General features: G+C 53.6%; 64 protein-coding genes and 2 tRNA genes (2 of these 66 running past the window's edge). 13 read left to right on the top strand and 53 right to left on the bottom strand.

All coding sequences use genetic code 11. The annotated features are described in order from the left end of the window. Both ACWXTG_RS04950 and ACWXTG_RS04945 read right to left on the bottom strand, forming a co-directional pair. A protein-coding gene (locus ACWXTG_RS04950; RefSeq protein ID WP_480220916.1) for a TolC family protein crosses the window boundary here: on the bottom strand, positions 1-368 show its start. The gene continues 1084 nt to the left of window position 1, outside the view; only the first 368 of its 1452 coding nucleotides appear in the window; the start codon lies at positions 366-368; its stop codon lies off the left edge, out of view. A 284-nt stretch (positions 369-652) separates the two neighbouring features. Next, the gene (locus ACWXTG_RS04945) at positions 653-901 is read right to left on the bottom strand and encodes a hypothetical protein (protein WP_309565449.1); all 249 of its coding nucleotides are present in this window, start codon (positions 899-901) and stop codon (positions 653-655) included. A 340-nt stretch (positions 902-1241) separates the two neighbouring features. Between ACWXTG_RS04945 and ACWXTG_RS04940 the strand changes: the two genes are divergently transcribed. Together ACWXTG_RS04940 and ACWXTG_RS04935 are read left to right on the top strand one after the other, a co-directional pair. After that, a complete protein-coding gene (locus ACWXTG_RS04940) occupies positions 1242-1451 on the top strand; it encodes a hypothetical protein (protein WP_480220915.1) in 210 nt (69 codons plus the stop codon). 17 nt (positions 1452-1468) lie between these two features. Continuing rightward, a complete protein-coding gene (locus tag ACWXTG_RS04935; protein ID WP_480220914.1) occupies positions 1469-1771 on the top strand; it encodes a hypothetical protein in 303 nt (100 codons plus the stop codon). Positions 1772-2096: 325 nt separating this feature from the next. Here the strand turns inward: ACWXTG_RS04935 and ACWXTG_RS04930 are convergent, their stop codons facing one another. The 51 genes from ACWXTG_RS04930 to ACWXTG_RS04680 form a co-directional block, all read right to left on the bottom strand. Then, positions 2097-3122 carry a tyrosine-type recombinase/integrase gene (locus tag ACWXTG_RS04930; RefSeq protein WP_480220913.1) on the bottom strand — a complete coding sequence of 342 codons (1026 nt, stop codon included), beginning with the start codon at positions 3120-3122 and terminating at the stop codon, positions 2097-2099. A gap of 628 nt (positions 3123-3750) precedes the next feature. Beyond that, the gene (locus tag ACWXTG_RS04925; protein WP_480220912.1) at positions 3751-3981 is read right to left on the bottom strand and encodes a hypothetical protein; all 231 of its coding nucleotides are present in this window, start codon (positions 3979-3981) and stop codon (positions 3751-3753) included. Beyond that, a complete protein-coding gene (locus tag ACWXTG_RS04920; RefSeq protein WP_480220911.1) occupies positions 3978-4334 on the bottom strand; it encodes a phage protein NinX family protein in 357 nt (118 codons plus the stop codon). Before ACWXTG_RS04920 ends, ACWXTG_RS04925 begins: the two co-directional genes overlap by 4 nt. Positions 4335-4859: 525 nt before the next feature. Beyond that, positions 4860-5117 carry a hypothetical protein gene (locus tag ACWXTG_RS04915; RefSeq protein WP_480220910.1) on the bottom strand — a complete coding sequence of 86 codons (258 nt, stop codon included), beginning with the start codon at positions 5115-5117 and terminating at the stop codon, positions 4860-4862. A gap of 10 nt (positions 5118-5127) precedes the next feature. Further along, the gene (locus ACWXTG_RS04910; protein WP_480220909.1) at positions 5128-5421 is read right to left on the bottom strand and encodes a hypothetical protein; all 294 of its coding nucleotides are present in this window, start codon (positions 5419-5421) and stop codon (positions 5128-5130) included. A 131-nt stretch (positions 5422-5552) separates the two neighbouring features. Next, positions 5553-5765, bottom strand: a complete 213-nt coding sequence (locus ACWXTG_RS04905) for a DUF7249 family protein (protein WP_480220908.1) — start codon at positions 5763-5765, stop codon at positions 5553-5555. A 1450-nt stretch (positions 5766-7215) separates the two neighbouring features. Next, positions 7216-8892 carry a phage terminase large subunit gene (gene terL / locus ACWXTG_RS04900; protein ID WP_480221212.1) on the bottom strand — a complete coding sequence of 559 codons (1677 nt, stop codon included), beginning with the start codon at positions 8890-8892 and terminating at the stop codon, positions 7216-7218. A 347-nt stretch (positions 8893-9239) separates the two neighbouring features. Continuing rightward, positions 9240-9521, bottom strand: coding sequence for a hypothetical protein (locus ACWXTG_RS04895; protein ID WP_480220907.1), 282 nt, complete (start codon positions 9519-9521; stop codon positions 9240-9242). After that, entirely contained in the window at positions 9514-9804 is a 291-nt protein-coding gene (locus tag ACWXTG_RS04890) for a phage holin family protein (RefSeq protein ID WP_480220906.1), read from the bottom strand. The genes ACWXTG_RS04895 and ACWXTG_RS04890 overlap by 8 nt, the downstream gene beginning before the upstream one ends. A gap of 234 nt (positions 9805-10038) precedes the next feature. After that, positions 10039-11091: a phage tail fiber domain-containing protein gene (locus ACWXTG_RS04885; protein WP_480220905.1), complete on the bottom strand. Its 1053-nt coding sequence runs from the start codon at positions 11089-11091 to the stop codon at positions 10039-10041. A 59-nt stretch (positions 11092-11150) separates the two neighbouring features. Next, the gene (locus ACWXTG_RS04880) at positions 11151-15452 is read right to left on the bottom strand and encodes a hypothetical protein (RefSeq protein WP_480220904.1); all 4302 of its coding nucleotides are present in this window, start codon (positions 15450-15452) and stop codon (positions 11151-11153) included. Then, on the bottom strand, positions 15433-17124 hold the full coding sequence (locus tag ACWXTG_RS04875) for a hypothetical protein (RefSeq protein ID WP_480220903.1): 1692 nt from the start codon (positions 17122-17124) through the stop codon (positions 15433-15435). Before ACWXTG_RS04875 ends, ACWXTG_RS04880 begins: the two co-directional genes overlap by 20 nt. Then, positions 17124-17624, bottom strand: a complete 501-nt coding sequence (locus ACWXTG_RS04870) for a virion core protein, T7 gp14 family (protein WP_480220902.1) — start codon at positions 17622-17624, stop codon at positions 17124-17126. The genes ACWXTG_RS04875 and ACWXTG_RS04870 overlap by 1 nt, the downstream gene beginning before the upstream one ends. A 4-nt stretch (positions 17625-17628) precedes the next feature. Then, positions 17629-18087, bottom strand: coding sequence for a hypothetical protein (locus tag ACWXTG_RS04865; protein WP_480220901.1), 459 nt, complete (start codon positions 18085-18087; stop codon positions 17629-17631). A gap of 1 nt (position 18088) precedes the next feature. Next, positions 18089-20707: a phage nozzle protein gene (locus ACWXTG_RS04860; protein ID WP_480220900.1), complete on the bottom strand. Its 2619-nt coding sequence runs from the start codon at positions 20705-20707 to the stop codon at positions 18089-18091. Continuing rightward, entirely contained in the window at positions 20704-21285 is a 582-nt protein-coding gene (locus tag ACWXTG_RS04855) for a hypothetical protein (protein WP_480221211.1), read from the bottom strand. The genes ACWXTG_RS04860 and ACWXTG_RS04855 overlap by 4 nt, the downstream gene beginning before the upstream one ends. A gap of 4 nt (positions 21286-21289) precedes the next feature. After that, positions 21290-22063 carry a hypothetical protein gene (locus tag ACWXTG_RS04850; protein ID WP_480220899.1) on the bottom strand — a complete coding sequence of 258 codons (774 nt, stop codon included), beginning with the start codon at positions 22061-22063 and terminating at the stop codon, positions 21290-21292. After that, entirely contained in the window at positions 21996-22730 is a 735-nt protein-coding gene (locus ACWXTG_RS04845) for a hypothetical protein (RefSeq protein WP_480220898.1), read from the bottom strand. The genes ACWXTG_RS04850 and ACWXTG_RS04845 overlap by 68 nt, the downstream gene beginning before the upstream one ends. Positions 22731-22762: 32 nt before the next feature. Next, positions 22763-23326 carry a hypothetical protein gene (locus ACWXTG_RS04840; protein WP_480220897.1) on the bottom strand — a complete coding sequence of 188 codons (564 nt, stop codon included), beginning with the start codon at positions 23324-23326 and terminating at the stop codon, positions 22763-22765. A gap of 303 nt (positions 23327-23629) precedes the next feature. Further along, positions 23630-24598, bottom strand: coding sequence for a major capsid protein (locus ACWXTG_RS04835; protein WP_480220896.1), 969 nt, complete (start codon positions 24596-24598; stop codon positions 23630-23632). A 106-nt stretch (positions 24599-24704) separates the two neighbouring features. Then, positions 24705-25481, bottom strand: coding sequence for a capsid assembly protein (locus ACWXTG_RS04830; RefSeq protein ID WP_480220895.1), 777 nt, complete (start codon positions 25479-25481; stop codon positions 24705-24707). Next, positions 25481-25822 carry a hypothetical protein gene (locus tag ACWXTG_RS04825; protein WP_480220894.1) on the bottom strand — a complete coding sequence of 114 codons (342 nt, stop codon included), beginning with the start codon at positions 25820-25822 and terminating at the stop codon, positions 25481-25483. The genes ACWXTG_RS04830 and ACWXTG_RS04825 overlap by 1 nt, the downstream gene beginning before the upstream one ends. Before the next feature lie 14 nt (positions 25823-25836). Further along, the gene (locus tag ACWXTG_RS04820) at positions 25837-27384 is read right to left on the bottom strand and encodes a portal protein (RefSeq protein ID WP_480220893.1); all 1548 of its coding nucleotides are present in this window, start codon (positions 27382-27384) and stop codon (positions 25837-25839) included. Between the two features lie 200 nt (positions 27385-27584). Next, entirely contained in the window at positions 27585-27794 is a 210-nt protein-coding gene (locus ACWXTG_RS04815) for a hypothetical protein (RefSeq protein WP_480220892.1), read from the bottom strand. Positions 27795-27935: 141 nt separating this feature from the next. Further along, entirely contained in the window at positions 27936-28187 is a 252-nt protein-coding gene (locus ACWXTG_RS04810; RefSeq protein WP_480220891.1) for a hypothetical protein, read from the bottom strand. Between the two features lie 11 nt (positions 28188-28198). After that, complete coding sequence (locus ACWXTG_RS04805; RefSeq protein ID WP_480220890.1) at positions 28199-28456, bottom strand: DNA ligase LigA-related protein; 258 nt, start codon at positions 28454-28456, stop codon at positions 28199-28201. Between the two features lie 59 nt (positions 28457-28515). Next, positions 28516-28803: a hypothetical protein gene (locus tag ACWXTG_RS04800; RefSeq protein WP_480220889.1), complete on the bottom strand. Its 288-nt coding sequence runs from the start codon at positions 28801-28803 to the stop codon at positions 28516-28518. Beyond that, on the bottom strand, positions 28800-28964 hold the full coding sequence (locus tag ACWXTG_RS04795; protein ID WP_480221210.1) for a DUF3310 domain-containing protein: 165 nt from the start codon (positions 28962-28964) through the stop codon (positions 28800-28802). Before ACWXTG_RS04795 ends, ACWXTG_RS04800 begins: the two co-directional genes overlap by 4 nt. Positions 28965-29092: 128 nt before the next feature. Then, positions 29093-29923, bottom strand: coding sequence for a hypothetical protein (locus tag ACWXTG_RS04790; protein ID WP_480220888.1), 831 nt, complete (start codon positions 29921-29923; stop codon positions 29093-29095). 40 nt (positions 29924-29963) lie between these two features. Further along, on the bottom strand, positions 29964-30137 hold the full coding sequence (locus ACWXTG_RS04785) for a hypothetical protein (RefSeq protein WP_480220887.1): 174 nt from the start codon (positions 30135-30137) through the stop codon (positions 29964-29966). Positions 30138-30145: 8 nt separating this feature from the next. Beyond that, entirely contained in the window at positions 30146-30970 is an 825-nt protein-coding gene (locus ACWXTG_RS04780) for an antA/AntB antirepressor family protein (RefSeq protein WP_480220886.1), read from the bottom strand. Between the two features lie 787 nt (positions 30971-31757). Continuing rightward, a complete protein-coding gene (locus ACWXTG_RS04775) occupies positions 31758-31985 on the bottom strand; it encodes a hypothetical protein (protein ID WP_480220885.1) in 228 nt (75 codons plus the stop codon). 19 nt (positions 31986-32004) lie between these two features. Next, positions 32005-33819, bottom strand: a complete 1815-nt coding sequence (locus tag ACWXTG_RS04770) for a DNA polymerase (protein WP_480221209.1) — start codon at positions 33817-33819, stop codon at positions 32005-32007. Beyond that, entirely contained in the window at positions 33819-34040 is a 222-nt protein-coding gene (locus ACWXTG_RS04765) for a hypothetical protein (protein WP_480220884.1), read from the bottom strand. The genes ACWXTG_RS04770 and ACWXTG_RS04765 overlap by 1 nt, the downstream gene beginning before the upstream one ends. A gap of 28 nt (positions 34041-34068) precedes the next feature. Further along, entirely contained in the window at positions 34069-34386 is a 318-nt protein-coding gene (locus tag ACWXTG_RS04760) for a hypothetical protein (RefSeq protein ID WP_480220883.1), read from the bottom strand. 120 nt (positions 34387-34506) lie between these two features. Beyond that, positions 34507-36159 carry a DnaB-like helicase C-terminal domain-containing protein gene (locus ACWXTG_RS04755; RefSeq protein WP_480220882.1) on the bottom strand — a complete coding sequence of 551 codons (1653 nt, stop codon included), beginning with the start codon at positions 36157-36159 and terminating at the stop codon, positions 34507-34509. Next, the gene (locus ACWXTG_RS04750) at positions 36159-36308 is read right to left on the bottom strand and encodes a hypothetical protein (RefSeq protein ID WP_480220881.1); all 150 of its coding nucleotides are present in this window, start codon (positions 36306-36308) and stop codon (positions 36159-36161) included. Before ACWXTG_RS04750 ends, ACWXTG_RS04755 begins: the two co-directional genes overlap by 1 nt. Positions 36309-36357: 49 nt before the next feature. Continuing rightward, positions 36358-36840, bottom strand: coding sequence for a helix-turn-helix domain-containing protein (locus ACWXTG_RS04745; protein ID WP_480220880.1), 483 nt, complete (start codon positions 36838-36840; stop codon positions 36358-36360). Between the two features lie 86 nt (positions 36841-36926). Then, positions 36927-37238, bottom strand: a complete 312-nt coding sequence (locus ACWXTG_RS04740) for a hypothetical protein (protein WP_480220879.1) — start codon at positions 37236-37238, stop codon at positions 36927-36929. Beyond that, positions 37231-37770 (bottom strand): hypothetical protein, encoded by a 540-nt coding sequence (locus ACWXTG_RS04735; protein WP_480220878.1) that lies wholly within the window; start codon positions 37768-37770, stop codon positions 37231-37233. Before ACWXTG_RS04735 ends, ACWXTG_RS04740 begins: the two co-directional genes overlap by 8 nt. A gap of 39 nt (positions 37771-37809) precedes the next feature. Next, on the bottom strand, positions 37810-38253 hold the full coding sequence (locus ACWXTG_RS04730; protein ID WP_480220877.1) for an N-acetylmuramoyl-L-alanine amidase: 444 nt from the start codon (positions 38251-38253) through the stop codon (positions 37810-37812). After that, positions 38243-38461 (bottom strand): hypothetical protein, encoded by a 219-nt coding sequence (locus tag ACWXTG_RS04725; RefSeq protein ID WP_480220876.1) that lies wholly within the window; start codon positions 38459-38461, stop codon positions 38243-38245. Before ACWXTG_RS04725 ends, ACWXTG_RS04730 begins: the two co-directional genes overlap by 11 nt. Further along, complete coding sequence (locus tag ACWXTG_RS04720; RefSeq protein ID WP_480220875.1) at positions 38458-38880, bottom strand: hypothetical protein; 423 nt, start codon at positions 38878-38880, stop codon at positions 38458-38460. Before ACWXTG_RS04720 ends, ACWXTG_RS04725 begins: the two co-directional genes overlap by 4 nt. A 13-nt stretch (positions 38881-38893) precedes the next feature. Then, positions 38894-39580 carry a hypothetical protein gene (locus ACWXTG_RS04715; RefSeq protein ID WP_480220874.1) on the bottom strand — a complete coding sequence of 229 codons (687 nt, stop codon included), beginning with the start codon at positions 39578-39580 and terminating at the stop codon, positions 38894-38896. 18 nt (positions 39581-39598) lie between these two features. Next, a complete protein-coding gene (locus ACWXTG_RS04710; RefSeq protein WP_480220873.1) occupies positions 39599-39748 on the bottom strand; it encodes a hypothetical protein in 150 nt (49 codons plus the stop codon). Further along, positions 39745-39951 (bottom strand): hypothetical protein, encoded by a 207-nt coding sequence (locus tag ACWXTG_RS04705; protein WP_480220872.1) that lies wholly within the window; start codon positions 39949-39951, stop codon positions 39745-39747. The genes ACWXTG_RS04710 and ACWXTG_RS04705 overlap by 4 nt, the downstream gene beginning before the upstream one ends. Beyond that, positions 39948-40211 carry a hypothetical protein gene (locus tag ACWXTG_RS04700; RefSeq protein ID WP_480220871.1) on the bottom strand — a complete coding sequence of 88 codons (264 nt, stop codon included), beginning with the start codon at positions 40209-40211 and terminating at the stop codon, positions 39948-39950. Before ACWXTG_RS04700 ends, ACWXTG_RS04705 begins: the two co-directional genes overlap by 4 nt. 76 nt (positions 40212-40287) lie before the next feature. Next, positions 40288-42687 carry a DNA-directed RNA polymerase gene (locus tag ACWXTG_RS04695; RefSeq protein ID WP_480220870.1) on the bottom strand — a complete coding sequence of 800 codons (2400 nt, stop codon included), beginning with the start codon at positions 42685-42687 and terminating at the stop codon, positions 40288-40290. A gap of 233 nt (positions 42688-42920) precedes the next feature. Next, positions 42921-43005, bottom strand: a tRNA-Leu gene (locus tag ACWXTG_RS04690). Between the two features lie 105 nt (positions 43006-43110). After that, entirely contained in the window at positions 43111-43392 is a 282-nt protein-coding gene (locus tag ACWXTG_RS04685) for a hypothetical protein (RefSeq protein ID WP_480220869.1), read from the bottom strand. Between the two features lie 482 nt (positions 43393-43874). Further along, a tRNA-Leu gene (locus ACWXTG_RS04680) sits at positions 43875-43961 on the bottom strand. Positions 43962-44040: 79 nt separating this feature from the next. Here ACWXTG_RS04680 and rnr point away from each other — a divergent pair. The 11 genes from rnr to ACWXTG_RS04625 all read left to right on the top strand — a co-directional run. Further along, positions 44041-46536, top strand: a complete 2496-nt coding sequence (rnr, locus tag ACWXTG_RS04675; RefSeq protein WP_480220868.1) for a ribonuclease R — start codon at positions 44041-44043, stop codon at positions 46534-46536. 4 nt (positions 46537-46540) lie between these two features. Beyond that, entirely contained in the window at positions 46541-47296 is a 756-nt protein-coding gene (gene rlmB, locus ACWXTG_RS04670) for a 23S rRNA (guanosine(2251)-2'-O)-methyltransferase RlmB (protein ID WP_480220867.1), read from the top strand. A 233-nt stretch (positions 47297-47529) separates the two neighbouring features. Continuing rightward, positions 47530-47955, top strand: a complete 426-nt coding sequence (gene ndk, locus ACWXTG_RS04665; protein ID WP_309565433.1) for a nucleoside-diphosphate kinase — start codon at positions 47530-47532, stop codon at positions 47953-47955. Positions 47956-47965: 10 nt separating this feature from the next. Further along, positions 47966-49054, top strand: a complete 1089-nt coding sequence (gene rlmN, locus ACWXTG_RS04660; RefSeq protein WP_480220866.1) for a dual-specificity RNA methyltransferase RlmN — start codon at positions 47966-47968, stop codon at positions 49052-49054. Positions 49055-49068: 14 nt separating this feature from the next. Beyond that, positions 49069-49794, top strand: a complete 726-nt coding sequence (gene pilW / locus ACWXTG_RS04655) for a type IV pilus biogenesis/stability protein PilW (protein ID WP_480220865.1) — start codon at positions 49069-49071, stop codon at positions 49792-49794. Further along, complete coding sequence (locus ACWXTG_RS04650; RefSeq protein WP_480220864.1) at positions 49794-50699, top strand: helix-turn-helix domain-containing protein; 906 nt, start codon at positions 49794-49796, stop codon at positions 50697-50699. The genes pilW and ACWXTG_RS04650 overlap by 1 nt, the downstream gene beginning before the upstream one ends. 3 nt (positions 50700-50702) lie before the next feature. Beyond that, positions 50703-51989 (top strand): flavodoxin-dependent (E)-4-hydroxy-3-methylbut-2-enyl-diphosphate synthase, encoded by a 1287-nt coding sequence (ispG, locus tag ACWXTG_RS04645; RefSeq protein ID WP_480220863.1) that lies wholly within the window; start codon positions 50703-50705, stop codon positions 51987-51989. Between the two features lie 24 nt (positions 51990-52013). Continuing rightward, entirely contained in the window at positions 52014-53273 is a 1260-nt protein-coding gene (gene hisS, locus ACWXTG_RS04640) for a histidine--tRNA ligase (RefSeq protein ID WP_480220862.1), read from the top strand. Next, on the top strand, positions 53270-54103 hold the full coding sequence (locus ACWXTG_RS04635; RefSeq protein WP_480220861.1) for an ATP-binding cassette domain-containing protein: 834 nt from the start codon (positions 53270-53272) through the stop codon (positions 54101-54103). Before hisS ends, ACWXTG_RS04635 begins: the two co-directional genes overlap by 4 nt. Continuing rightward, a complete protein-coding gene (locus ACWXTG_RS04630; RefSeq protein ID WP_407996729.1) occupies positions 54103-54918 on the top strand; it encodes an ATP-binding cassette domain-containing protein in 816 nt (271 codons plus the stop codon). Before ACWXTG_RS04635 ends, ACWXTG_RS04630 begins: the two co-directional genes overlap by 1 nt. Before the next feature lie 14 nt (positions 54919-54932). Further along, a protein-coding gene (locus ACWXTG_RS04625) for a YfgM family protein (RefSeq protein ID WP_309565425.1) crosses the window boundary here: on the top strand, positions 54933-55187 show its beginning. It continues 372 nt past the right edge of the window; the window shows 255 of its 627 coding nt (coding positions 1-255); the start codon lies at positions 54933-54935; the stop codon falls past the right edge of the window.

Here is a 55187-nt window from a genome sequence, read left to right as displayed (position 1 = left end):
GGAACCTCGGGCTCGTTGCGGCGACCGGCGCCGATTGAAACGCTGGGATTGGGACGTTGCGCCGCAGTGGTGATGGCGGCCATGGCGCGGCTCAGCTGGGCGCGGGCAGCATCGAGGTCGGAATGGAAATACAGCGTGCAGAATATCAGCTCCTGCCACCCCCATTGCTCAGGCCGGCTGGCATAGCCCTCCTCATGCAAATAGGCCAGAAAGCCGCTATCTCCCGTATCGTGCGCCCGTAACGAGACATGCCCGTGGGCTGCCGCGAGCGGGTGCGCCTGGTATTGCTGATAGCCGCATCCCGCTGCCAGCAAGCTGCACAGGGTCATCGTAGTCCATAGTCCGGGCGGTCGTTTTATTGTTTTCATCGCGCCGCCAATGTTCACTCCACATGCGATGGTACAACCTGTAGTGGTTGGCGGCAATGTTGTCAATGCAAAGCGTACCTATTGCTGCTGATAAAGATGCAGCTTGTTGGAAACGCATCAGAACATTTCGCTGCCGCTGCAATTGTAGGGATGCACTATCTATAGTTTGTCGTGATTCAATTTGGTATTGATGTTAGGTAACATTGAGAGAATAGTTTGCAAGGAAAAGTGCTGGCAAAAAGCAAGCTGGTGGGAATCTATGAATCCCCGAAAGAATAGTAATGCTAGCCTGCAATAATGGCCTGGACTGAGTTCAAGGCATCTTGCAGTGTTTCTTCGGAGAGGGTGTTGATGCTGCTTGCCAGTAGCTCGGCAGCCTCTTCAGTTCCTGATGGCAGATCATGGCTGTCCAATTCGGCAATCAAGCCTGCAGCTGCACCTGCAACTTTCAACAATGCTTGGCGCTCCCGCATGAGGATTTCGAGCTCGGCACGTAACATATTGATTTCGTCTTGATTGATAGTGCTTTGCATAATTGACTTTCTATGTGCGTGAACGTGTCGATATTGGCTAGGTTTGGATGATGTGTCAAACAGACGGGCCGGTATTAATTTATACCGGCCTTTTTGTACGGCTGGCTTCGGCCTTTCATGTCAGCTTCGGCATACATAGGCCGATAAGCATTTTATCACTTTTCAGAGCATCCCTTCCGAGTATCGAAAAATCCCGACGCCACATTTTGTGGGGAGTAGCTGATTGATAAACTATTGAGGTTAAGTCATTCTTACATCCAAATAAGCTGTAATGCATTGAAAATGCTAGCTAGAGCAGGCACATTCTCCTTCTCAACAGCAAATCCTGAAGAAGGAAAAGATGGATACTCAATACTACAAAGACCACAGTGTGCAAGTCGTCTTTAAAGCGGTGGATGATATTGGATTCATGTGGCTGGTCTTGGTTGATGGCAGATTTGTTGGCCCTCCAGATCAACAAAAGTTTATTTACGAGACGCCGGAAGAAGCGAAAGATGCAGGTTGGCAATATGCAGCTTCCTACATCAACGGTCTTGAAAAAGCCGTTTAGTAAAAAGGAATGCAGTCATGATTTCCATCGTGAAAGCAGTTAGGTTCGGAAATGGCGGTCAAGATGTCACTCATGTGGAGTGGGGCGTGATTGATGAGCATGATCCACGAGAGTGGATTGAGCAACCGCAATTGGCAAGGGCTATTGACGTGGTGAAAGCCATCAAGAATGGCCAAACCGTTCGTCCATTGTTTGAGATCAATGGATTATTGATGATTGGCGAACCGCTACTGGTTAAAATGCTTCCAGATGGTCACGAAACCATTGAAATGCATCAGCCATACAACGAACGCACCTTGATGGATATTCCTAATATCTAATTATTGCTGCTCTTCCAAAGAGGACAATTAGAGCGGGAATATGTTAATACACAAATGACTACACATTTTAGTTCGAATTCAAACTACATTCCTGTAAGTCATTGGTGCGAAAGGAGAGACTCGAACTCTCACGCCTCGCGGCGCTGGAACCTAAATCCAAGTTTGACCAAATGGCCGCCTTTCGTTTCCTACTTAAAGTGCCTTAAATTCAACACCTTATGATAATTCTATAGGTTTTGTGCCCACTTTATACCCCCGAGTTTTTCTTCAGTTTTGGGGTTTAAAGACACATCTTTGTACACAACTGCACGTTACCCTACACGTCCTAACTTAGGGCCAGCGTCTCAAGCGTTCGTACCGCCTCAGCCTTGGCCGACTCGTTAAGTTTAGCGTACCTCAGGGTGGTCTCTATGCTCTCGTGGCGCATATACTTTTGGATACGCCGTATGTCCATCCCAGCTAACACTAAACGGCTTGCTGTCGTGTGCCGTAGGGTATGGACACATAGTTCATTGTCTCCAGGAAACACCTCTTTGCGCATCTTTAAGAAACGCTCAGAGACGGTTCTAGGTGCCACGTTAAAGAGCGGATCGGTACGTTTTTCAACAGCCTCTGCCCTCCGCTTTAGTATCGAAAAAGCTCGGTCTGTAAGCGGCTGGACATCGAATGCCGAGGTCTTGGCGTTCACTATTTGAATCGCCTTGTGGTCGAGCAAAAGATGTTCCTTGACGAGGGTTAGAATCTCATTCCTTCGGCACCCTGTATCCAAGTACACGGGAACCAGATCAATCATGTCCTGGTCTTGGCGTTCCTGGAAGTGCTTCAATATTAAGGATTCTTCACCCTCCTGTAGCCACCGCAAGCGGCCCTTGTCTTCCTTTAGCTTTGGTACCTTAGGGATACTCCCTATTATTTCCCAGCGGTCTTTTGCTAGGTGGAGAATCTTGGAGATTACAGCCAAGCTCCTATTAATAGACGAGTCGGAAAGCTCTTCATCCCTTAGGTTTTCCACTAAGTCCCATAAAAGCGCGGAGTTAATGGCTGAGAGCGGGGTACTGCCTCGAACGTATCTCAGTACACGGTTAAAGTTGATTTGCACGGTTTGGGGGCTTCGCTGCTTTGCCCAATCCTGCCTCATCGCTTTCTCGAACCCTGCCTGAAGTGTCAGTAGCGGGTTAGGGTGACTAGCGGCAGTAAAGGCGCGGCCTTTGAGTTCCTCTTTTAGCTTATCGTGCAGCTCCATGGCTTTTTTCTTATCGGTGGTCTGCGAGGAAACCCGGAGATAAGAGCCATCGGGTTTAGGTAATTTAATCTGCCATATCTTCTTTGTTCCTCTCTGAAATAGACTCATACGCTTCAGCTCCTTTATTTAGCGTGGTTAGAATGGTATCAAGCAGTCCCTTGCCTTTAGGGGACAGCCTGACGAGTTTGCGGCGGTACTGATCCGCAAGGTCTTCCTCCACATCCAATAACCCGCACCCCTGAGGCCCTAACAGCCCAAGGTAACGGGATATGGCTGGCTTGGAAGATTTGGTAGCCTCAACTAGGTCGCCTTGAGGCGTCTCCCCGCGTAGAGCGACATGGAGAAACACAGCGGCCCCAGTTACAGGCAAATCTTTCACCCCCGTAGCCCCCCTCAATCCTTCAAGGGTGGATAGGGTGACGTGTAACAGTCTTGAGCGTGTTATTTGTTCTAGCTTGATAGCCATTTTTATACCCTTTCGTTGTTGCGGGTTACACCTACAAACTACATCATTCAGCGCCCTAAGGATAAACCCCAAGACGCTGTAGTTGTAGTCTTATCTGACAAACTTAACAAGGCTTTGCACTAATCCACTCAGCGGCAGGGTAGAGCGCCCTTAAGTTGTCCAGGACGGCCCATTCGTTGGCAGCATAGCAGCAGCCATGCCTGATACCCTGGGCCGTGCGAATATTAAAACGGAATGCTTGTTTATTGATAGATGTTTTCATAGTCATTGTTATCCTGTTATCTCGTCAATCTCATTGATGGCCTCGCTCAGGGACTCCGTGACGGCGTATAGCTGCTCTATAGCCTCGCTAGACTTTTCCCCTCGGTCGCTATCCTTGATACCCTCGGGCATGTTTTCGTAAGCTTCATATTCCTCCTGGCTTATGCTCTCTACCTCCTCCAGGAGGGCGGATATACGCTCCTTGATGTCAGCCAAGGCTTTTCGGCGTTTAGCGTTCATGATGGAAGCCCCTCGGGTATGTCTATGGTTTCCCCCAGCTTGGCCGCTACAAAGCAACGCAACGCGGCGATTAGAGGTGTATGGCCCATCTGGTAATGGACACTCTCTAATTTTTTGAAAGGTTCCGAGAGGCTCGCTCCCCATAAAATAGGCGCGGAGTCATCAATGACAGCAATTTGAATCCTCTCCCGTTCAATGATTGGGCCAGACTTTGCCCATGAGTCGTGCCAACGCTTTCCGCCTGTCCATTGTTCACCTAGGAAAGACCGCAAGTCGTTTAAAGCGTACCCTTGGGCCTTAGCCACTGCATAATCTAGGGCGACTCCCTTTAGTTCACTTGTTCTGACCTTCATATTTATAACTCCTCAATCCGTACAATTTGCACAAGGTCGCCTAGCCCCATTTCTAGGATGAAGTCTTGCGCATCCTTTTCAGTCTCTAGGCATACCATATCGTCTAGCTGAAGGGTGAACCCGCCCCGAGAGGCAAACCACCCGTACTTATTGGCCCATAATCCGTACATGACGCGCCCCTTAAGATGTGACCAGGGCCGCGAAAAGCACCACTATCAGGGCGAGGGTTAATGACATGTTGTTATTCCTTATTGGTTATCCGGGAACATTCCCCCGTGAAGCCCTCATCGCCTGAAGCGTAAAGGCTCCCTAGGGGAATGTTCCTTATGCGAGTTGGTATACAGCCCAGCCTAAGCGCGATTGCGCATTCATTTGGCGCTTGGTTGTATTTGCCCCCGTCACGTAGCTGGTACCATCGGGACTGATAGCACCCCAGATCACCCGGTAGGGAAAATAAGCCTGGAGGCGCTGCATATCGGTAGCCATCTTTAGTAGTAACTCTTCCATGACAGCCCCCCCCCCCCCTTAAAGCTTCCCTGTAAATCCAGGGACTAATTCCAGATCAGACGCGAACTGCATATCCAGCGTTTCTACTGTTAAGCATATTTGCGAGCAGCCATGCTCGCGTACCGTATGGCGCTCATACACTAGAGATGCTCCCGGAGAATCTTTAAGCGCCTTAAAGCAACTTTCGGTAATCTCCAGTAACTCCGCATGGCCTTCTTCTTCTTCTTCTTCCTGGTAGCCATACGTGAAAAAGCGAACATTAATAAGATTTATCATGATGAAGTCCTCACACTTTGAAACGAATAGTTAATTCATAACTGCGTTTAAGGTCAGCCTTTATCGCTTCTATAGTTTCCTTACTTAGGCCGTCCGTTATTACCACCGGATTAATAATTTCGCGTCCCCCTAAGGCGGACAACTGAAGAAGCACACCGCTACCCATTAACCTATCCATACCAGCCTTATGTAGTTCAGTAGTGGCAAAGTGATACACATGAGCGAGCTGTGCTTTAAGCTCTAGTATTTCCCTATCTTTCTTTGCTATCAGTTCAGCCTTACTCAGCTTCTTTGCTGTAGTCATGGTGCATTTCCTTTCGTGTTTCACTTGGCGGGATTGCCACGGGTACACCCTAGGCGTGGGCTTAAGGCGTACCGATTGCAAGACTCGCTCCGTGTGTTCCTTAAGTGGAACAGTTAGACGCAATAAGGGCGCTAGTCTTCTTCCTCTTCTTCCTCGAAGTGACTTTTAAGCTCCTCCCAGTCAATGGCACCGACGTTGATGAAGTCCTTGAGATAATCCGGCAAGTTCTCTATATCTTCCTCAAGTGTTGCTTCCGCTGCCTCTACATCCGCAACGCTTTCAGGGTTGAACCATAGGTTAATCAGCCATGTTTCCCTGTTTGTCCATCCGTTATATTTAGTCATTTTGTAATCTCCTAGTTATTGTTCCGATAGTGGAACTGTTAATTAAATATCTTTTAATGCTTTAGTGATTGCGAGCTGGGCGGCGCGGTATGACTTAGCCTTTCCCATGATGTAGTTACCCTGGGCGTCCTGGTACTGATAAGAGCATTCCGCCTTATCGAGGTAGCCATGTATCCAGCCTGATTTATATGAGTGAGTGAACATCCTTAAGCCTCCTATTGTTGTTGTTCCTTAAGTGGAACAGTTGATTAAAGAGAAAGGCCCTCACATAGAAAAGGCCCTTTTGTTTAATCTACTAACGCATTGTCCCTAAGGCATCCGCCGCGTTACCTAGTGTATACCGCTAGTCCGGTCTTGCATTGGTTCCCATTGTTCCAGAAGTGGAACTGTGAGTCAAGCCCTAAGTGAGCATAAAGTTATCTTGTGGTGCGGCCTGTCGGTGACACTATATGTAGTGTAATTAGTGGTTATGGATACTATATGTTGAACATATTGTGTTTACCTAGGGCGAAAACCACAATATATAGTGTTAAAAGAAAAACGCACAGATATTAGCAATATTGATTGAAAATACTTATCAATGTTTAGCTAATCATCAATAAAACTGATAAGACGAAAAAATAAGCCGCACAGGCCAATCCGGGCGGTACTTTAGGCACTACTTAGGGCCGCTCTGGACTATACATCCAAGGCATACCCCTAAATATCAATAGGTTAGCGCGCGGTCGTGTACATTATGCGCACACGGGAGCCGCTTTAAGCCCTAGTCCGCGGGCCTCCCAAAGCTACCCCTAGGCCAGCCACCCAGCTACCCCACCGGGGGGATAACTCAGCGGCGACCTACCGAGGTGACACTTCACATTTTTGTAGTAAATTTTTGACCCTAAGGATACACTCGCGGCCACCCATAAGGAGGAACTGCGTGAGTACCCCAAAGGCGATAATCATATCATCCATCATTATAGGTGCCTGTCTGTTGATGGTTAAAACCGAGTATAAGTTTGAGACTATCTCTCTAGGGATAAGCGGCAAGGTAGCCATAGTTAATAAAGCTACGGGAGCTACTCGCCTGTGTACCTTACGTCTTACCCCATCTGTCCCAGGAGTAGGGGCTGAAGAGTACCTAGACTGTGGTAGATAACTAATATCATCATCACATCAGTGAGACAGTCTAAGTAACACTTAAGGTAACACCTAAAGTCACACCTTAGGTAACACTTAAGGTTATCTTTAGGTGTACAGTCTAGGTATATTTCACCCCTGGTCTCCCTATAGTGGGCACTTAACCCCCCACTTATTGCGTAAGTCGATGATCTATATGAAATAACAAGCCATTTTGAGAATGCAAAGGAGCGATTATTTTAAGGCCGCTAAGGGGGTAGCCTAGGGCGACTCTTTTAAATCGCTCCTAGGGCTACTCTGTGCGCTGTGGGCACAGCTATGCGTCCTGTTAATGCCCTGTAGAACTCCAGGTTGTGGCCTTAGGTTTCATCCCAAACACATGCCTGGAGAAGTTCTTCAGCTCGTCGTCCATGGCTTTCTCGCGGTGGGACCGGAGTACAGTCTCCATATTGCGATCCATCGCTTCAGTCCAATACTTCACGGCGATTGCCAGGGCGTCCAGCCTATCGTCGTGCTTAAGGCATCCCCGATCCTTTGTGATCCTGGTCATCTGGTACATGAGCTGGTACTGGGCGTCCTCGCGCTTAAGGTCTTCCCTAATGACTGCTTCGGAGAACACTAGGCGATGCTGATTCAAGACGGGTTCTAGCGTGTCAATAATCCTGCGTTCCTTTTGGCCGACCGAGCGTACCTCCTCAACGGTGCAGGGGTAGCCCACTATCGCCAGCCAGGGCGTGAACAGCTTCGTGAACATCCCATCCCCAAAGTTACTCTCAATCAGGATGAGCTTGACTTGATACTGCTTGGCTACCTCGGCGAGCTTCCGAAGGTTCTCGTCGGTATAACCCCCAGCGAGGCCCGAGGCTGCGGGGCAGTACAGCATACCGTTCAAAGATTTCACCACGGCATAGCCCGTCTCATCGGAGCCACGGCCTGAGGGGTCGATGGACATTACCGAGCCTGTGTATCCTGCGAACTCCTTCGAGATAAAGATAGGCTTCTGGTACCTATCGCCAGTAAAGCCAACACTCGGTAGCTGCTGAAGGACATTCTCCTGGGAGCCGCTCCACGCTACCTTAACGGGGGCGACCTCGTTATCCACGTCTAGGACGATCAAGTCGCGGAGGCGTAGAGGGTAACGATCAGCGTCACTTAGAGACGTGTCCAGCATGAACTGAAGGGCGAACCCTGAGCGGCCATAGGACGCTTCGCGTTCCATGAGGTCAATATCTGTGAAGCGCTTGCGATCCACAGAGGTACCTACCAGGGAGGCATCGCGCTCCAGGCGGTCATTCACAAAGGGAGCTAGGCGTCCTTGGTACTTCTCCAGGTCTTTCAGCGCGGGGAACCTCGCAGTCCATATGCGAACCTCATAGCCTCTATCGGGAAGGAGGTTGTAAATGGACATCTCCGATTGAGGGGTACCCAGGAAGATGATCCGCGCTTCTGGCTTGGTGGATAGCAGGGCCTCGAACTCCTTGATCTGCGTAGCCAGCTTGTCACGCATGGATTGCGTCAGGGAGTTGCTAGGCACCTCAATGTCATCCGGGATGATGATGTCCGCACGTGAACCTGTGAGCTGGCCTGTGATACCGAGGGACTTAACCGAAGGTGCGTGGGAGTTACGCGCTGGCCCAACATCGAAGGCCACCATTGAGTCGCGCTGGCCGTTCCTCGGTTTGAGGTGGGCAAGCTCAGGCATCTCAGCAATGAGGCGCTTGGTGAACGCTGAGAAGTCATCAGCGCGTCCCTTTGAGGCGGACACTACGAGAATCTTTAGCTGCGGATCGTTGAGGAGGAGCCAGCAGACAAAGGCTGAGGTAATCCAGCTTTTACCTACGCCCCGGAACGCTTCAATTAAGCAGCGCTTTGGGCCGTGCTGGAGGTAGTTCGCAATGTCGTACTGTACGGGGGTGGGGTCTGGAAGGTTAAGATGTTTCCAGACTAAGAATAGGAAGTTTCTAAAATCGGCTTTAACCGGGTCTGTTACAACCTTGGCTGGTATATGATCCTCTCAAGTAACAAAAAGGCCCCAGTGCGTGTGCAAAGGGGCCTAGGTTCAACGATTAAGTAGCGGGTGCTACATTGGTATTGCTCAGGTTAAGAACGCGGCAATAAGCGTAATTGCATCGTTCATGCCGTTAAAGAACGTATCGGCTGGTGGGAGCGGGGAAGGTAGGATGGACGAAGGCTCACTAGGCCCAGGGAGTGGGGGAGCCACCCAAGGTTGAACAATGGGTTCGCTGATAGGTTGCACGATAGAGGGTCTAACCCCGTCTGAGTACATGGGGGTGACTATTGGTTGTACTATCGGTTGGACTATAGGTTCTGCTAGTGGCACTTCGTGTCTCCTTAGTGAACGTCAGATGAGGCGTTCATTTGCTCAATCTCTTCTGCCCCAAATGGTAGCCCATGAGCCAGCTTGTGCATAGGGCTTCCGGGGACATCGAGAGCTTGAATGTTGTTGTCTTTCAGTAATTCCCTGGCCTCCTTGAAGAAAGCGGCTGGGGCGGGCGCTGTGTAGACAGTACCCTCCTTATCCACTACAGGGACGCCGTTCTTAAGCACCTCTGCCAACTTCTCAGCGAGGATTGGTAAGAGGGCTTCAAGCGCTGCTTTAGATGCTTTAGCCATTACCTGTGCCTCCCCCTGTGATGCGGGCGAAGAGGGCCTCAAGAGCGCTGGTGCCTAAGGAGGCAAGCATAGCTGCCACGCCAAGCTGTCCCGCGAAGGAGAGGGTAGGTACGAACACCAGGACAGCAGCAGCGGACATACCGAGTGCGCCTGAAGCAATAGCGCGTCCTACACAGACACGCCAAGTGAGTTTCTCATTGGTGGTAAGGAGTTTTCCTACGCCCACCAGGACGCCCATAGCACCGAGGCCAAGGACGCCCTTAGTTGCGTCGTCGTGAATCATTCGTTAGGTGGTAACTCTAAAGGAAGCTGAGGGTCTTCCTCAGTGAGGGACTCATGGAGAGCCTGAAGTTCTTCCTCAGAGGGGAGGGGTGCTGTGTTGTGTATAGACCAGCCAATGGTGAACCCGAAGCGCTGGTGGTAGGTTGCGCCGGGGTCGGCTGCGAGATTGAACGTAGGGACGCTCTCCCACAAAATGTAGGAAGCCCCAAGCCTATTGAGAAGGGGGCCTAAGGCATTAAAGTCCACTGTCTACCTCTTCGATGTATATTCTGGAAGACATCTTCGCCGCGAAGTACCGGGAAGTTGCCCCGTTAATGTTTATGGCCGTTGCGACTCCGCCGCCACCTGCCCTTAGTGAGAAATTGACAGGCGCGAGTGATTCCGTGATGAACGCATATGTTCCCCGTTGAAGGGTCATGTGGCCTGTGCCTGGGGAAGTAACTGCGGAAACTACAAGAGCGTCAGGAATACCTTCTTGACACAAGAAGACCACAGGGGTGATAGCGCCGCTGCTGGAGGATGCCCATACCTCGAAGGTTATGGCTATTCTCGAACCTATTTGAGTTGGGGTAATGCTGGCAGACCATATCTGCTGCCCTTCAGTTATTTGGGGGATCGTGTCGTCGAGGGGTACATTCCCCGCGACTGAAGCCCTTTCCCAAAACGCTACGCTTCGGTTTTGAAGAAACCTCCCCGCCACCTGAACTAGGTTTTTACCGCTCAAGACGGGCAGGGTTCCTTCGTCCGCCAGGGCTACTAGGTTTCCCGCCCCTGCGCCTATCTCAGTACGTGCAGCTTCTGTCAACTCAAGGGACTCTGAAAGCGCCTCTAAGCTCGACACGCCCGTCCCGCCAGAGGTGACTGGGAGGGGTAAGCTAATAGCGGACGCACTATCAGCCGCTTCCGCCGCCGCCTCTGTAGCAGCTTCCACCAGCCCTTGTAGCTCCTCCAATGCTCCTCCAATGTCTGTCCCCTCCATGATTTCCTGGAGAATGAACAGCATCTGGAGGCTATCCAGGTTGGCTACTTGGGCAGGGAACCGAGAGCCATCGTTGAATGAAACTAAGCGGGAACCCTTAGGCGTGTCACGGATGATCCTTACGGGTTCATTATTTGCGGGCGCTTCTGCGAGTTGGAACTGAGTGGCTGATAGCCAGACCACCTCAGCAGGAGTCTCGCTGGCCGTGCCCACATAAACTTTAACGTGGGACTTATTTATGTAGGGGAAGGGCACTCCAAAGATACGATTGGAGCCGTCCCCATATGCTATATGACGTGATAGTGTCACGTAATCCTCATAGGTTGCGTTAAAAAGAGAGACCCTAGGTGTTACCCTAGGGCCATGATTTATTGTGGCTGCAAGACCTCAACCACAGGGGCACCAATGAGTGCCCTTGCAGCGTTCATCTTGTCCTCCATGAAGGCATCCTTCAGCTCGGGGAACTCGTTGAGGAGGAAGAGCTTTGCGGCCTCCTTTGCGCGGCTATGGAGCACTTTAATCTGCATCTCCTTGCCGCCCACGTAATCGCCCTGAGCCTCGCTTAGAGACTGATACTCGGGACTCTTCACGTACTCCCTTAAGAAGTCCTTAAAGCCTAGTCCGCCGAACACCTTAGCCTCATTCCCTGCCAAGGCAGCGTAGCGGTCGTACTGCTCAGGGGTAAGCTCAATGCTTCTCCCTCGGGCACTGTTGCCGATGGTGCGTGATGGCGGCTCAAGCTCAATGTTCAAGCGTGAGATTTCAAGGGCTGCCGGGTTGTCGCTCAGGGGACTCTCGTAGATAGGCGAAGCAATGTCAGGGCCTAGACCGCCCTTGTATACAACAGGGTCGCCAAAGACATTCCTACGCGGGGGCAGGGTGTCGCTCATCCCTGGTACAGTGTTTCGTACCGCGTCCATGTAAGACCACACCTCACGGGCGATAGGGTCTTCCTCCTTACGGATAGACCGTTGGAGGCTGGAGAACGGCGTAAAGGATGCAGCAAAGTTCCTTGACCAACGCGTGAGTGGGTCGATGTTACCGTCGCTACGGATGGTGTCCGAGATAGCGGTAATCAGGTCAACCAAGCCGGACAGGTAGGACTTAGCCCCTAAGGATTGACTCAATGCCACCACTGCGAGACCCGCGGCTTCATCTGCTTGTATGTCGGAGAGTTCCCCGGACATATTGGCAAAGTCAGCAGCAACGCCCAGGAACATCCCTACAGGGTCAAGGCGGTTATAGGAGTAGTAGGTATCACCTGCCTTCACGGAGTAGGACTGTATCCCGGCCAATTCATCAGCCTTGGAGACATGCCCAGTGATTAACCCTTGTGAAGCCAGGTATGCACCAGCACCGTACAAGGCACCGCCCACGGCCATCTTAGCGGCCACAGCGTCACGCCTAGCGCCACCAGCGGCCCACTCAGCGCGGACGTTGGAGTTCAGTAGGTTGACGCCTGGGGTTCTCTCCCAAACATACGCCATGATGTTCCCTGGGGTATTCATGAAGGGGATCAGGTAGCGGCCTGGAAGTGTCTGTCTCAGGGCGCGAACGCCTGTGCTAATGTCGCCGGTAGAGCGATTGGTAAAGGTACCGATACGTGCCGCCTCAAGGGCCTCAGCAGAGATAGCATCACCAGTGATAGGGATGTCGCGTCCTTCAATCAGCTCGTTCATACGCTGCACCAGGGCGTCACCCTCAAGGCCCTCACCCTTGGCAGTCTTGTAAGCGTTCGCCTTGAGGTTGCCTCGGTAGTGCATGGACTTGAAGAGTTCGTCCGTGGTAATCAGCGCACGGCCAGGGAGGCGCACAAGGGTACCTAAGGCGTCCACTGTGTTTGCAGCCCAAGTGTCGGCCTGGAGTCCAAAGTTAGCGCCTGTGATGGCGTTGACGCTGTTGTCCAGCTCGCGGGTTCCATAGGCCGCGTTGTCCAGGACGGGAGTGCCAGAGCCTAGCGCTTGCCATGTATTACCAAACTCATCCGCATTGGCACGGAGGGTATCAGCAGCGCCGGAGAAGTTACCCGTTAGGGCTTCCCCGCTTGCCTTGCGTACAGCCTTAAGACCCTCGCTGGTAATGCGTAAGGTATCAATCAGGCCCTCAGCCATACCGAACGCTTGCGCCTGTACTTCACGCAAGCCTACTCGGTCAGCAGCACCACCTCGGAAGATGCGCCCTACAGCAGCGGCAGTGCCTTTCTCAGCGATACTCATCGCGGCAACCAGGGAGTTACCTAGGGCGTTCACAGCGTGGGTAGCGGGGCCTGACAAGATACCGTTAATCCACATCTCATAGACAGCGGATTCGCTCCTGGCCCAAGCACCACGGCGTACCATAGCGTTGAGCTTCTCAGGGGTATCAGCCATAGCGAGCTTACGGGCCAGCTCCTCGTTGACCTTACGGCCACCCCAGGCTTCTAACAACTCGTCCAGCTCGGCCACGGCCAAGTCAGCGGAGTTTGCCTGGATACGGAAGGCGCTCAAGGCACGGGCAATCTCGGTCTGTACCCCCTTCATTTGGGCTTGGATAGAGGCGTGTACCGCCACTTGCTTACGGAATGCCAGAAGGTTCTCTACGTCCCCACGCTCGGCCAGCTTGGCTAACTCCACGGTCTTCTTAGCGGACGCATTGAGCAACATACGGTTGGCCGTTACGCGGGCTGCAAGGTTCTCAGTGTCACCATAGAGTCCCTTGTATGTCGCCGCGAGTGACTCAGGGGTGGAACCCAGGGCCTCAGCTAGGCGCTTGGTCTCCGCCAGGGATTGAACCCCTCCGGTCGCCACCTTAATCTCTTTGGAGAACATGGCGCTGGTGGAGTCCATGAGGGATTGAATATCCTCAGCACTGTCTAGGTGGGCGAAGTTGAAGTCGGAAGCCTCAACGGTTTCCGCCAGCTCGTCCAACTTTCCCTCTTTGGCGATCCGCACATACTCATCAGCCTTGGCCTTAGGTATCTTCACGGGTGCCTTCTTTGGGATAGGCGATATGCCAGCAACCTCAGGGCGGCTTAGGGACTTTGCTACAGGGTGGTAGCTCTTGGCTACGTCCTCAATGGTCTCTTTGGCTGCACCTTGAGGGAACCCCTTGCGATACAGGGTACGGCCACCGATAGCGCCAATAGCGGCCAACCCTAAGCGTTGACCTAGGCTTGCATCATCCTCAGCCGCATTGAACCCGGCTACGCCACCAGCCACGCTTGAGGCTGCATCTCCAGGGGTACGCACTAGGTGTTTCGCTAGGCGTCCCGCTGATTGAGCGGCATCAAGGAGAACACTAGGGTCGATGAAGCCACCTTGTCCACGGCGAATGCTGGTGGGTAGGATGATCTTTGCATCGGCCAGGGCCTGGGTGTTGCTGTCGATACCCCTTAGGATGGCCTCTACGGACTCTTCCCCAGGCGTTGCCGGGAGGATGATGTCATCGAACAGGGATTCTTGAAGCTGGCGATACGCTCGTAGTACGGCCAAGTCTTTAGCGGAACGCCTAAAGCCCGGCTTCTCCATTGCCGCTTGAACCTGCGTCTCAAGGTCAAGCATTGAGGGAGACGCAGGGGCGTCCTTGCTTACCGTAAAGCTACCATCGTCCATATTGAGGTACAGACGGTCTTGTCCCCTAGGGGTACTAAGGCGCGCCTCAGCAGCTTCAAGTGTCCCCTGGAGTTCCTGAGGGAGTGCCTTAGCGTCAACCTCGGCTTGCCTTAGGGCTGCTACCTCCTGCTCATCAACCATGAACTTGAATAGGTCAGCTATATCAGAGTCGGCACCGTTGAAGGCTTCCTCCAGGTCTGCCTGTCTAGCTTGTACATCAGCCTTGGGTCTAGAGGCACCTGTCAGCTCTTCAATCTGCTGGGCTAAGGGAACCTCTGAGGCTGGCTTGATGTTGTCCCTTACGGCCTGGGTTGCTTGTTCTTCTTTGGCTGCCGCGGCTTTACGCATCTCAGCCAGGGCGTTCTTGCTCTCGGACTTGGCCCCAAAGTAAGCCTTGGTTGCCTTGATACCCTGAATGGTACCGTCAAGGGCTACACCGATACCGAGACCTTCCAGCATGTTCTTCATGCGACCCTCGTACCAAGTGTCATTGTCGTTCGCTGCTAGGTACTCCAGCACCGCGTTGCCCTGGGTGGACTCGAAGGTGTCCAGCACGAGGTTGGACAAGCGTTGCTCGTGGGGGTCAAACGCTACGAAGTCCGTAGCTGCACCTGCGGCGGCTGCTTTGACTGGAGCGCTTGCGGCCTTTGCCCAGGAGAGGGCCTTGAGTGCCCCCGTGAAGGGAGCGACAAACTGCGTAATCGAACGGCCCACCTTGGAGGGGGTGCCCTTGGTTGTCACCTCAGGCCACTGCGGGGTAGCGAACCTGTAGTTGAATAGGTTGCCTGACAGGGCGTTGGTTGCGTCGTAGAGCAAGTCTGTCGCTGATTGGGCGACATCTCGGGCTGCACCTAAGGGAATGCTCACTGTGTCATTTACGGCATCCCCCAAGGTGTAGCTGGACTCAGGAGCCTTGGGAGTGGCTGCCGTCTGCGTAATGGGTGAAGTGGAGGGAGGCGCTGGCGGACTGTCCCAGCTATCCAGGTCATCGTATTGTTGCTGGATGGTAGCTGAATGTTTCTCCTTCTTTATCTCCTGAAGACTGCTATCGAGCGAATCGTTAGGGTCTAGTTGGGCCATTAGTTGGTGTCGCTCCTAGTTTAATTTCTTTGAAAATGTTGTACTGGTACTGGAAGTCAGCATCGCTTATCTGCCCGCGCTGATGAGCTTCCTTCAGCTCCCTCGGGGACTGGAACCTTAGGCTTCCCTGAAGGGGGTGGTTTGAACGAGCACCCTCTACGTCAGTAGTCAAGAAAGACTTCGGGAGCATCTTTGCGTACCGTTGGGAAAGCTCGTTTGCCAGCTCCTGGACTTGAGAAGGCTGTAAGCCCTGTGAACGCTGGGATAACTCAAGGAGGGCATTGGCCTTAACCTGGGCAGCCATTTGCTTGTCGCCTGTGGGAATCCCAGGCATCATACTGTCTGGCGCGGTTAGTGTCCGTCCTAACCAATCCTCTGCGGCTTGGAACTGCGTCGATTTATACACAGTTCTTTCACTTGCTTGGGCTTGAAGTGCTAACTGTCGCTGGGAGGTCTGGAAGCTGTTCACATCATTAAGTAACTGCTGAGTCTGGCTGTACGAGATACGCCGTGAGAGGGACTCATTCATTACATCCTGAATCCCAGCTCTACCCGTGTAGATACGGGCTAGTAGGTTAGTAGCATTCACGCGCTGCTCTGTAGTCTCCTCTAACTGGGACATTTTGGAGAGGCCGGATAGCTTGTTAGTCCACTCGCTAATTTCGCTCGGGAGGAACAGATTAGGCTGCTCCGTCACCAGCTTCTTGAACTGGGCTACAGCATCCCCATACTCACCCGTCAGGGCACCTGTAAATACTGACTGTAAGGCTTGCTCCTGGCGTTTCTCACGGTCGGCTTTAAGCTGCTTCTCGGCGGCTGTAGTCATCTGGAGATATTGCGTCTTGGCGTGTATCTCTGCCGCGTCAATCTTCTCCTTCCAGGCAGGGTTAAAGTACATCCCTGGGGTACCGTCAGGCTTGTCCTTCTTGAACTGCTCGAAGATCGTAAAGTTACCCTTGTTGCCGAACTCCTTAGCGGCCAGGAACTGAAGCTCCTCGAACTTGGCTTCACTCATCTTGAAGTTGGTAGCGAACTCTTGCTTCTTCGCTGTGATGAACTCATCCGGTACAGGCAAACCTTGATCCACAAAGGCCCCCATGCCCAAGCTAAGGTTCTTCATTGCGTTGGTCGCTACGTCTTCCTGAAGCTTATCCCAGCGCTGCTTGGTGTACTGGTTAGAGAGCTGATTGATGGCCCTATCCATGATGGGGGCGTACCCCTCAAGGAATGACTTGTCCGTAGAAGGGCTAGCCTTGTTCTTGAGCCATCCCTTAACTGTCCCCTGGAAGTCATCCGTGTCGGGGTTATAGTTTGTCTCAAGGTAGCCCTGAAGCTCGGCCATGTCCTCTGCTGCCGCATTGGTACCCTTGATCTTCAAGTACCCATGTTGGTACAGCTCGGCGTCTGACTTAGGCTCCTCCTTAAGGATGGCATCTTGTTTCCCTTGCTCTACCTCCTGGCGGTTCTGCTCGTCCATACGGTTCTGAGCGAAGCGCTGGAGCGCTGGGTTGAGCGTAGAGAGTCCGCTAATGAAGGAGTCAAAGGTGGAGTCTCGGGTTGTCCCTATGATGGTGGTGTCTACCGGACGGGCCACCACGCGTTGGGCCTGTGGCCGGGAGATTGGATCAGCTATTCGAGTGCTGCCCAGGGTATTGCGTACTTCACGTACCATTAGGCGTTCCTCTTAGCTTTTTCTTTGGATGTTTTGTAGGAGTCATAGGCGCTTACCCCTGCGCCAGCAATTTGCAGCCCAGCACCCAGGGCACTCGGGCGCTTGATGGAGTTCAGACGAGTCTGGTTATTTGCTGCTACGCCCTGTGCCTCCAGCTTAGATTGCTTGATGGCGGACTGGCGATTGGCCTCAATGCTTGCTAGGTCGGTGCCCTCATTGAAGTATGACTCCCCTTCGATACGGGAGGCGGTATTTCCAGTCAGGCCGGACTCCCCAAGGATGGCCCTTAAGCGTCCGCGCTCTTGCATAGCCTCAATGGAGCGCTGTGATTTCTCATCGGCGGCGTTCTGATTGATCTGCTGTTGTTGTAGCGCCGCTGTCGCGTTAGCTTGTCGTTGGGATTCCTCTATGGACTTGGCGGTAGCTTCTGCTGAACTCATGCCCTGCTCGTATGAGGAATAGGCCCCCACGGCCGCAATGGCGAGGGATGCAATGGTCATTGGCTCACACATCTGCGGTTATCTCCACCTTGATAAATGTCTCCGCACCTACGGGAATATTCGCGGTTTCTTTGAAGCCTAGCCATTTTAGCCATCGGCGAGAGATAGTATTCCGGGCGTCTACCATGTTGACCATGTTTGGCGTAATCAAACGATAGAACTCAAGACGAGACTTGGACTCCCGCAAGAAGTCCCTCCTCATTGTCAACAGCGTGTCCGTAGCGAGGAGCCAGGGGAATCCCCAGCCTTCGCCTATGCCCAGGCCGAAGATTACGAAGGGGGTACCTCCCGTATCCACTGCTACGTTTGTGAGGAGAGAACCCTTAAGGGAGTCCGTTAGGGTAGCCCTCAGGTCATCCCCCCTTAACGCGATCATCTCATCGCGGTCTTGTTGCCTAAGATTGTCGGCAATAAAAAGCGCGTCCGCGAGGGTTGCTCTACGGACGCTGTAAGGTTTACTCAATTTATCTCCTTGTTGAAGAGCTGTACTCCCCCTTCCAAGTGGCTGACTGAAAGAAAGAGGGGAGGGGTGAATCGTTGATAAGCTCGATGGCTGCATCGGTGGAACGGCACCGCACTGGAAACGTCAGGCGTCCTGAGCTAATGGTCTCTTGGCCCAGCCTAAAGTCGTCGTCCCCGATCACTCTTCCCGTGTATGGATAGACTGCCTTTTGCCGTGCTTTAGGTGTCACCTCTGTACGGAAATACCCCGTGTTGTGGAACCCGACCGTGAACGTCCTGAGTTGGAGCCGACCGGGGATTACAGACAGGTTTTCCTGATTGCGTAGGAACTGCTCGGAGAAGCGATACTTGAATGTGTAGGGACGCCCTATGTATACCTCGTGCTGGCTGTAATCGCCTATGGCCTCCACGGAGTCTAGCGCGGGGCGGGATACGGTAAGGACAGTCCCTGCGGACGGCCCGAAGCCGGGGCCAGTGAACACCTGGAGGAGTTCTTCCTCGTAAGGTAACTCCCAGGTTGTCACGTCGCGGTCAGCATCGTATGTACCCTGGAGGAACAACTTTCGATCAAGGTAAACGGCGTGGTTGAAGCCGCTATCCGCCTTGCCCTGCTCCAAGTCCATACGCTCTAGGTATACGCCATCCTCGCGCTGTATCACTAGGGAAACGATAGTGTTGAGCATGTCGAAGCTCAGGATTTTATCGTCAGGCCCGAAGACGAATTTGTTCCAGGCGGACTGTAACTTCTCTTCGGAACCCCAGTAATATTTATAAACGTACAGGGCGTTAGGCTCATCCCTTGAGGCCACTAGGAGTACATCCTCCCCGGAACTTGTAGCCATCTTGAAGACGTTCCCTGGGAGGTACCTGGGGACGTGAGCTGTGATGTCCGCCGCGTCATTGGTATAGCTGTTACTATCGACGTAGTATTCCCGGACAGTAGCGTAGGTAGTCTTGTCCAGGACGAAGAATACGTTCTGCCCAGCAGCCACAGGTCGGGCCAAGGGTGAACTCTCGAACTCTGTTACGGGTTCCAGTTTAGCTGTCTTAGGGGTCAGCACTTCACCAGCTCCAAGTTGGAACTGGGATTGATCCGAGAAGAGCATCAAGGTTTTATTGAACGGGATTGCAAAGTTCAATAAGGAAACCTTCGTGTGTGCCGCTGAGGTATCAATCGGGTCTGAGTCTAGGACAGACGTGACGGTCTCGCCCCAAAAGTTGAAGTACCGCCCACTACGAGACAGAATGATTGATTCGTCAGAAAGGAACCCTAGGCGGTTACGGAAGAACAACACGTCTGAGATAGTGCGACCCACGAAAGAGGGGATAGGGATGGAGTCATCGTCCCCTACCAATCGCTTTTCCCACTGGACGGAGCTAAAAGTAAACGTGCCGTCTGCCTCCCGTACTAGCTGGTGCGGCATTGTGGTCGGGTCAAAGGCGACGCTTGCGGTAGGATCGGCGCATTCAATCCAGACCGAACTCGCGCTGCTCCACATAACGTAGTACGTTGAGCGTTGCGTAGTGGGGTCGCCTTGGATTTTCCACATATCACCATCAACCTGCCCGCTAGTAGGTAAGTCCGAGAACTTTTGCTTCGTCCCCTTGAAGCCCTGCACTACGCTATACCTCGGGGTTCCGGTTGCAGGGCCTAAGGCGCTCAGTGTGCGCGTGTCATAGACATAAGTGGTGGTGGTAGGTACTGCTACGACAGGTGCCGTAGAGTTGTACTCCTCAGGGGTCGCCCCTTCTACACGAACAAAGGCTGAGGTGGTTAGGGTATGCGCTGCGCTTGTTGTAACTTGGGCACTATAGGGGGTTATGTACCCTGTGCCTAGGATTTGATTGGTAGCATTCCCCTCTGCCAAGAATAGCGGGGAGACGGCTACAATAGCGAGAGACCTTGCCGATACAGCACCTGTAACCGCCGTGCTGGAGACTGTGAGGTCATAACCCGCTAATTGGTGTATCTTGGAGCTGTCCGCCCTGACAACATTTGTCAGTCTGAATTTGCCTCCCGGATAAAACCCTGGGGTGCCGTTGGGTACTACAAAGGTCAAGCGCCCGTTGGTTCCCGCAACATGCGTCCATTGGATACCTACAGATGTGCCCAAACCGAAAGGCGTATCCACCTTATAATCGAATGCAGCAGCGGAGGAAAACTTGATAATACCTGTAACCTCCACACCGTCATAAAGCCTACCGAAGAGTTCTTGAGTCATCTTCACTATGCGCTTCTTATTCACCACGAAGCTGTAGTCGGCCACGGTTACTACTACAATATCGTCTGCCGTAGCGTCAGCGAGATAGGAGGCGTCGTAAGGGCTATTTACTGTTTTCTCTTCTCCTGTGAAGAGGTCGAATACCTTAATGACTCCTTCAGCAATGAATAGCGTGTAGCGCTCGGTCTTGTCCCGGTTGAGCGTGGTGACGAAGGCTGAGTCCATCTGTTCACTGGTGATCTTAGCGACATGCTCTGTAGGTGCGCGTTTGCCCAAACCCAAAGCAATCGTTGGGTATCCGTTCTCGGAGACTTCGCCCTGAGAGGGGCTTCGTAGTGAGGGGGACTGCTGAGATATGCCGTTGTAGAGATTCGGGATGTTACCTTCGACTCTACTCATCGAAGCCATACCCCCATAACGCTGTGGCTTCCAGTGAACATATTGTGATTCGCTGTGCTTCCCTCGAATTCTTTAAGGGTCGCCTGGGCTTGCTCTTCACTGTCACTCGTATATACAAGCGTGGTGTCCTCGCCAAGTTGTCTCGTCTGGAAGATACGCGCAGCGCGGATGGTGATGTAATACCGGGCTGCTTCAGGTAACTCATCGAAAGGAAGCATAACCAGTAAGTCAGCCTTAACCGGGGCAGTGAACACAAAGGTTCTGTCCCTACGGTTGTAAAGTCGCTGCCCGCGCTGGGTAAGTCGTAGGTCGCTGAAGGCCGAGTCGGGGTGAACCCTCAGGGTATTTGGGGGTACCAGGATGAAGCCATCTGAGTCTACTGGGAGTGTTACATTGGGTTCTAGGTTGAAGTCCCACGGTTGGGTTTGTACCTCGCGGGAGACCTCATGGAGCGTTGAGATTGCCTCCGCAACATCCGCCAAGCCACTATCCTCAAGAGTGCTTACGGGCGACTCTGAGATAGTAGCGAGGAGAATGTTGACGGCCTCAAGCTCTGTGGTGGGAGTTAAGGTGTTTATGTCGTTACCCTATAACAGGCGTGTACCGCTCAATTGGGTGGACTGAGGATTCCAATTGGAAGCCCCTCAAGCTCGCTGCATTAGTGCCCGTTTGGTAAACGGCAACAAAGGCGTACAGGGGATCAGGAGAACTACGGTCATTGAGATTAACTCCCCAACTAGCGCTGCCCGCTCGCGCCCATGAAGTGAAACCTGCGGATGTCGGTACAACACCAACTTCCATAATCTGAGCTACTGTTGCGCTGGTAAACTCTGTATGCAAAGCGTTCTCAACAAGTAACCCGTTAATAGTTGGATTCTCGTCTCTGCCAATTATCAGCCCAACATAGCGGGTTCCTGAGGAGGTGACACGCATTGGCGCAGTAAACTTAAGGTGCCCGCCATCTTGGAAATAGTTTGCAGGTAACTTGAAGGCTGCTGCAATTTGCAAGGTAGCCGATACAATCGGGAACTGCACCACATCAAGCGCATTGTGTATCTGCTTAAAGTCTCCTACCAGAGCTTGTCCATCCGGCCACTCTTCATATTGTATTTCGACCTTAGTACCTATTGGGGCGGGCGCACTGACGTATACACCTTGAGAGCCTTTAGTCACGCTTTGGCTCAGCCCGTTAAATTTAACCTGAGGCGTGTTCTTGTAGGCGGGTAAGGGGTAAAACGTCTTAACGCCGTCTCCTACTTCATAAATAGTTGGCAATAAAAATCCTTTCTTAAATGAATGCTGCAATTGTGTTGATGTAACTTTCCACGGCAGAATGCAATGCCGCCATTTCAGCATCAGAGAGTCCTGCGCCAAGCGTGAATGCGCCTGTGGTATTACGGTTTGCAGAAGTGCCGCCAGCCCAACGAATCCCCCCAGTAAGTGTTTCTACCGCAACGGGACTGTCAAATGAGCTGAGTAGCACACCATTCAGGTAACGATGTTCAACGTCTTGGCTTCTCCTAGTACAGGACAAAGAGCCTGGGCCATCAATAGCTGGCATTACCGTTACGATATTTGTGCTCGCCATGTAGTTAATGACGGACGAGTTGTTCATGTATCTAACTGCAATGCGGTTGCTAGTCGCACCTTCGGCGTCCCGAGAACCCGCGTAGTTACCGTTATAAACAGTAAAGTATTGGAATAAGTGACAGTTATGCCTACTCACATCGTTAAGTAGAAATGTTGGGCAATTAACGTAGACGCCATTTGCTGTTGGCGTCATACCTCTATACGGTACGTGAGTGACGCTTGCGGCGGTCGAAGGATACAGCTCAGGATTTTTCCAGTTGAGTAGGTTGGCCTGTGGGGTGTGCATGGCTGCGGCCATATAGTCGATCTTATTCCACACGCCCGCCGCCTTCAGATCGACAATACACTTGTTAATCGCGGCGAGGTGTCCCGGCAAGGGCGCTTCTACCATCGCCGCCACAAGCGTGGTAGTCTCCGGCTCAAGTTCGGTCACTACCCGCCTTCTCCTAATAAGGCGCGACAGTATCATAGGTGATTCCAGTAGGAACCACCTGTGCGTACCACCCCGAAGACCTCGTACTGCACAGGGTCTGGTATGCTTGAGGCCCTCACTACGGTAACACCGGAAGCCCCCACAATGTTTATGGGAGTAGCGCCGGTTTGACAAACAGCGATGGTTTCACACTCTCGGGTGCCCAGTTCGGTATCTGTCGGGATCGTCAATTGCGTTACCGAGGAGGTGCAGAGTAATACAGCGCCTACATCATCGGCGGTCAGGGTACGGTTCTCCGTCACTATGACCATTCTGCTGTGATTCACGACTGGTATTTTTGTACCGTCCGGCAGGAGGATGCTCGGAGGACTTGTGCTGGTATCAATTTTAGCAAGCGATACGCCCGCATTTAGTGCCTCGTAGTCAATCTCTACGGCAGCACCCTTGGTTCCAGCACTGGCAAGAATCAAGGTGAAGTCGCCCCGTACAGTGTAGTCGGTTGAAGTCCCCGAAATTGTCACTGTTGGAGACCCCTTGAACGGAGGCATGTTCACTTCTCGGGTAATGCCGTCGGTGATAAAAGATAGTTTTGGCAAGGTTAATCCTTAGGTAAACAAAAAGGGGTACCCCCTGTGTTTTCACAAGAAGTACCCCCAGGGGAGACAAGCGCTAGGCGTTGCCGAAGAGTTTGGTACCTGCGGCAAAGCCACCAGTACCTGTAAAGATTTGCACCAGGAGTGCGTTGAGGTCGGCGCTAGGCTGGACAATGCGGAGAATCCCTGCACTATCTGTAAACCGCAAAGAGCCGTCATCATGAAACTCAACGGCTTTCGTTGCGATAGTAGCACCAGCGTCAGTCAGACCTCGAACTTGAAAGTCAAACCGCTTTGCCATAAGGATTAAGGCGTCGCCAGTTCGACAGCACCTTCAGCGCGGAGAACACCCGTACCGATTGCGTACTTTGCGACAATCAGGGTGCCTTGGCGGCGGATGTCATAAGCCATCTCGGTAGACAAGTCCATCAGCTTCACGGTGCCCACGGCTTGCTTGTTCATAATCAAGGCGCGAGTCTTGGAGAAGTCGCCACGGTACTTCGCAGGAATCTTCGCTGGGTCGAGGCCAGCAGCAGTGATGGTAGTGTCGTTGGTCAAGTTCAGGCCGTTAGGCAGGTTGTTGGTCTTAACCAAGTCGATGTCCGCGATGCGGCGAACAACACCGTCAGAGTAGGAGCCATTGCCACCCCAGTCAGAGTTAATGGTGTTGGTCGTCTGCACCAGCAGGTAATACTGAGCTGGCTTCACGAAGATGCTTCGGTCGGCCTTGGGGACATTCTTCTCATCCAAGGTTTGGGCACCAGCGAAGATACCGGAAGCAAGGGCAGAGCCGTCGGAGCCATAGTTGGCGTTGGTCAGTACGGAACCGCCTGGGAGACCGTTTACAACACTTGCGGAGCGCGCCGCCAGTACACCAGTGCGCAACACGTTTGCGTCCCAGTTCTCAGCCAGGAAGCGGCCAGCATCGGCGGAGTAGATGGAACGAACATCGTAGTGGTTCTTCGCCTCATCAATATTTGGGATGAAGATGTCCGCTACCAGCAAGTCATCAATGGTGATAACGCGCTCGGCAGCGTTCACGTTGCGGCCAGTCAGCTCAGTACCGGGAGTGTGGTATCCGCCATTCACGCGACCTGTGGCCGGGAATTGAGCGCTCTTACCGTGCTGGATGGTGCGAATCAGGTGACGGGACTCAGTAACGGTCTCCATCTCGAACGCGGTCAGGACTTCACCAGAGAATACCTTCAGGAACATCTCATCGGTTGGGCCTGTGGAGTTGATTTGACCAAGACGAATTGGATTGGCGTTTGCCATATTTTTATATCCTTAGTGTTAAACCCCAGGGACGGGGTATAGGTGGGAACACAAAGGGCCTCCTGGGAGGGTAGGCGGAGGCCCTAAATGGAAGGGAGGGTGCTACTTAGTACAGATTGGGAGATTGCTGAATCTTGCGCTCAACAGACGCGCGGAATGCGGGGTCTGTCTTATAGCGCGGGTCTTTCATATCAGCAGTCATTTCAGAGCGCGAGGCATAGCCTTTGGATACTCTGCCGCCGTTGCCTGTGATAAGCGCGGGGTCAGTTCCATTGGCAGCTTCATACTTAGCGCGAAGGCCCGCGATAGCCAAGCCCGTTGCTTCGATCGAGCCTTTGGTCACTTGGGAGTTAAACTCGGCGATCTCTGCGGGGGACAGGTTTGTAGCCGCCCAAGCAGTAATCACAGCGTATTGCTCTTTGCCACCTGCTTGCTCATATGCCTTCGCCTCGAAGAGGTCGGCCTTGGCCTGTTGGCCTGAGATGTAGTTGTCAACAATCTCGCGGGTAAAGCCTTTGGCTTCCAGGGCCTTGTAGGATTCGTCGCTCAGGGTCCCGTTGGTGTTGTACTCTTCCTGTAGCTGGGCGATGTCCAGTCCTGCCGACTCAGCGGCTGCCTTGGCTGCTTGCTCTTCGGTGTCCTTTGGGGGTTCATCCTTGGGGGTTTCATCCGTAGTCGTCTCGTCGGCCCCCTTAGCGGTCAGCTTGGCGTATGCCTCAGCGAATTGCTCGGGAGTGTCAAAGCCTTCAGGGAGCCATGCAGGACGTTCGCCCTCAGGCGCTGTCATGGCCTTGTCTGCTTTGTCAGCCATTGCCGCTTCGTACTCGGGGGTTCCGGGTACAGGGGCTTGTGGCTGTTCTTGAGTGCTGTTTTGCTGGCCCATCAGAAGTCGTACCGTACTGTTGCGGAGTCAACCTGGACAACTTCACGGGCAGAGCGCTCCGTAGCTGGGCTATCCTCGGGAACTACAGGTGCCTCCTCCTCAGGCGCAGCTTCGGCTGCGGCTTCAGGGGGGACTTCAGGTGCAGCTTCGGCTGCGGCTTCAGGGGGGACTTCAGGTGCAGCTTCGGCTGCGGCTTCAGGGGGGACTTCAGGTGCAGCTTCGGCTGCGGCTTCAGGGACTGCTGTTTCAGCAACCTCTTGCGTTTCCGCTGCTGAGTCCTCAGTTACTGTTTCGTCAACAGTAGGGGCCTCAGCCTTTGCGGCGGCTTTGGTTCGTGCCATAGGTTCCTTTGGGGTTAAGGCGCTGGGGGCTGCATTGAGCTACCAGCTTGGTTAATGAGATTGGGCAGACCCTGCTGAATTAGGGCCTGTAGTCGGTCGTTATCTTCCTGCTGCTGGACTTCCTCAGCGGAACGCACCAAGCCTTCCATATCCATACCGATGGATGTACCAGCGCGTGTGATGTAGTCTCCCACGTTCAGCCACTTCTGCATTGCCTCGGGGCCTAGTGGGTTCACCATCTCTAGCAGTTCTGCCAGCTTGGCTTTGTCGTAGCCCCGGCCAATCGCTTCAAGACCCGTGGTAATCGCCGGACGTACAACACCTTGAGGCAGCGGAGGGAGTTTCCCTTGCTTCTGCATGTGGTGCATCGTGGTACTGATTACTGGCAATTGAAGTTCTTGGGATAGAAGAGAGTGGATGCCGCCGTTAGCAGCATCTAGCTCCTGGGCCATATAGCGAATCTCCTGTGCTGTGACTCGCTCGCCATTGCGTTGGATGGCGGAGTTAAGCTGGAAGACATACGATAGCGACTCAGTGATGCGTTCTATTGCCTCAAGCGCCACACGGAAGTCGGCGTACTTGTCCATCTGAAGGACTGATACGTCATCCGCTTTACCCTCCTTGATGTCGCCTGACTCGGATTCGGCCAGGTCTTTCATGGTGGTAGTAGCGTTAGGGTTGACCAGGAACAGCACTTTGGCTGCTGCTGCGGAACCCTGAACAATCGCTTTGGTAAGCCCTTCAAGGGAGATAATGTCCCCCAAGTATTCCTCTAGGAAACTCCTACCGTAATCCTCGTTCTCAACAGCGATGTAGCGTAATGGAATCCACGGCGACTTATCCAGGGGGTAGGTTCCACTTGATTCTGGAATCCTCACCTTGTTGATTTCTTGCCGGACTTTCCATACACGACCTTCACGTTTGATATGCGTGTACAGCTCTACGGTATTCTCGGGACTATCTCGGGAGCCTGTCTCCTTGGCTGCTTCCCCCAAGGCAATCTCTCGAATGCTCTCGGGGACTTCCATGGGGCTAAGGTCTTCCTTGACGATAATCTCCAAGACGTTACCCATGGGGTCTCTTTTGACCACGTAGCGGTCTAGGCGGAATACCCTCATGCCTCCTATCGGATTGAGGTACAGCAGCACGTTACCAGCAACCAAGAGATGCTTTAGGGCTTCCTGGGTAGAGGTGCGTATGGCGGTAGTCTCAAGCTCGTTCATAACGGAACGCTCGATGGAGGACAGGGCTTTCTCAACCTCGGCGCGCATCCCATCCTGCTGCGTCAACTTCTTCAAGGCGAAGTCGTCGATCTGCAAACGGAAGAAGGGGGTGTTAGCGGGGAAGAGAGACAGGTTTAACTTGGAAGAAAGGTGGTTCACCCCACGAGCCGCGAGAGAGCTGTAGGGAGTTGGCAATTCAGACACATCGGAGTGGCCGTCAGGGGGAACCAAGTGCGGGATGGAATACTTTGAACAGCGGCGAGCGCGGTTCAGGTAAACATCACGCGAAGGGGAAAGTGTGTCATAACGGGCCTTGATGGTGGTGGTGTCGCTTACCATCTAGCCCTTTTAAGCGATCAATCCGCTGCCCTGTCCCGGGGTGGTCAGGTCGATGCGGAGCTTTCTGCGGCTCGCCTGTTCGCGGAGGGAACCAGAAGTCGTACCTACAGCATCCTCAGGGGATACTAGTGGCGCTACTTCTTCAGGGGGTTTAACCACAGGTGCGGCTATAGTCTTGATCTTAGGTGTGCTGGAACACATTAGAGGGTTGTGATTTTTGAGATTTCAAGTACGTTGGCTTGTGCTTCTTTCAGGGCCGACTTGATTTTATCAATTACCATCTGCTGCCCGATCAGCTTCCCCATATGCTCAGGCGTACCGAGCTGTCTTGGGAGAGTATCCGGGAAGAGGATTGATAATTCCTGTACCAGCTCTTCAGAAACAAAGGCGGCTAACCTAGAGTTAGACATTAGGTTTTACCTTAAGGGTTTTTTATTAATAATGATTAACAATAACTGTTTAACTTTAAGTAACACTTTAATGAGAAACTTTAGGGGTGCTTTGGATAGTTACCCTATAGTGGGCACTTAACCCCCCACCTTTCCAGTATCTCATTGAAACTCCTGAGCAAATAGGCGAATCACAAGTTCCTGACTCAAGGCTTCCTTTGCGTAACCCAGGGCCTCTTTGTAAGGCACCTCCACGGGGAAGGTTTGACGGTACTGAAGAACGTGGCGTTCTACCGCTACACTGAGGTACAGTTCGCGATAGTGTCTCTCCAGGCCGAAGTAGTCGTGGGACTTCGGGAGGGGGTCAGGGTGACGGTGCCGCACTGGGCCGTAGTAATGCTCTAGGATTGTCATAAAGTGTTTCCTTATCGTGTTTGGTTATTCAGAAAGTCGTACATCTCCTTGTGGTTTCTCACTAGCCATTCCATTGCGGCACCTCGGATGGAAGTGGGGTATGCCTTGATAGCGAACCCTGAGCCAGCTACAAGGTCGTCCTTGATAATCAGCTTCTTGTGTGGGTGCTTGATGGTGTCGAACACCTGGAGAAGGCGGGCGCAGAGAAGGTCAAACTTCTCGTCCTGGATAGGGGAAACGTCAAAGGTGTAGTACAGGTAGGAGAACATCAGGAAGTGCTGGAGGAGCTGGGTATCCCTGAGTTCTCCTAGGTCAAAGGGGGCTGGCCTCAGGATTTCTTGAAGCGGGACTTGATGCTGTGGTACGCCTTCAGGCCGAACAGGCCAACTACCGTCCCCGCAATGGCAGCAACGAATGTAGTAACCACTAATGCACGTAAGACTGTGGCCGGTACGGCGACGAATACCACCTCGGCGGTAGTAGTTAGCAGCTCCAGGCTAGGAGTCCTGTAGCTCTCATCTTTGAAGGCTTTAGTAAGGTCTTTAAAGTCCGTCAAAGTGGGAGAGACACTGCCGTACTCTTCATAAGCATGGCGGATATAAGTTGTTAATTTCATTTACTTTCCTCAAAGGCAATTAAAAGGTCAATCGTATGGCGGGCCTTAAGCAGATCACGAACGCCATTCTTATCCCGGAACCGGGAGACGTACTTAATGATGGTGTGCTGCATGGGGTCTAGGCCGTTGCGCATGGAATACTCGAATGGCTGAATTGCCATAGTGGAGTAATGAGTTCCGTCCACCTGAGTTTTCCAGGGTGACGCATCAGGAGCTGGGGATAGTCGCGCGACATATTCCTCTACTGTGATGCCTGAGCTTTCCGCTTCCTGCTCGGCGATGTGTACTGCTAGCTCTGCGGGGGTTGCGCTGCGGAGGGGGGAGTCCAATAGATAACCTCTTTCTTGTTAAAGTCGTAGTCGGTATGACGGCATATACGGGCCACGCGGGCCTGTGTTACTGCGTCTCTCTCAGTGAACCCTCGGTACTCATATTGGGAAACCAAGGCTTCCCATAAGGTCTCACAGGGTTCTTTCTTCCAGCGAACCTCTACCTGTCCCTTACGTGGGCCGGACTTCAAGATGTGCTCATATGCGACATACTTGAGGCGCTTCTTGACCATTGAGTCAAAGGCATCCTTGCCAGCACCAGGACAGCCCTTGTAGCCATCCGTAACGTCTCCCGTAAGGGTCTGCTCCAGGTGGTACAGGTCTGCGGCTTCCTCGGTAATGAATACAGGCTTGGTGTGTTTCGCGGGATTGAATAGCCAGCCCGGAATAGTCTTCATGTCCTTGTCTTCAGACACGATGATCTTCTTGCCGGGGATGAGCTTCGGGTGAGTGCTTAAGATACCCATGATGTCGTCTGCCTCAAGTGTCGGTTTGCGGTAACTCGGGAAGTTGTCCGCTAGGTAATCCTTGAGGGGGTACAGCAGCTCGGGACGTATTGTGTTGGCGCGGCCTTGCTTGTATGAAGGGAGAACCTTCTTGCGCCAGTTGTAGTTATCATCGCTGAGGCAAATGATGTATTCATCTGCTCCAGTCTTGACCAGCAGTTCATCCAGATATGACTGGACTTGCTGGGCTACGTCATCGAAGTCCGTCACTACAACGGAGATAACGTCTTCGCCTGTGTCTTCATCAACCCCCCAGTTGGTACGCTGTTCGTTTGCTGCGGCCAATTTAAAGGCGACAATATCAGCGTCAACCAGGAGGGTGACTTTAGGTTTGCTCAGGTTTAACCGCCTTGTCGGGATTGGCGTAGTTCTCCATCCAGACCCTGTGCGCCTCCCAGTTGATAGCTTGGGAGTTGTTCAGAGAGGCAAGCTGAGCGCTGTCCTGGACAAGGTGTTCATAGTGTTCTCGGGATAGCGTCACTTGATCTTCGGTAATCATGTGGATTGTCATGCTGCGAGCCTTAAAGGAATCGAGTTGATCTTCAAGATGTTTATATGTGCTGAGCTGTGCAGCTTGCGGTGGATAGCGGCTAAGCCCCTACCTGTGACTAACACAAGGGGTTCGTAAGGAATCCCCTCAGGCGTCACCCCTCTACGGAGACGAACTTCGAAATGCCCTGAATCCACATAGCGCTGCATAGGACGCCCATTGTCTTTGCGCAGAATGCCTTCTGCCTTCAGCCACCCCTTCAGCCTAATGATTCCTGTACCAATCAGCTTCGCTACAACATCAAGCCTATACGTACCCTCGGCCTCCACCACAGCATCATGGAAGGCGACCTTAGGCGCATCCTGGAGTACCTTCCTTTCAGCGATACCTTGAGCCTCTATAGCGTCTGCCCAAGCTCGTGCTGCAATGGCAGGGTTAGAGAAGTCAGGGAGGACGGGGGCTGGTGCTTGGATGGAAGTAACTTCCTTGAGCTTCTTTTCGCACTCAATGAAATACTGCCGGGCTTGCCTACCTTTCTCAGAGCGTTCCAACATAGCGAGTTCCTTAGCCATGTCTAGGGAGATGTGGTAGTCCACGCGGTTGTGACCTCCACGTCCTACCTTTGCTTCCCCGTTTTGGGAAGCAATCACAGTAAAGTCTTGGCCTTCCTGGAAACCGTACTTGTTGATACGGTCTGTTATCCAGGTACCGAACTGTTTGCCCACCTCAAGGAACGCATGAAGTTCCCTTGCATTGACTGTCTGTATGGCGTCCCCTTGCTGTACGGGGATTAGATGCGGGATAGAACCCGCGTAAGACTGTAAATGTGATGTACTACTCATAAGGCATCCTTCCGGTACGGCAATAACGATAGAGTTCACGCGTATGATTTCCTAGCATTACGGCCAGTAGGAACAGAAACCCCAATGCCAATACACCTCCAAGGAATACAACCAAGGCGATGCCGTGGAATATCATTAGGTACGCTAGTAGCGACACCAAAGGAAACCCTATAAGGATGTCCTTAAGTAATTCTTTAGTTCTTACCATCTTAATTGGCCTCCTAAGCCTATAAAGTAATCACCATCGGAGTACACCGAAGCGGATGCACCCCAATGGATGCTCTTGGTTTGGATAAGGTCTTGCCTAAGGTTGATGCGAGCTACTGGAGTAAGTCGTCCACCACCACCATCACGGTCAGGCTTGTACCCAATATCGAGTCCGAGGCTTCCGCGATTCTCAAGTGCGAACCAAGGGTCTCCTGCTCGGGACACGTAAGAGGAAACTTCCCCTGTTCCCGCATCCACTGTTGTAGTGACGATTTGCCTAGCCTCCGAGGGTGCCAACTTGATTGACGCAATGGCGTGTTGCGCAGGGTCTCCAGTAACTTTATCTGGTAGGGGTAGAGCTTCCTTGACACTTGGCTTGAATGCCTTGACTGTACTGAGAGGGACATCGACCTTCTCCTCATGTTTGACTACAGGATTCACCGTAGCCTCCCTTACGATACCGACTACAGGGTCGGGGCCTGGGGCGCTACAGCGGGTTAAGAAGGTTCCCACAAGGAAACTCACGGCCACCAAAAAGATAACCATGATTGTTTCCTGAACCTTACTGTGTGTTGATTGATTACGTTCTTCCAATAGAAGACTCCTCAATAGAATGTTGTAGCCTCATCTCGAACAGCTTTTTGTTCCCTTCGGGCGTGAGCCTCCAGGTGTTTCCAAAGCGTCGAGGTGAGACTATGGTTGTGATGAAACCCTCGGAAGCCACCCACGCCACATACACGGCGTTGTCCCTGAAGAACTGGGACTGGACAGTAAAGCCTTTGGCCCATGCCTTCTCCAGGACTTCCAAGAGTTTCCTTTCTTCTTTCCTAATGCGTCTCACTCCAGTTGGCTCCAATCTTGTACTCCCCAGTCAGGGGGCACTTGAAGTTGTAATACTCGCCAGCGAGACGAATAGCTTCTATGGCGGTCTTACCCACATCCTCAGCAATTTCCGGTAGGGCGGCGATCTGCCATTCATCATGGATGTTGCCCATGAACTCGTACTCAGTACCTGGGCGATATTTCGCTTGAAGCATCGCGTCGAGGATTACCAAGGCTCGCTTCATGATGATTGCCCCGGCTGATTGGAGGAGGGTGTTCAAGGCTGCGTGTTCGGAACGGACGGGAACTTTCCGGCCATCAAGACCCTTGATCCAGCCTTTAACTTTAGCCGCCGCTTTAACGGCTGCGATCAGCTTTCCTAACGCTGGGAGCTTGACCATGAATCTAGCCTTCGCTTCCTTGCCTTTAGCTCGGGCTTTGTTGCCCTTGATACCATAAAGGGTTGTACCGATCTTCTCGTCGCCCGCCCCATAAAGGAACGCGTAAATGAATGTCTTGGCGACATCCCGCGAGTCGATGGCTAGGGCTAGTTGGTTGACTGAGTGAACGTCAGTCTTGTCCTCGTTACGTCCTTCACAGACGGTACGAACATACGCACCTTTATCCCATGGAGCCATGTACCCAGCGAGGGCACGTAGTTCCAAGCCGGAAGCATCAGCGCCCACCTGGACATAGCCCGGAGGAGGCTCAAAGAGTTCACGGCACTCATGCCCATAGGGACTCTTAGCGGATGGCACCTGAGCAAGATTAGGATCGCTGTGGGTCATACGGCTTGTTACCGCACCCATCGTATTGACCCGTCCTCGTATCACGCCGTCCTTCTCCAGCTTCAGCCACGCTTGCTTACCTTCTGCGAGCTGGCCGATGCGCTTATCTACGAGGAAGTATTCAGCAAGAATCTTGGCCTCGGGATACACCATTCCCTTGAGGACAGTTTCGTCAATCTGAGGCTTACCATTCTCAGTGAACAGCGAGGGTTTCCACCCGAAGAGTCGCGTTAAGCGGTTCGCTATGTGATCCCGCGAGCCGGGGTTGAACTCCACCAGCTTCACCTTGGATAGGGGAGCGCCCTCTACGTATCCCATCCTTTTGTTGTCGCGTTTGGGCACAGTTGTTTTCAAACTGTCGCGGACATAGAAGGGCTTGAAGACTTCCCTTAGGCGAGCCTCAAGTTCAATCTTTCGCTTGGAGAGCTTGACGTATAAAGCCGATGCCTTCTTCACGTTGAACCTGAAGCCGAACGCCTCTTGCCTGTTGAGGATGATGCGAACTAGGTGTTCCAGCTCAAGGGGTTCCTCAGGCCAGTCTTGCTTCAGGAAGTGTTCATATATCTTGTCGAGCGTATGAACATCCTGCTCGCAGTAGTCCTCCATCTCCTGGTTCCACGCCTCAAAGCCTCCCTTATAGTCGGCCTTGTGTTCACCGAGGCGGTAGCCCCAGGCTTCAATGGAGTGTCTGTTGATGAGGTGCTTAGGGAGAATCCCCTTGTGAGCTAGGGAAGTGTCCGAGTCCCACATATCGGGGAACATCGTGCGAGAGATAACGAGGGTGTCTACCATCTGCTCCACGCGAAGCGAGAACCAAGGGTAGAGCTTGGTGCATACCGGGAAGTCGAACCCGAGGCCATTGTGGGCTACTACTTTCGTAGCGTCCATCATTCGCCTCAAGCCCTCCTCAATGGGGAGACCCCCGGCTTGCGAGTTGTACCTAGTTGTGTCCTTTGAATCGAAGTCCTTGATTACTAGGCAGTGCATTTCCGTGGACTGCTCTAGGAAACCGTTGGTCTCCGTGTCAACAATTAGGCGGGTAATGCGCTCCCCCAGTTAAACTTAACCTGGAGCTGGGTTTGTAGAGAGGTGATGTCGCGGTACATCTGAATGTCCTTGAGCGTCAGCTTCTCCACTTCAGGCTTGATAACCTCTGTGATCTTGGCGCGATACTTTGCTACCTCTTCTTCCACAAGGTTCTCCAGGACACGCTCCTGCATGGTGAGCCGGATGTGTGTACTCAGGGCGCTCATGAGAGCTTCAGGGCCTATGGAGGAAACCTTAGACATTTGGAGTCACCTCCCCTTGTATTACTGCGGGTACCTCAAGGTACTCTGTGCGAGTCACCTGACGCGGTACCACATGCGTCACTGTCGGTTCGTCGTAATCGTAGTCCGACCAATAACTACCAGAGCGAGTCTCGTGGATTGCGAAGTACAGTTCATGGCCTTTGAGCTTTACTACTGTGGTTTTGTATTGCCACTTACGCTCGTCCGTCCAATCACCGTCCTGGACAATTTCATAGTCAGGATGCGCCTCGTCGTTCTCCTTGAAGTATTCCAAGAGGGACGCAAGGAGCGCGGGGATGTTGTGTTTCATGTAAGGGGGTTCCTTAGGTTGCTGGTGGGCCGTTAATCCAATCATCTGAAATATCCAAAAGGATTACAGCCACCAGTGCGAGGAGTATCATCCCGGCAGGAGTCATTAAATTTCCTCCAGTTAAAAAGGTATTGATTCATCCTGGAAGCCGTTAGGCTCAAGGAATTGATCTGTTGCAGAGTTGTACTGAATGTAGAACTGCCCGCTGTTCCCATACTCCCGATCCTTAAGCAACACTAGGGTTGCCAAGTTACGTTCCTCTTCGGGAAGCTCGGGGTCTTTGTTCCGCTCAAGTCCCAGCATGTAGTTGCCGTAACGCATCAGCGCTCGGGAACCCGTAAACTGTGACTCAAGGACGCGGCCACCGCGCTCGTGTGAGGGGCCAGTAGCGGGAGTGTTTAAGTGGGAGAAGCCATACACCGTGAAGTCAAGCTCGTGCGTCAGCTTCTTCAGGTCGTTGGCAATGCGAATGACTTCTTCGTTTGCCTCGGACGCGGAGAGGTGCGCGACCATCACTGTGATGTTGTCCAGGAAGATGTCCTTAACTCCACACGACACAACCATGTACCGGATAGCGGACTTGATGGAGTCCCAGTCAGTCCCGTTCACGGCGTGGTTGTAGAGGTACACCTTGCCGTCTAGCGCACGGACTGCCGCTTCTAGCTCCTCTTGGGTGAAGCTCCCGTCCGGCTTATGGAAAGCCTTACCGACGAACTTACCAGCGATACCCTTGAGGGTACGCCCGATGGCTTCCTCAAGCATGAACACACCAACAGGGAGATGGTGGACATTGACCAGCCAGGACTGGAGTTCTTTTGCCCAGTTAGTCTTACCAACACCCACCCCAGCGCCCAGGTAGTAAGAGGTCTTACGCTGGATACCGTAGGTCAGCTTAGTGAGACTGGGCCAGGGCCAGGGGATACCCGCGGTCGGGAGCTTCAGTGCCTCCTCAAGTGCATCCTCAACGGACAGGACGGACTCAGGGCGGTACACCTTAGCGTTCCATATGGCTTGAATGACTTCATCCCCTCGGCCTTCTACAAGCATCGCGTTGGCATCCTTTAGGGGGAGCCTTGCGATCTTGCATTTGCCTGGAGTGAAGAGGGTTACGCACTCGGCTACAGCGGCCATGCCCGGCTCGTCGTTGTCGAACATGAGGATGATCTCCTCAAAGGTTTCCAGCCAGGACAGCTCTTTTGCTAGGGACTTCTTAGCCCCCTGGGCGCCGTTAGGTACGGAGACGACAGGCCATTTGTGGTTCTGAAGCTGAGACACGGACATTGCATCTATCTCACCTTCAGTAATGACTATCTTCTTACCGCCTTCGCCCCATAGATGCTGCCCAAATAGGGAGAGGTCTTTCTTCCCAGGGCCAACACAGGAGAAGGACTTGTCAGCGAACCTCAGCTTTTGTGCCGATAGCTTGCCGTCGCGGTAGTAGTTGGCGATCTGGACGTTCTTGCCGCCCTTCAAGCCTGTTTGATAGTTCCACTTCTTGCACGTCTCCAGGGACAGCTTACGTTTCAAGAGAGCCTGATACTCTCCATCACGGATTAGTCCATCCCCGGAGCCGCTGCTACTGCTTTTGGTTGGTGTTGTTGTTTGGGTCTTAGCTTTGTCGTCGCTGGAGTCTCCATCAGCAAACTCATGGTAATCACAGGAGAAACAATGAGCGCCGCCGTCCGTATAACGGGCGAGGGCATCGCTGCTGCTGCAATTAGGGCAAGGTTCGTGGTGGGAAAACTCTGCGGACGATTGCTCGCCCTTAGCCATTAGCTAGGGAGAATCCCCTGGCGCTTCAGGCGCTGCGCTGTGCCGAACGACAGGTGTGCATTCCACATACGCTTGGGGCGGAACTGGCCTGTACCTGCACGGAGGCGGCGGACAATCTGATTGCCCACTACGTCGACCAAAGAGGACATAGGGAGACGCTCAAAGGCTTGGCGCATTACCGAGGAGAGAACTAGAGTCTTAACCATGGGCGATTACCTCCAGCTCGTCGTTCCAGAGCCACGCTTCGTTTCCTGTTACTTCGTCAATTACTGTTGCACCACCTCGCGCTGCCCCTGAGGTATGAACCTCAAGTACCTTTACGGAGGTGCCTCGTGTAAACCGGTAGGGGCGTACAGTCTCCCTGGTGAGGGCTGTAGCGCCCACCTTAAGCTCCAGCTTAGGCTTTTCCGATTCGAGAACCTTAGGCTTACCTTTGCTATCCACCTGTCCCTTGGCTTTACCGTTGAACGTATAGCGAGCATAGCGCTTGCCTTGGGCATCCTTCTTGAGGGTGGATGTAATGTCCCAACCAGCTTCCTTGAGGTCAGCAATACGGCGGGGCAAGGCTTCGATCTGGAAGACGGCGCGGGCTTCAACAGCAGTGATGGTTTTCTTGTCCTTCAGGTAGTCCAGGAGCTTGCGGGTTTGAGGTGACAGCTTTTGTTTGTCTCTAATACTCATGATGATGTTGATGTTCTTTCCATTAAGAAAAAGAAAAGGCCATCCCCGCAAAGGGACAGCCTTTAGTGTTACTGCAAGTGAATGGGTTAGGAGTTCGCCAGGATTTCCATGATGTCGTGGTCGTCCGGTTCTTCCTTGTTGTAGTCGCCCAGGAGTACCTGAGAGAACTGCCCAGCGAGACGCTCTGCGCGTAGGCTTTCGGCTTCTGCGGCGTCTGCCTTCTGGTACAGCTTGTCGGCCTTGGCGTCCAGCGTTACGGCTTCTTCCATCTTGGCAGCAGCCACTGCGTTCAGGTCATCGACGGTCTTCTGGTATTGCTTGAGGATAGCGTCAACGCCTTGAGGCTTGAAGAAGCTGGCGATTAGGCCGGAGGTGTAAGTCAAGAGGGACTTAAACATTTGCGAAAGCCTCCTTCAAAGCAGCCTCGAAGTCGGTTACAGGGATATACCAGCCGGAATCTGATAGCTTATACGCTGGTACACCCTCCATCATAAGCTCCCCCTCCAAATCGTAGAGGTTCCAGCCACCGTTGACCTTGCGCAGAATCCGCAATCCGGCGCGGCAATCCCGGCGCATACTGTAGTAGTACACAGCGCCCTCAACGAACACCTTAGCTTCCTCAGCCCCCTTGACGGCTTGCTCTGCCTTGGCGACTTCCTCTTGGGCTGCCTTCAATTTGGCCTGGGACTGAGCCAGCTTGTACTGGAGGGCTTCTTCAGGGGTCGCCTTACGGAAGGACTCGAAGATACTCAAGTCGCGGGCATAGCTTCCAAAAGGTTTACCATCCAGAATGACGGAGAAATATTCATCGTCCTCGCCTTTATGAGCTACAGCCTCATAGGCGGTGCCACATTGGAGTTTGCTACCAAGGCCAGCGTCGATGCGAACAACGATGTCCCCGTCTTGAACTTCTTGAATTAGTGTATTCACTTGCTTGTTTCCTTATAGAAAATTAAAAAATGATTTGTATTACTTATTGACTGAGGCCCACCAAGGTTTCACATCAAAGCAAGGGCAATCCTTGGCGACATTAGGGAAGTCCCTATGGCCCTGGACTGTTGCTTGAGGGAATTGCTGGTGGAGTTCCTTGAGGAGTTTCTCTAGGCTGGCCCATTGCTGAGGCGTGTAGTTGCTTTCAGCTTTGGCGGTCTTTTCATTCAGGCCCCCCACTAGGCAGATGCCCAGGGACTGCGAGTTGTAGCCCTGAACGTGCGCCCCGACTTCCGTAATGGGTCGGCCAGTTTCGACTGAGCCATCGCGTCTAATGACGAAGTGGTAGCCGACCTTGAGGAAGCCTCGTTGCCTGTGCCATCGGGTAATCTCTGCTACGCCGATGTCCATGCTTGGTTTGGTTGCTGCTGTGTGTACTACTAAATACTTAATAGACGAAGGGTTGAGGGCCTTAGCTGGCAACGGATTCCTCAGCCTGGACTTTACGGAGGACTTTACGCACCTTCTTCAGGTGTTCAATCAGCTCTGTGATGTCTTCCGCTTGGAACCATGAATCATCTGTATCAAGCTGTACCGTGAAGTCCAGGTTTATGTCTTCAAAGTTGACGCGTAGGGTTGAACCCCAATTGTTTGTAATCAGGTTTTCCAAACGTACAAGTTTCTTCTTCATTTCTTCTTACTACCTTTCTCTTTGATCCACTCCACTGGCACAGTCTTATCCGCGTACTTAAAGCCGTACTTCTGGCACCAGTCAGCGTAGCTAGTCTTACTCGTCTTGCTGATCTTGGTAGCCGACCTTGAGAACACGAACCGGATGTCCAGTTGAGGGAGTTGTTTTTGAATGAGTAAGTGCTTCTGCCGATCGGCAGTCAGGAACCTACCCTTGGATTCGATGATGATTCCGTTTGGTAAAACGAAGTCAGGAGTGTAGGTATGCTTCGACTCAGGCTTGATGTATTCAATCTTCGTCTGTTCATACTCGGCTGATACCCCAAGGGCCTCAAGGTCTTGCGCAATGCGTTCCTCAAGGCCGCTTCTGTAACCCTGGGCGATGGCCCTAGCCCGTACTGCGGAGCTTTTGGCCGTCACCCTGCGAGGGGCTTTAGAAGTCAGGGGTGTCCTCAGCGCCGGGTTCGTAGTCAGACTCTGCCGAGAACGATGAACCGCTATCGTCTGAATCTGCTTCGTACTCGTACTCTGCATCCTCATCAGCACCGAAGCTGTGGCTTGCGCCGCCGCCCGATTGGAGCTTGATGATCTGCACGGCATTGAGGTAACACGTAACGCCGATACCTACGGTTGAGTTATAGGTTTGCGGGACGTATTCCACCTTCAAGATGCTGCCTCCCCAAATAGAGATAGCGCCCTTGATAACTTGACCCTTACCATCTACCAGAGTGGGCTTCAGCTTGTGCGTTACGCCCTTCTTGTCGGTGTACTCCGCCTTCATCTTGAAGATAACTTCGACTTCCCCGGTAGGGTCGCCTGTATTGTCATCAAGGACGATGGTGTAGGGTTCCTTACGGACGAACTCCGTCTTCTTACCCTTAACAATCTTGAAGGTCTTGCCGCCGTTCTCTTCAACAGCCGCTTGGAATTCCTCGTCTACCCGTTTATCCAGGTCAGCGAGAAAGTCCTCAACGTCTGCTTGTTGGAAGCGCAAGCGTACTGTGTAATGCCCAGCGCCCCCGTTAGAGAAGCGTGTATCGGGTTGGGTTAAGTGTGGATATACAGCGATACCCTTAGGCGAGATTAAGCGTTCTCGCACTGGCTTTTTGGCTTCTGCCATGTCGTTCCTTTTGGTTGTTTAGTCGTAGTTCTGCTGCTCAAACAGACGCTGTTCATGGTCGATGTCGATACCCTCCAGGTGCATCTCGGTAAAGAGGTCAGCGGGTAGCTCGTGGTCGTTTCCCCAGTAGCTACGGGCCTTTTGAATTAAGTAGTCGCGGTAACTCATAAGTCGCACCTCGCTAAGGCACCTGTTACATCGCCCATAAAGTTCACCATTTCCGTGCGGGCTGCTGAGGTCTCTTTTCCCTCAATGGCGTCAGGTACCGTTGTGTTGAACCACATGATGCGTTTCATCAGGGCCAACTCCTCAGGGGTGCTTAAGGTGATAGTCACAGGACGGAAAGCCTCAGCGCGTTGTTCTACTTTCATTTCTTAATCTCCTCTCGGATGTAATCGCGGAGGGCCTTAATCTCATGGCGGAAATACTTGTCCGCATCCATAACGATCAGGTCTGCTCGCGTTAATAATTCGGAATGGTTCAACTTCAGTTCCTCAGTGAACAGCTTGTAGAGGACTGCCAGGGCGTTTACCTGCATTGCTTTAGGTAAGTCCTGGAGTTGATCGATTACTTGGAACGCTGAAACTGCTACCGCATGGGCGGCTGTAGAGTTCAGCAAGTCACGATTCATAGGCGTCTCCAAAAAAGGTGTGTGTGATTTCTCTAGAGTGGGCATTTAACCCATCCCTGTTCCAGAATCGGAACATTTAGGCAAAAAAATACTCACTGTCCCGTACCCGGTTCAGATCAAGTTGCCCCAGCTCCGGCCTTGGAGGTAGCTTGTCGACTAACTCTTGCGGTAGCTGCTGCTTGATCTGCTCAAGGAACCCTCCAAGCACATCTTCGCTGTACTGCTCAATGAACGCCTCACGGAGTTCCTCAGAGAGGGCCTCAGCGTCCGCCGCGTGTGTACCGTAGCTATCATGAACCATCGCTAGGCCAGTGATACCGCGATCAAGACAGCGGTTAATGGTATTGACCATGTGGCTTGCGTCCATGCTATGGATAAAGTTAGGGGCGATCCCGTTGGATTGCTTCTTGGTGTCCAGCTCCTCAGTGTCTACCTTGAGCGTCAACCTTACGCGTTCCCCTGCAATAATAGAGTTGATGCGCTGGCCCACGGCTACACGGTAGTCCTGTACCACAAGGAACCCTGAAGGTGCCTCCCAGTAAATCGGTAGTTTGTCCGAGGCGGCAACCTTAGCGACTTCCTTGAGCCAGTCCATGGCCTCAACAGCTTTGACCACCACGTTACCAATGGCCTCGTCAACCACCTCAGCCAACGCCCTAGAGTTATCAAAGGTGTCGCCATGAGGGAGGTAACTACCATCGGGAGATTGTTCATTCAGTTCATTCAGTACATCCGCGATCTGTTCAGTAAAGCCGAACCTCCCAGCCCCATAAGGTAACGTCATGGTAGGGCGCTTGGTAATCTTGCGATTGACCTTGCCTTTCCATGGGGAGCTATCAGGTAGGAGCCTTTCCACCTCACCAGCTACCTCACTATAGATGTCGCTAGGTGTATCGCTAGGTATCAGGTTAGTGGCCTTGCCGCCTACCTCATCCTTGAGCATCGCGGAGTAGTTCTGTAGTCCATTGCATGATCCATCCCAGGAGACGCTCAGGTGTGACACAAAGGCTTCCCCCTGGATAGACGCCCCAAGCCACTCAAAGCAGAACGCCAGGAATTGCCACGGACTATCCACGGAAGACCAGAAGCGGGAACCGTCAAGCGGATTCAAAGCGCTGTCGATGATGGCCTCATGGTGTTCCTCTACCCACTTAACGCGTTCCTCAAAGCTCACCTTGTCCACTCCAGCGCAATTAGCGCCGTGTACCGCCAGCCAGTACCTACCGTTAGGGCCTAAGGGTTTACCTTGGGAGAACTTAAGGAGGGCCTTAGCTACATCATCCCCTTGGGGATTCAAGAACGTAGCTACGGGGTACATACGCCCGCGCCAGTCCATGACGTGAGGGAAGTAGATAGCCTCGAACTCAGAGAAGCGGGAGGCTAGGCGAATCTTCATGCCTACCCCAAAGCGTTTCCCTTTTAGCTTGGTATTCTTCTCATACACATCCCGCGCTTCACGTTTCCATAAGGTGTGTGCCTCAGGGTCGGCCTCAGGTGATTCATAACGCTGCGGCGGTAATGGTAAATCATCCGCTGGTGGGAGATTCCCTAGCTGTCCCCCTGTAGCCCATACCTCAGAGAGGACATTAAGCACTGCCTTATTGACGGCCCAGGGCGTCTCCTGAAGGGCGTTCAAAGCGCGATAGACCTTAGGCATGTCCCAGTTCTTCAGCTCCTCCAGGAGGTTGCCATTACGGGCAGTGATAGCGGGGTATTTGAGCGGCTTTGATAGATAACCACCACCCCGCACACCGTTCCAAGGCAAGGGAGGGACAACCATAGGACGCTTTACTGGCTGGAGTAGGGCGGCATTGTCGTGGCCCTTGTTGAGCCACTCGCGTGTCTCAGGAGAGGCTTCAAGATAGATAGGGGTATCGGTACCCTTGAAGTGGCTCTGTTTGACAAGGAGGATAGCGCCTGTGGACTGCTCCAGCATACGAAGGAGAGTGATACCCAGTGCGAGACGCTCTGACAATCCCCACTTAACCGATACAATCTCATGACGCTTCATTGCCGCCTTGATAATGAAATGGCTGTGGTTGGTGGAACTACTGCGCTTGATCTTCTCCAAGAGGTACTGATAAAGGCGGGGACTCTCGTCCTTCATCGCTTCGATATTTACAGTATCCTCCAGTAGCCGAGTGATGGATAGCGCCGCCATCTGTAGAGTTACTTCCTGGTCGCACCTTTCCAGTGCGCACTTGGCCGTGACATACGCAACTACTTCAGGCGCGAACTGTAGTAGGTACTTCGCTTTCCCGATGTCGCGCCCTGGCTTTCCTTCTAGCGCCTTGTTTTGGAAGGCTTGGACTGATTCCGAAAGTGGAACAATTAGACGCTTTAATAGCGCTTTGCCGGGTGCTGTGTTTGCTTCCCCGTTCTCTGTGAGGATTCTTCGATAGTTTTCCGCGCCTATTTCGGTCGCTTCCGCTTCTAGTTCTAACTGGAGGGTGGAGAGATTGATTTGGGTAGCCATCTAGATTCCTTAGGTAAAAGAAAAGACCCCCAAAATGGGGGCCTTCGGATTTACTGAAACAAGGGGGGAGGGTGAACCGTCAAATACGACGATTCTCTAGAGTGGGCACAAACCCTATATGGTGAGTTTTTCTGCACGTTACCCTACACGGGTCATGCTTGGAAACTCAGCAGGAAATACACAACTTTGTACACAATGTTATTAAGGAGCTTAACTAATTCTCCCTAAGTCATTGGTGCGAAAGGAGAGACTCGAACTCTCACGCCTCGCGGCGCTGGAACCTAAATCCAGTGCGTCTACCAATTCCGCCACTTTCGCTTACCATTTTGATAGTGTTGGGGCTTAGCCAAGCATCTACGAAGGGAACGGATTATAACGTAGTTTTTAGCGTGTAGGTAATCAGTAATAGGTTTTCTGTGGAGCTTAGATTCTAGGCGATGTAGCACTCTCGGCTTGTAGTGTTTGTATTTTTAGAAACCTATGCCCCAATGCCGTCAATTTCAGCATAGACACCTTTTCAATTTGCCAGGGATGTTCGCGAGACGTGCTGGTAATAAACCATGGCTGCTTGATGAGGCCTTGCTTATGGGCATATTGCAAAAAGACGACCGCGACCTGGAATCTAACCATATCTTCTTGATTTGTAGGTGTTAATGTGGTTTCCCCATTTTCTATTCTCAATAAAGTTTCCAGAAGCATATCCATGGCTATTCTCTCATTGGTAATCTTTACACGCTCGATATCTGAGGATTGCAAATGGTCATTCGTCTGAATGTACGGCGTTTTTTCAATAGCATTGCAATTGAACGATCAATTTCCAGAGCATGTTACCAATAGTAGGGGAGGTTGCTCAGGCTCTGCTATCAGTAGAATTGCCGAGCTTGTGTCGGATTATTCCGACTGGTAGAGGATATGAAAGTTGCTAGCCATGTATCGCTAGGCAGGTAGTTAAAGGTCTTTGATTGTGTTTAGGCAGCTATTGTTTAAATACTACGAGAATTTTTGCTAGTCCATAAAACGACAGAATGATGGAATTGTCTTAGACCTGTCACCGCTTTAGTGGGACAATGCCTGCTTATGAATTTACAGTTTTGGTCTAGGGAAGTGCTGGAAGGTATATTTTTAGGTATAGAAACAAAAAAGCACCGTCTGAAATTCAGTAACGGTGCGCTTTTTGATCAATCATTTGGTGCCCAGAAGAGGACTCGAACCTCCACAGTGTTTCCACCACTAGGACCTGAACCTAGCGCGTCTACCAATTCCGCCATCTGGGCATCGAATATCGATGAGCCGCGCATTTTATAGGAAAGCTATACTTTGTCAACGAAAAAAAATCAGATTAGAAAAACAAATATGAAAAAAGCCGCTCCCCAGCGCAAGTCCAGAATCCCCAGGGAGAGTGATCCTTATGCCGAGCGTGAGCTGGCGAAATATGCCAACCCCTTGCCCAGCCGAGAGTTTATCTTATCGGTGATGGAGGAGCAGGGCGTTCCTGTCACAGTGGAACAGCTCTATCAGTTGGTCGGAATCAAGAAATCCGAACAGGAAATTTTTGCGCGCCGTTTAGGGGCGATGGAGCGCGATGGTCAGATTATCCAGAACCGCAAGGGCGCCTTGTGTATTGCGGAAAAGGTCAATCTTCTTCCGGGGAAGGTGCAGGGGCACCCTGATGGGTTTGGCTTCTTCATTCCCGATGGCGGGGGCGACGACTTGTTTCTTTCTCCGCGTGAGATGTCGCAGGTGATGCATGGCGACCGCGTCATGGTGCGTCCCGCCGGGACGGACAGAAGGGGCAGGCCGGAGGGGCGGATTGTCGAGGTGCTGGAGCGCTCGACCAAGACGCTGGTAGGTCGTGTGATCAGCAGCCATGGGGTGACCATCGTTGCGGCAGAGGATAAGCGTGTGAACCAGGATATCCTGATTCCCTACCACCTTGACATGGGGGCGAAGGACGGCCAGGTGGTGACGGTGGAGCTGACCGAGCAGCCATCGCCGCATGCCAAGCCGGTAGGCAAGGTGATTGAGGTGCTTGGCAATTATGCCGATTCAGGCATGGAAATCGAGATTGCCCTGCGCAAGCACCATCTGCCGTATGAGTTTTCCGAGGCTGCGCTCAAGCAGGCGCAGAAGTATCCCAAGCAGGTACGTGCCGTTGATTGGAAGGGGCGTATCGACTTGCGCGAATTACCCCTAGTTACGATTGATGGTGAAACTGCGCGCGACTTTGATGATGCGGTCTACTGTGAACCTCAGGGAGCGGGATGGCGGCTGGTGGTGGCGATCGCGGATGTCAGTTTTTACGTCAGGCCGGGCGACGGTCTCGATAAGGATGCGTATGAGCGCGGCAATTCCGTCTATTTCCCGCGACGTGTGATTCCAATGCTGCCGGAAGCCTTGTCCAATGGGCTTTGCTCGCTTAACCCCGACGTGGACCGGCTTTGCATGATTTGTGACATGCAGATAAGCAATACGGGAAGCATCAAGCAATACAAATTTTATCCTTCCGTCATGCGCTCTAAGGCGCGGATGACGTACACCAAAGTGTTTGACATGATCAGCAACCCGAAGGGCGAGGTTGCGCGCGAATATGACTGGCTGGTGCCGCATGTGCAGCATTTATATAAGCTGTACAAGGTCATGCTGGCGGCGCGCGAGAAGCGCGGCGCGATCGAGTTCGAAAGCAATGAAACCCTGATGGTGTTCGACGACAACGGCAAGATCGAGCGCATCGAGGCTACTTCGCGCAATGAGGCGCATCGCCTGATAGAGGAGTGCATGCTGGCTGCCAATGTGTGTGCCGCGGATTTTCTCGGCAAGCGGGAGCATCCTGCCTTGTATCGTATCCATGACGGCCCGACCGAGGAAAAGCTGGAAGCCTTGCGTACCTTCATGGGCGAGTTCGGCTTTACCCTGGGCGGCGGCGATACCCCGCATGCCAAAGACTATGGCAAATTGCTGGCCCAGATCAAGGGGCGCCCCGACGAGCAGCTGTTGCAAACCGTATTGCTGCGCTCCATGCAACAGGCGGTGTACAGCCCTGACAATATCGGCCATTTCGGCCTGGCGTATGAGGCCTATGCGCACTTTACCTCGCCAATCCGCCGTTATCCCGACCTGCTCATCCATCGCGCCATCAAGGCGGCGCTGAGTGGTGAAACATACAAGGCGGGAGACTGGCAGGAGCTGGGCAAGCATTGCTCCATGACCGAGCGGCGCGCCGATGATGCGACACGGGACGTCGAAGCTTGGCTCAAGTGCTACTACATGCAGGACAAGATCGGCGAGGAGTTCGACGGCACTGTGGCAGGGGTCACCAGCTTCGGGCTGTTCGTGGCCCTGGACGGTGTCTATGTGGAAGGCCTGCTTCATGTGACCGAGCTGGGGAACGACTATTTCAATTACGACAAGATCAGGCATGAGATGCTGGGCGAGAGGACCGGCGTCCGCTTCCGATTGGGAGACAGGCTGCGCGTCAAGGTGAACCGCGTGGACCTTGAAACCAGCCGTGTGGACTTCGGATTAGTTGCCAGGGAGGACCAAATACAGGCATCATCCGCCCCCGACGCTCCCAAGGAATCGTCCAGGCGCCGCCGCGGCAAGCCGGTTGCGGCAACGGAGGCTGTGAAGGCAGCGACGCAACCCGTGGCGGAAAAGCCTAAACGCCGCCAGCCTGCCGCTGCCAAAGCAGCAGCGCCGCTGATCGAGGCATTGGTGCAGGAGGTAGTGAGCAAACCCAAGGCGCGCAAGGCGGCTGCAAAACCAGCGGTGAAAAAGGCAAGGACGAAACCGCCTCGCGCAAGCAGCGGCAAATCCCGCGCCAAAGTGACAACCAAGAAGAAAGCTAGTTGATTGAATGAGTGATGCACGTATTTTGTTTGGCTTTCATGCCGTATTGAGCCGTTTGCGCCAGCATGGGGCGAGCATTCAGGAAATCCTGATCGACAAGGACAGGGTGGATGCGAGGATGAAGGATTTATTGCATATGGCAGAAAATGCCAATGTGCGGGTGATGCAGGTGGAACGGGCCCGCCTTGATGGGATAGCAGGCGGCAATGCCCGGCATCAAGGCGTGATTGCGCGGGTGGTGGATACGCCCATTCCTTACAAGGATATCCACGACATTCTGGAGTCCGACCTCAAGGAGCCGCCATTCTTCCTGGTGCTGGACGGCGTGGAAGACCCGCATAACCTTGGCGCCTGCCTGCGGGTGGCGGATGCCATGGGGGTACATGCGGTGATCGCGCCCAAGGATCGTGCTACCGGCTTGAATGCCACAGTGCGCAAGGTGGCTTGCGGTGCGGCGGAAACAGTGCCTTTTATTGCAGTAACTAATCTGGCGAGAACTTTGCGTGAACTGAAAGATGCGGGCGTGTTCATTGTCGGGGCTGCGGCGGAAGCCAATGTAGACTTGCCATCTACCGACTTGTCAGGTCCTTTGGCATTGGTGCTGGGAGCGGAGGGTACAGGTTTGCGCAGGCTGACCCAGGAAAACTGCGACAGCTTGATCAGCATTCCGATGTTCGGTTCGGTCGAGAGCCTGAATGTCTCGGTGGCCAGCGGCATCTGCCTGTATGAGGCGCGCAGACAACGCAGTCTGCAGCAAGGTTGACCAAGCCCGCCATTGGCGGGTTTTTTATGAGAGTATCAATTTATTTTGCCTAAGGCATGAAATGTCGCGAACCTGTCACCATGCATGTCAATACTTGGTGAGTTAAGTGCCTGGTTTTTGCAGGGTAAATACGTGGTAAATATTGCGCCCCAGCTTTATTTTAAGCCGCTAAAATGTTATTTTATCGGTCTTTCCGTAGTTGTTTTTATCAAATAATTATCTTTGGAGTCATCATGGCTGTTGAACGTACCCTATCCATTATCAAACCCGATGCAGTTGCCAAGAACGTGATCGGCAAGATCTACACCCGTTTTGAAGATGCCGGCCTCAAGATCATCGCTTCCAAGCTGGTGCAACTGTCTCAGGCTGATGCTGAGGGTTTCTACGCTGTTCACAAGGAGCGTCCTTTCTTTAACGACCTGGTCAAGTTCATGATCTCCGGGCCCGTCGTCGTGCAAGTGCTGGAAGGCGAGAACGCCGTGCTCAAGCACCGTGAGCTGATGGGCGCTACCGACCCGAAGAAGGCCGAGCCAGGCACTATCCGCGCCGATTTTGCCGACAGCATCGACGCCAACGCCGTGCACGGTTCCGACTCCCTGGAAAACGCTGCGAACGAAATTGCGTATTTCTTCGCACAGTCCAACGTTTACAGCCGCTAAGGTATAGCGCATGACGGTCAATCTCCTCAATCTCAACCAGGCAGCGCTCGCCGAATACTTCCAGAGTATTGGCGAGAAGCCGTTTCGCGCCAAACAGATGATGCGCTGGATGCATCATTTTGGCGTGAACGAGTTCGGGGAGATGACCGATATTGCCAAGGCGTTGCGTGAAAAGCTCGCCAAGGAGGCCGTGATTACGCCTCCGTCAGTCCATCTCGAGCAAATATCGGAAGACGGTACGCGCAAGTGGTTGATTGACGTAGGCGCAGGCAATGGCGTCGAAACCGTGTTCATCCCCGAGGACGAGCGCGGCACGTTATGCGTTTCCTCGCAGGTGGGGTGTGCGCTGGATTGCACGTTCTGTTCGACAGGGCGCCAGGGTTTCAACCGCAACCTCAGCGTGTCCGAGATCATCGGGCAATTGTGGGTGGCGAACAAGGCGCTGGGGCGCGATCCCAAGGGAGAGCGCATCATCAGCAACGTGGTGATGATGGGCATGGGCGAGCCGCTTGCCAATTTCGACAATGTGGTGATGGCCATGAACATCATGCTGGACGACTCGGCCTATGGCTTGAGCCGCCGCCGCGTGACATTGTCCACCTCGGGCATGGTGCCGGCGATGGACAGGTTGCGCGAGGAGTGCCCTGTGGCGCTGGCCGTTTCCCTGCATGCTCCCAATGACGCATTGCGCGACGAGATCGTGCCGATCAACCGCAAATATCCGATTGCACAGCTGATGGCGGCTTGCCAGCGCTACCTGGAAAAAGCGCCGCGCGATTTCGTCACCTTCGAATATGTGATGCTGGATGGTGTCAACGATACGGCCGAGCATGCCAAGCAATTGCTGGATATCGTCAAGGACGTGCCGTGCAAGTTCAACCTGATCCCGTTCAACCCGTTCCCCAATAGCGGCTACGGCACTTCCAAGCCGGACAATATCCGCCGCTTCCGCGATATCCTCATGCAGGCTGGCTATATCGTGACTACGCGCAAGACGCGCGGCGAGGATATCGACGCCGCCTGCGGCCAGCTGGCCGGCAAGGTGCACGACAAGACCAAGCGCTCGTTGCGCCGCATCAAGGTGGAGGCCATTGCGTGAGGAAATGCCTGGTGATGGCCGCCGGGTTGCTGCTTGTTGCATGTGCTGCCACTGAAACCAAGCAGGATACCGAAGCAAGCCGCGAGCGAGCCCGTGTGCATACCGAGCTGGGCGCCGGTTATTATGCCCAGAACCAGATTGCGGTAGCGCTGGAAGAGTTCGAGCTTGCCGCGCAGATCAATCCTTTCTATGCCCCTGCGTATAACGGCCTTGGCTTGGTCTATGGCGCGTTGCGCGAGGATGAGAAAGCCGATACGGCCTTCCGCAAGGCATTGCAGTTGGATCCGAAAAGTTCGGAGACCCGCAACAATTACGGCAGTTTTCTCTGCGCGCGCAACCGTATCGACGAATCCATTGCCCAGTTCACCGAAGCCGTAAAGAATCCGCTCTATGTCACGCCAGGCGTGGCCTACATGAATGCAGGAACCTGCCTGCTGCGCAAGAAGGATATCAAGCAGGCCGAGCTTTACCTGCAACATGCCTTGCAATTGCAGCCGCAACTGTTCCAGGCTGGATATCAATTGGCGGTGATTGCCCACAGCCGGGGAGAGTATGGGGCTGCACGCAATTACTTGAACCCTGCACTGGAAAGCAATAGCCCTACCGCCGACATGTTATGGTTGGGCATCAAGCTTGCGCGTGAAGCCGGGGACCGGGATAGTGAAGCCAGCTATGCCTTGCAGCTGAGGAGGAAGTTCCCCAACTCCGAGCAGACAAAACAATTATTGTCAGGACAGTAATGATGAGTGAGCAAGATTCTCCTGAACAGGAAATACAGGCAGCGCCAACCTATATCGACCGTATCGGGCCAGCCTTGGTTGCCGCGCGGGAAAACCTTGCCCTGGGGGCCGAAGATATTGCAAACCGCCTGCGCCTGAGCCTGCGCCAGGTGCAGGCGCTGGAAAATGACGATTTCGCCGTGCTGCCAGAAGCTGTGATCACGCGAGGCTTCATCCGCAACTACGCGCGCCTGGTCAATATCGACGCGGCTCCTTTATTGCGCGTCTACAGTCAATATGTGCCCGTGCAGGATAGCCAGGCGATCAGCATCCCATCGGCCAATATCGTCATTTCCGGCGAGGCCGGCACCTCATGGCGGCCCTATGTCTGGTTTGGGGTATTGCTTGTCGTGTTGCTGGCCGGCTGGGTGCTCTATGTCGACTTCTTCCAGAAGCATGATCCCGGCGCCGGATTGCCGGAGGCGCCTGTTGCCGGCCTCCTTGGTAACGAGGGTGAGGCTGCTAGTGAACGCGTGGTGGAAAACCCTGCATTGCCAGCGCAACCTGCGGCCCCTGTTCCAACCCAAGAGATACAGCCCCCGGCAGAGGCTTCGATCCCTCCCGCCCAGCCTGCTCCAGCTCCGCAGGCAGCGCCGGGCGATAATACGCAGTCCCAGCCGGCCGCAGGCGATGCACGCCTCAAGTTTTCAGTCGATGAGGCGACCTGGATCAGCATCGCGGATGGCAGCGGCAAGCAAATCGTGAACAAGACCTTGGCCGCCAACAGCGAGGAAGTCATTGCTGGCAGGCCGCCGTTCAGGGTCGTGATCGGCAATACCGCTGGCACCAAGCTTGAATACAACAACAACCCGGTTGACCTTGCACCTTATACCAAGGTCAACGTGGCCCGTCTGACACTGGAGTAGCGCTTGGGTCATCAAACTCTCAGTCGGCGTACCACCAAGACCGTGATGATCGGTCATGTCCCGGTGGGCAGTAGCGCCCCGGTGGTGGTGCAATCCATGACCAATACCGATACCGCCGATGCGGCAGCCACGGTTCAGCAGGTACACGAACTCTGGCGCGCAGGCTCGGAGGTCGTGCGCATTACCGTAAATTCTCCGGAGGCCGCCGCGCAGGTGGGCGCCATCCGGCGACAGCTTGACGATATGGGCTGCAATGTTCCGCTGGTGGGCGATTTCCACTTCAATGGCCACCGCTTGCTGGCGCAGTATCCCGATTGCGCGGAAGCGCTGGCAAAATACCGCATCAACCCGGGCAATGTGGGCAAGGGCTCCAAGCGCGATGAGCAGTTTTCCTCCATGATCAAGGCGGCGATCGACTACAACAAGCCTGTGCGCATCGGCGTCAACTGGGGCAGCCTGGACCAGGCCAAGATGGCGCGCATGATGGATGAAAACTCAAAGCGTGCCGCGCCATTGACGGCGGATGCCCTGATGCGCGAGATGCTGATCCAGTCGGCACTGGAGAATGCGGCAGAGGCGGAAGACCTTGGATTGCCCAGCGACCGTATCATCATTTCCTGCAAGGTAAGCGCCGTGCAGGACCTGATCAAGGTATACCGCGACCTGGGCGGCCGCTGCGATTATCCCCTGCACCTCGGGTTGACGGAGGCGGGGATGGGTTCCAAGGGGATTGTGGCATCCACTGCCGCCTTGTCTGTACTGTTGCAAGATGGAATAGGAGATACCATTCGGGTGTCGCTCACCCCGGAACCGGGTGAGCCACGTACCAAGGAGGTGGTGGTGGCGCAAGAGATCCTGCAGACCATGGGCATACGTTCATTCACCCCATTGGTGACCGCTTGCCCCGGATGCGGGCGGACGACTTCCACGTTTTTCCAGGAGCTGGCGCAGAAAATCCAGCGTTACCTGCGTGACCAGATGCCGGTCTGGCGCAGCCAGTATCCTGGGGTGGAGAACATGAGCGTGGCCGTGATGGGCTGCGTCGTGAACGGCCCGGGCGAGTCCAAGCTCGCGAACATTGGCATCAGCCTGCCGGGAACGGGGGAAGTGCCTGTCGCCCCTGTCTACGTCGACGGCGAGAAAACCGTGACCCTCAAGGGCGAGGGCATCGCCGACGACTTCAAGGTGATCGTGGAAGAATACGTGCGCGTCAATTATGCCGAGGGCGGGCGCTTGCGCCAGCAGGATACGGGCAAAGGCCTGAAAACCATTCCGCTCAAGGCAATCTAGAAAATAAGACTGAATCAAGCATCTATGTCCGATAAGTTTCAAAGCATCAAGGGTTTCTACGACATCCTGCCGGCGGATACTGCGCTTTGGCAGCGTCTGGAAGACGGCGCCAGGCGCGTCTTGGCACAGTATGGCTACCGCAATATCCGCCTGCCTATCGTCGAGCCGACCGAACTCTTCATTCGCGGGGTGGGCGAGCACACCGATATCGTCGAAAAGGAAATGTATTCCTGGGAAGACAAGCTCAACGGCGACCGCCTGACCTTGCGCCCCGAGGGAACCGCTGGATGCGTGCGTGCCGTGGTCGAGCACAGCCTGACCTATAACGGGCCGCAGCGCCTCTGGTACATCGGCCCGATGTTCCGGCACGAGAACGTGCAGAAGGGCCGTCAGCGCCAGTTTCACCAGATCGGCGCCGAAGCGTTCGGCTATACCGGTCCGGATGTCGATGCCGAGCAGATCGCCATTCTGGCCAGGCTTTGGCGCGAGCTTGGCGTGGCGGACGCGGTCGAGCTGCAACTGAATACCATTGGAGACGCATCGGAGCGCGCCGAATACCGCCAGGTGCTGATCCGTTATTTCGAGCAGCATGCGGACATCCTGGATGATGACGCCAGGCGGCGCTTACATGCCAACCCATTGCGCATCCTCGACAGCAAGAACCCTGCAATGCAGGCCATGATCGAGGCCGCCCCCAAATTGCTGGACAGCCTTGGCGAGGAAAGCCGCGCCCACTTCGACGGGGTAACCAGCCGGCTTGACCAGCTCGGCGTCAAGTGGACGTTGAACACCCGCCTGGTGCGCGGCCTGGATTACTATAACCGTACCGTGTTCGAATGGGTCACCGGCAAGCTGGGCAGCCAGGGCACGATCGCAGGCGGCGGCCGCTACGACACCCTGGTGCAGAGCCTGGGCGGCAAGGAAACCCCGGCGTGCGGTTTCGGTATCGGCCTTGAACGCGTCTTCCTGCTGATGCAGGAATGCGGCATTGAAGCAGTTCACAGCCCCGATGTCTATCTCGTGAATGTCGGCGATGCGGCCGGCAAAGCCGCATTGCCTATTGCGGAAGCCTTGCGTGACAGCGGCTTGAACGTAAACCTGCATGCGGGGGGCGGCAGTTTCAAGTCGCAAATGAAAAAAGCCGACCAGAGCGGCGCGCCTTACGCCTTGATTCTGGGCGACGACGAGGTCGCCGCCGGCGAGGTTTGCCTGAAACCATTGCGCGAAAGTGGAGAGCAACGGAGAATGTCCCTGTCCCAGGCCATAGAGGCATTGCATACATGACCGAACTGCTGCGCATTGAGAACCTGACCATCGCTCCCAGGGCCGAGCCCGAGCGTTTGCTGGTCAACCATGTTTCCTTTGCGCTGGAAGCCGGCAAAACCACTTGCATCGTGGGCGAGTCCGGAAGCGGTAAAAGCCTGACCGCGTTGGCCGTCATGGGCTTGCTCTCCGACCAGCTGCAGTTGAAAAGCGGCAGCATCCATTTCAAGGGCCGCGATATTGCGCAGGCGAGCCATGTCCAGCTGCAGAAAATTCGCGGCAGGGAAATCGGCATGATTTTCCAGGAGCCCATGACTTCGCTCAATCCCGTATTGACTGTCGGCTACCAGATAGGCGAAAGCCTGGCGCAGCATCTCAAGCTGAATGGCGCAGCCCTCAAGGCGCGGGTTGCCGGCTTGTTGCAGCAGGTGGGCATCCCGCCCGAGCGCGCCAACAGCTATCCGGACGAGTTGTCCGGCGGCCAGCGCCAGCGCGTCATGATCGCCATGAGCATTGCATGCGAGCCTGCCATGCTGATTGCCGATGAACCCACGACTGCGCTTGATGTGACGGTGCAGGCGCAAATCCTCAAGCTGCTGGCCGAGCTCAAGACGCGCATGCACATGGGCATGCTGTTCATCACGCATGATTTTGGCGTGGTGGCCGATATTGCGGACAATGTCGTGGTCATGTTCCGTGGCGAGATTGTGGAGGCGGGCCCCGTGCAAGAGGTGCTGCAGAATCCGCAGCATCCTTATACCCGCGCCTTGCTTGACTGCGTGCCCGATGCCGACGGCAAGAAGCCTCTCAAGCCCATCGACTATGCCTGGCTGAAGACAGGAGCCGCCTGATGAGTACCGCACCGGACAAATATATCCTGCTCGCCCGCGGCCTCAACAAAACCTATACCCAGCGTAGCGGGCGGTTCGGTTTTGGCAGCACCAAGGTCAAGGCCCTGGATGACGTGAGCATTTCACTGCGGGCCGGCAGCACGCTGGCGGTAGTGGGGGAGTCCGGCAGCGGTAAATCCACTTTGGCGCGTTGTCTGTTACAATTGCAGCCCTTGGACAGCGGCGAAGTCATTTTCCAGGGCAATAACCTGGCAGGATTCTCAGGCAACGCCTTGCGGCGCGAACGCCGGCACTTGCAGATGATTTTCCAGGATCCGTTCGCCTCGCTCAATCCGCGCATGAAAGTGCGCGACATTGTGGCGGAAGGACTGGTGATTCATGAGATCGGCACCGCCAAAGAGCAGCAGGACAAGGTCGTGCAGATGCTGGAGCGGGTTGGCCTGAGCGCTGCCGATATGAATAAGTATTCCCACCAGTTTTCCGGCGGGCAGCGCCAGCGCATCGGAATTGCCCGGGCGCTTGTGCTGCAGCCCAAGGTCGTGGTGTGCGATGAACCGGTTTCTGCGCTGGATGTATCGATCCAGGCGCAGATTTTGTTGTTGTTGCAAAGCCTGCAGCAGGAAATGGATTTGAGCTATATCTTCATCAGCCATGACCTGCGCGTGGTACGTCATATCGCGGATGATGTCGCCGTGATGTACAAGGGGCGCATCGTGGAGCAGGGGAAGGTGGAAAGCATTTATGACGCACCAACCCAGGACTACACCCGTAATTTGTTGAATTCTATCCCTGGACGCAAGTCCTCGGCTGCGTAATTTTAGGAAAGAGCATGGCATACGATTTGGAAGAACAGGATCAGCTGGATGCACTCAAGAGCTGGTGGAAGCGCAATGGCAATCTCGTAGCCGGCGTGGCGGCAATCGCCCTGGTGGGCTTTGGCGGCTATGAAGGCTGGAAGTACTACCAGCACCAGCAATCGGCGGCTGCTTCCGTGCAATACCAGAACATGGCCAGTACCGATATCAAGGATGCCGCCAAGATCCGGGCGCTGTCTGCCGAGCTGATCGATAAATACGCCTCCACG

This window comes from Methylobacillus sp. DLP286 (assembly GCF_056636515.1).
This window is presented reverse-complemented; position numbering and strand designations above follow the sequence as displayed.

Excerpts from the sequence above, each read along its gene's own strand:
- ACWXTG_RS04870 (WP_480220902.1), bottom strand. The coding sequence starts at position 17,624 with ATGACCATTGCATCCCTCGCCATTGCGGCCGTGGGGGCCTATTCCTCA.
- ACWXTG_RS04760 (WP_480220883.1), bottom strand. The coding sequence starts at position 34,386 with ATGAAACACAACATCCCCGCGCTCCTTGCGTCCCTCTTGGAATACTTC.
- ACWXTG_RS04630 (WP_407996729.1), top strand. The coding sequence starts at position 54,103 with ATGAGTACCGCACCGGACAAATATATCCTGCTCGCCCGCGGCCTCAAC.
- ACWXTG_RS04715 (WP_480220874.1), bottom strand. The coding sequence starts at position 39,580 with ATGGCAGAAGCCAAAAAGCCAGTGCGAGAACGCTTAATCTCGCCTAAG.
- ACWXTG_RS04940 (WP_480220915.1), top strand. The coding sequence starts at position 1,242 with ATGGATACTCAATACTACAAAGACCACAGTGTGCAAGTCGTCTTTAAA.
- hisS (WP_480220862.1), top strand. The coding sequence starts at position 52,014 with ATGTCCGATAAGTTTCAAAGCATCAAGGGTTTCTACGACATCCTGCCG.
- ACWXTG_RS04765 (WP_480220884.1), bottom strand. The coding sequence starts at position 34,040 with ATGAGCGCCCTGAGTACACACATCCGGCTCACCATGCAGGAGCGTGTC.
- ACWXTG_RS04780 (WP_480220886.1), bottom strand. The coding sequence starts at position 30,970 with ATGAGTAGTACATCACATTTACAGTCTTACGCGGGTTCTATCCCGCAT.
- ACWXTG_RS04750 (WP_480220881.1), bottom strand. The coding sequence starts at position 36,308 with ATGTCCTCTTTGGTCGACGTAGTGGGCAATCAGATTGTCCGCCGCCTC.
- ACWXTG_RS04830 (WP_480220895.1), bottom strand. The coding sequence starts at position 25,481 with ATGGGCCAGCAAAACAGCACTCAAGAACAGCCACAAGCCCCTGTACCC.
- ACWXTG_RS04890 (WP_480220906.1), bottom strand. The coding sequence starts at position 9,804 with ATGATTCACGACGACGCAACTAAGGGCGTCCTTGGCCTCGGTGCTATG.
- ACWXTG_RS04935 (WP_480220914.1), top strand. The coding sequence starts at position 1,469 with ATGATTTCCATCGTGAAAGCAGTTAGGTTCGGAAATGGCGGTCAAGAT.
- ACWXTG_RS04895 (WP_480220907.1), bottom strand. The coding sequence starts at position 9,521 with ATGGCTAAAGCATCTAAAGCAGCGCTTGAAGCCCTCTTACCAATCCTC.
- ACWXTG_RS04740 (WP_480220879.1), bottom strand. The coding sequence starts at position 37,238 with ATGTTTAAGTCCCTCTTGACTTACACCTCCGGCCTAATCGCCAGCTTC.
- ACWXTG_RS04695 (WP_480220870.1), bottom strand. The coding sequence starts at position 42,687 with ATGGCTACCCAAATCAATCTCTCCACCCTCCAGTTAGAACTAGAAGCG.
- ACWXTG_RS04650 (WP_480220864.1), top strand. The coding sequence starts at position 49,794 with ATGATGAGTGAGCAAGATTCTCCTGAACAGGAAATACAGGCAGCGCCA.
- ACWXTG_RS04755 (WP_480220882.1), bottom strand. The coding sequence starts at position 36,159 with ATGGCTAAGGGCGAGCAATCGTCCGCAGAGTTTTCCCACCACGAACCT.
- ACWXTG_RS04685 (WP_480220869.1), bottom strand. The coding sequence starts at position 43,392 with ATGGATATGCTTCTGGAAACTTTATTGAGAATAGAAAATGGGGAAACC.
- ACWXTG_RS04905 (WP_480220908.1), bottom strand. The coding sequence starts at position 5,765 with ATGACTAAATATAACGGATGGACAAACAGGGAAACATGGCTGATTAAC.
- ACWXTG_RS04745 (WP_480220880.1), bottom strand. The coding sequence starts at position 36,840 with ATGAGTATTAGAGACAAACAAAAGCTGTCACCTCAAACCCGCAAGCTC.
- rnr (WP_480220868.1), top strand. The coding sequence starts at position 44,041 with ATGAAAAAAGCCGCTCCCCAGCGCAAGTCCAGAATCCCCAGGGAGAGT.
- ACWXTG_RS04635 (WP_480220861.1), top strand. The coding sequence starts at position 53,270 with ATGACCGAACTGCTGCGCATTGAGAACCTGACCATCGCTCCCAGGGCC.
- ACWXTG_RS04850 (WP_480220899.1), bottom strand. The coding sequence starts at position 22,063 with ATGCTGAAATGGCGGCATTGCATTCTGCCGTGGAAAGTTACATCAACA.
- ACWXTG_RS04705 (WP_480220872.1), bottom strand. The coding sequence starts at position 39,951 with ATGAAAGTAGAACAACGCGCTGAGGCTTTCCGTCCTGTGACTATCACC.
- pilW (WP_480220865.1), top strand. The coding sequence starts at position 49,069 with ATGGCCGCCGGGTTGCTGCTTGTTGCATGTGCTGCCACTGAAACCAAG.
- ACWXTG_RS04880 (WP_480220904.1), bottom strand. The coding sequence starts at position 15,452 with ATGGCCCAACTAGACCCTAACGATTCGCTCGATAGCAGTCTTCAGGAG.
- ACWXTG_RS04910 (WP_480220909.1), bottom strand. The coding sequence starts at position 5,421 with ATGACTACAGCAAAGAAGCTGAGTAAGGCTGAACTGATAGCAAAGAAA.
- ACWXTG_RS04795 (WP_480221210.1), bottom strand. The coding sequence starts at position 28,964 with ATGGCAATTCAGCCATTCGAGTATTCCATGCGCAACGGCCTAGACCCC.
- rlmB (WP_480220867.1), top strand. The coding sequence starts at position 46,541 with ATGAGTGATGCACGTATTTTGTTTGGCTTTCATGCCGTATTGAGCCGT.
- ACWXTG_RS04710 (WP_480220873.1), bottom strand. The coding sequence starts at position 39,748 with ATGAGTTACCGCGACTACTTAATTCAAAAGGCCCGTAGCTACTGGGGA.
- ACWXTG_RS04835 (WP_480220896.1), bottom strand. The coding sequence starts at position 24,598 with ATGGCAAACGCCAATCCAATTCGTCTTGGTCAAATCAACTCCACAGGC.
- ACWXTG_RS04920 (WP_480220911.1), bottom strand. The coding sequence starts at position 4,334 with ATGAAGGTCAGAACAAGTGAACTAAAGGGAGTCGCCCTAGATTATGCA.
- ACWXTG_RS04700 (WP_480220871.1), bottom strand. The coding sequence starts at position 40,211 with ATGAATCGTGACTTGCTGAACTCTACAGCCGCCCATGCGGTAGCAGTT.
- ACWXTG_RS04725 (WP_480220876.1), bottom strand. The coding sequence starts at position 38,461 with ATGAAGAAGAAACTTGTACGTTTGGAAAACCTGATTACAAACAATTGG.
- ACWXTG_RS04785 (WP_480220887.1), bottom strand. The coding sequence starts at position 30,137 with ATGATTACCGAAGATCAAGTGACGCTATCCCGAGAACACTATGAACAC.
- rlmN (WP_480220866.1), top strand. The coding sequence starts at position 47,966 with ATGACGGTCAATCTCCTCAATCTCAACCAGGCAGCGCTCGCCGAATAC.
- ACWXTG_RS04915 (WP_480220910.1), bottom strand. The coding sequence starts at position 5,117 with ATGATAAATCTTATTAATGTTCGCTTTTTCACGTATGGCTACCAGGAA.
- ACWXTG_RS04825 (WP_480220894.1), bottom strand. The coding sequence starts at position 25,822 with ATGGCACGAACCAAAGCCGCCGCAAAGGCTGAGGCCCCTACTGTTGAC.
- ACWXTG_RS04815 (WP_480220892.1), bottom strand. The coding sequence starts at position 27,794 with ATGTCTAACTCTAGGTTAGCCGCCTTTGTTTCTGAAGAGCTGGTACAG.
- ACWXTG_RS04860 (WP_480220900.1), bottom strand. The coding sequence starts at position 20,707 with ATGAGTAGAGTCGAAGGTAACATCCCGAATCTCTACAACGGCATATCT.
- ACWXTG_RS04930 (WP_480220913.1), bottom strand. The coding sequence starts at position 3,122 with ATGAGTCTATTTCAGAGAGGAACAAAGAAGATATGGCAGATTAAATTA.
- ACWXTG_RS04805 (WP_480220890.1), bottom strand. The coding sequence starts at position 28,456 with ATGTTCTCCTACCTGTACTACACCTTTGACGTTTCCCCTATCCAGGAC.
- ACWXTG_RS04800 (WP_480220889.1), bottom strand. The coding sequence starts at position 28,803 with ATGAAATTAACAACTTATATCCGCCATGCTTATGAAGAGTACGGCAGT.
- ACWXTG_RS04810 (WP_480220891.1), bottom strand. The coding sequence starts at position 28,187 with ATGACAATCCTAGAGCATTACTACGGCCCAGTGCGGCACCGTCACCCT.
- ACWXTG_RS04820 (WP_480220893.1), bottom strand. The coding sequence starts at position 27,384 with ATGGTAAGCGACACCACCACCATCAAGGCCCGTTATGACACACTTTCC.
- ACWXTG_RS04925 (WP_480220912.1), bottom strand. The coding sequence starts at position 3,981 with ATGAACGCTAAACGCCGAAAAGCCTTGGCTGACATCAAGGAGCGTATA.
- ACWXTG_RS04875 (WP_480220903.1), bottom strand. The coding sequence starts at position 17,124 with ATGGTACGTGAAGTACGCAATACCCTGGGCAGCACTCGAATAGCTGAT.
- ACWXTG_RS04945 (WP_309565449.1), bottom strand. The coding sequence starts at position 901 with ATGCAAAGCACTATCAATCAAGACGAAATCAATATGTTACGTGCCGAG.
- ndk (WP_309565433.1), top strand. The coding sequence starts at position 47,530 with ATGGCTGTTGAACGTACCCTATCCATTATCAAACCCGATGCAGTTGCC.